The 52,016-nt window shown below is 36.3% G+C and carries 56 protein-coding genes and 1 riboswitch (1 of these 57 only partly in view); of the genes, 47 read left to right on the top strand and 9 right to left on the bottom strand.

The genetic code is table 11. The features are described from left to right. The 10 genes from FS935_RS18925 to upp form a co-directional block, all read left to right on the top strand. Positions 1-956, top strand: partial view of an alkaline phosphatase gene (locus FS935_RS18925; protein WP_146950214.1) — the 3' portion only. The gene continues 469 nt to the left of window position 1, outside the view; only the last 956 of its 1,425 coding nucleotides appear in the window; its start codon lies beyond the left edge, outside the window; its stop codon occupies positions 954-956. Positions 957-1,115: 159 nt separating this feature from the next. Next, a complete protein-coding gene (locus FS935_RS18930) occupies positions 1,116-2,129 on the top strand; it encodes a permease (RefSeq protein WP_240050964.1) in 1,014 nt (337 codons plus the stop codon). Between the two features lie 21 nt (positions 2,130-2,150). Next, a complete protein-coding gene (locus tag FS935_RS18935) occupies positions 2,151-3,026 on the top strand; it encodes a TIGR03943 family putative permease subunit (RefSeq protein WP_146950216.1) in 876 nt (291 codons plus the stop codon). A 323-nt stretch (positions 3,027-3,349) separates the two neighbouring features. Further along, on the top strand, positions 3,350-3,796 hold the full coding sequence (locus FS935_RS18940; RefSeq protein WP_146950217.1) for a low molecular weight protein arginine phosphatase: 447 nt from the start codon (positions 3,350-3,352) through the stop codon (positions 3,794-3,796). Between the two features lie 25 nt (positions 3,797-3,821). After that, positions 3,822-5,114 (top strand): methyl-accepting chemotaxis protein, encoded by a 1,293-nt coding sequence (locus FS935_RS18945; protein WP_146950218.1) that lies wholly within the window; start codon positions 3,822-3,824, stop codon positions 5,112-5,114. Between the two features lie 116 nt (positions 5,115-5,230). Then, positions 5,231-5,677, top strand: a complete 447-nt coding sequence (rpiB, locus tag FS935_RS18950) for a ribose 5-phosphate isomerase B (protein ID WP_146950219.1) — start codon at positions 5,231-5,233, stop codon at positions 5,675-5,677. A gap of 16 nt (positions 5,678-5,693) precedes the next feature. Beyond that, positions 5,694-6,266, top strand: a complete 573-nt coding sequence (locus FS935_RS18955) for a TIGR01440 family protein (protein ID WP_146950220.1) — start codon at positions 5,694-5,696, stop codon at positions 6,264-6,266. A 609-nt stretch (positions 6,267-6,875) separates the two neighbouring features. Further along, positions 6,876-8,117, top strand: coding sequence for a serine hydroxymethyltransferase (gene glyA / locus FS935_RS18960; RefSeq protein WP_146950221.1), 1,242 nt, complete (start codon positions 6,876-6,878; stop codon positions 8,115-8,117). Positions 8,118-8,230: 113 nt separating this feature from the next. Next, positions 8,231-8,530 (top strand): hypothetical protein, encoded by a 300-nt coding sequence (locus tag FS935_RS18965; protein WP_146950222.1) that lies wholly within the window; start codon positions 8,231-8,233, stop codon positions 8,528-8,530. 87 nt (positions 8,531-8,617) lie between these two features. Beyond that, positions 8,618-9,247 carry a uracil phosphoribosyltransferase gene (gene upp, locus FS935_RS18970; RefSeq protein WP_146950223.1) on the top strand — a complete coding sequence of 210 codons (630 nt, stop codon included), beginning with the start codon at positions 8,618-8,620 and terminating at the stop codon, positions 9,245-9,247. A gap of 103 nt (positions 9,248-9,350) precedes the next feature. Here the strand turns inward: upp and FS935_RS18975 are convergent, their stop codons facing one another. Next, entirely contained in the window at positions 9,351-9,617 is a 267-nt protein-coding gene (locus FS935_RS18975; RefSeq protein ID WP_146950224.1) for a hypothetical protein, read from the bottom strand. A 211-nt stretch (positions 9,618-9,828) separates the two neighbouring features. Between FS935_RS18975 and FS935_RS18980 the strand changes: the two genes are divergently transcribed. From FS935_RS18980 to FS935_RS19030, 11 genes are all read left to right on the top strand, one after another. Further along, a complete protein-coding gene (locus FS935_RS18980; protein WP_146950225.1) occupies positions 9,829-12,048 on the top strand; it encodes a S8 family serine peptidase in 2,220 nt (739 codons plus the stop codon). Positions 12,049-12,257: 209 nt separating this feature from the next. Continuing rightward, entirely contained in the window at positions 12,258-12,479 is a 222-nt protein-coding gene (locus FS935_RS18985; RefSeq protein ID WP_146950226.1) for an AtpZ/AtpI family protein, read from the top strand. A 7-nt stretch (positions 12,480-12,486) separates the two neighbouring features. Then, positions 12,487-12,855 (top strand): ATP synthase subunit I, encoded by a 369-nt coding sequence (locus FS935_RS18990; RefSeq protein WP_146950227.1) that lies wholly within the window; start codon positions 12,487-12,489, stop codon positions 12,853-12,855. Between the two features lie 20 nt (positions 12,856-12,875). Beyond that, positions 12,876-13,610: a F0F1 ATP synthase subunit A gene (gene atpB, locus FS935_RS18995; protein ID WP_146950228.1), complete on the top strand. Its 735-nt coding sequence runs from the start codon at positions 12,876-12,878 to the stop codon at positions 13,608-13,610. 44 nt (positions 13,611-13,654) lie between these two features. Further along, on the top strand, positions 13,655-13,867 hold the full coding sequence (gene atpE / locus FS935_RS19000) for a F0F1 ATP synthase subunit C (protein ID WP_146950229.1): 213 nt from the start codon (positions 13,655-13,657) through the stop codon (positions 13,865-13,867). A gap of 163 nt (positions 13,868-14,030) precedes the next feature. Further along, positions 14,031-14,549 carry a F0F1 ATP synthase subunit B gene (atpF, locus tag FS935_RS19005; protein ID WP_146950230.1) on the top strand — a complete coding sequence of 173 codons (519 nt, stop codon included), beginning with the start codon at positions 14,031-14,033 and terminating at the stop codon, positions 14,547-14,549. Next, complete coding sequence (locus FS935_RS19010; RefSeq protein ID WP_146950231.1) at positions 14,546-15,091, top strand: F0F1 ATP synthase subunit delta; 546 nt, start codon at positions 14,546-14,548, stop codon at positions 15,089-15,091. Before atpF ends, FS935_RS19010 begins: the two co-directional genes overlap by 4 nt. Positions 15,092-15,106: 15 nt before the next feature. Further along, complete coding sequence (gene atpA / locus FS935_RS19015; RefSeq protein WP_146950232.1) at positions 15,107-16,615, top strand: F0F1 ATP synthase subunit alpha; 1,509 nt, start codon at positions 15,107-15,109, stop codon at positions 16,613-16,615. Between the two features lie 92 nt (positions 16,616-16,707). Further along, positions 16,708-17,565: a F0F1 ATP synthase subunit gamma gene (locus FS935_RS19020; RefSeq protein WP_146950233.1), complete on the top strand. Its 858-nt coding sequence runs from the start codon at positions 16,708-16,710 to the stop codon at positions 17,563-17,565. A 216-nt stretch (positions 17,566-17,781) separates the two neighbouring features. Then, positions 17,782-19,200: a F0F1 ATP synthase subunit beta gene (atpD, locus tag FS935_RS19025; RefSeq protein ID WP_146950234.1), complete on the top strand. Its 1,419-nt coding sequence runs from the start codon at positions 17,782-17,784 to the stop codon at positions 19,198-19,200. Positions 19,201-19,224: 24 nt separating this feature from the next. Further along, on the top strand, positions 19,225-19,620 hold the full coding sequence (locus tag FS935_RS19030) for a F0F1 ATP synthase subunit epsilon (protein ID WP_146950235.1): 396 nt from the start codon (positions 19,225-19,227) through the stop codon (positions 19,618-19,620). 536 nt (positions 19,621-20,156) lie between these two features. On the opposite strand, the gene FS935_RS19035 is transcribed toward FS935_RS19030, so the two are convergent. After that, positions 20,157-20,657: a YwmA family protein gene (locus tag FS935_RS19035; RefSeq protein WP_146950236.1), complete on the bottom strand. Its 501-nt coding sequence runs from the start codon at positions 20,655-20,657 to the stop codon at positions 20,157-20,159. 423 nt (positions 20,658-21,080) lie between these two features. Here FS935_RS19035 and FS935_RS19040 point away from each other — a divergent pair, with 423 nt between their 5' ends. The 4 genes from FS935_RS19040 (at position 21,081) to spoIID (ending at position 24,914) form a co-directional block, all read left to right on the top strand. Further along, the gene (locus FS935_RS19040; protein WP_146950237.1) at positions 21,081-21,317 is read left to right on the top strand and encodes a DUF1146 family protein; all 237 of its coding nucleotides are present in this window, start codon (positions 21,081-21,083) and stop codon (positions 21,315-21,317) included. Between the two features lie 161 nt (positions 21,318-21,478). Next, the gene (locus FS935_RS19045; RefSeq protein ID WP_146950238.1) at positions 21,479-22,207 is read left to right on the top strand and encodes a YwmB family TATA-box binding protein; all 729 of its coding nucleotides are present in this window, start codon (positions 21,479-21,481) and stop codon (positions 22,205-22,207) included. 32 nt (positions 22,208-22,239) lie between these two features. Beyond that, positions 22,240-23,547 carry a UDP-N-acetylglucosamine 1-carboxyvinyltransferase gene (gene murA, locus FS935_RS19050; RefSeq protein WP_146950239.1) on the top strand — a complete coding sequence of 436 codons (1,308 nt, stop codon included), beginning with the start codon at positions 22,240-22,242 and terminating at the stop codon, positions 23,545-23,547. 353 nt (positions 23,548-23,900) lie between these two features. Next, positions 23,901-24,914 (top strand): stage II sporulation protein D, encoded by a 1,014-nt coding sequence (spoIID, locus tag FS935_RS19055; RefSeq protein ID WP_275669633.1) that lies wholly within the window; start codon positions 23,901-23,903, stop codon positions 24,912-24,914. 223 nt (positions 24,915-25,137) lie between these two features. On the opposite strand, the gene FS935_RS19060 is transcribed toward spoIID, so the two are convergent. Continuing rightward, complete coding sequence (locus FS935_RS19060) at positions 25,138-25,509, bottom strand: VanZ family protein (protein ID WP_146950241.1); 372 nt, start codon at positions 25,507-25,509, stop codon at positions 25,138-25,140. A gap of 154 nt (positions 25,510-25,663) precedes the next feature. On the opposite strand from FS935_RS19060, the gene spoIIQ reads away from it, so the two are divergent. Beyond that, entirely contained in the window at positions 25,664-26,554 is an 891-nt protein-coding gene (gene spoIIQ, locus FS935_RS19065; RefSeq protein ID WP_146950242.1) for a stage II sporulation protein SpoIIQ, read from the top strand. 37 nt (positions 26,555-26,591) lie between these two features. Here the strand turns inward: spoIIQ and FS935_RS19070 are convergent, their stop codons facing one another. After that, positions 26,592-27,017, bottom strand: a complete 426-nt coding sequence (locus FS935_RS19070) for a VanZ family protein (RefSeq protein ID WP_146950243.1) — start codon at positions 27,015-27,017, stop codon at positions 26,592-26,594. A gap of 465 nt (positions 27,018-27,482) precedes the next feature. Between FS935_RS19070 and FS935_RS19080 the strand changes: the two genes are divergently transcribed. The 4 genes from FS935_RS19080 (at position 27,483) to FS935_RS19095 (ending at position 31,781) form a co-directional block, all read left to right on the top strand. Beyond that, a complete protein-coding gene (locus tag FS935_RS19080) occupies positions 27,483-27,785 on the top strand; it encodes a DUF4212 domain-containing protein (RefSeq protein ID WP_146950245.1) in 303 nt (100 codons plus the stop codon). A gap of 95 nt (positions 27,786-27,880) precedes the next feature. Further along, a complete protein-coding gene (locus FS935_RS19085; protein ID WP_146950246.1) occupies positions 27,881-29,530 on the top strand; it encodes a sodium:solute symporter family protein in 1,650 nt (549 codons plus the stop codon). A gap of 818 nt (positions 29,531-30,348) precedes the next feature. Next, a complete protein-coding gene (gene spoIIID / locus FS935_RS19090; RefSeq protein WP_026563140.1) occupies positions 30,349-30,624 on the top strand; it encodes a sporulation transcriptional regulator SpoIIID in 276 nt (91 codons plus the stop codon). Between the two features lie 155 nt (positions 30,625-30,779). Then, complete coding sequence (locus FS935_RS19095; protein ID WP_146950247.1) at positions 30,780-31,781, top strand: rod shape-determining protein; 1,002 nt, start codon at positions 30,780-30,782, stop codon at positions 31,779-31,781. A 389-nt stretch (positions 31,782-32,170) separates the two neighbouring features. Here FS935_RS19095 and FS935_RS19100 read toward each other — a convergent pair whose 3' ends face one another. Next, a complete protein-coding gene (locus FS935_RS19100) occupies positions 32,171-33,073 on the bottom strand; it encodes an amidase (RefSeq protein ID WP_146950248.1) in 903 nt (300 codons plus the stop codon). Positions 33,074-33,111: 38 nt separating this feature from the next. Next, positions 33,112-33,200: riboswitch (cyclic di-GMP riboswitch) on the bottom strand. A gap of 264 nt (positions 33,201-33,464) precedes the next feature. On the opposite strand from FS935_RS19100, the gene FS935_RS19105 reads away from it, so the two are divergent. The 8 genes from FS935_RS19105 to cotJC all read left to right on the top strand — a co-directional run bounded on the left by FS935_RS19105 (position 33,465) and on the right by cotJC (position 38,622). After that, entirely contained in the window at positions 33,465-34,316 is an 852-nt protein-coding gene (locus FS935_RS19105) for a flagellar hook-basal body protein (protein ID WP_146950249.1), read from the top strand. A 13-nt stretch (positions 34,317-34,329) separates the two neighbouring features. Next, the gene (locus FS935_RS19110) at positions 34,330-35,166 is read left to right on the top strand and encodes a flagellar hook-basal body protein (RefSeq protein WP_146950250.1); all 837 of its coding nucleotides are present in this window, start codon (positions 34,330-34,332) and stop codon (positions 35,164-35,166) included. 12 nt (positions 35,167-35,178) lie between these two features. Further along, positions 35,179-35,460: a DNA-directed RNA polymerase subunit beta gene (locus FS935_RS19115; RefSeq protein ID WP_146950251.1), complete on the top strand. Its 282-nt coding sequence runs from the start codon at positions 35,179-35,181 to the stop codon at positions 35,458-35,460. A 109-nt stretch (positions 35,461-35,569) separates the two neighbouring features. Next, positions 35,570-36,010 (top strand): 3-hydroxyacyl-ACP dehydratase FabZ, encoded by a 441-nt coding sequence (gene fabZ, locus FS935_RS19120; RefSeq protein ID WP_146950252.1) that lies wholly within the window; start codon positions 35,570-35,572, stop codon positions 36,008-36,010. Positions 36,011-36,207: 197 nt separating this feature from the next. Continuing rightward, positions 36,208-36,528, top strand: coding sequence for a hypothetical protein (locus tag FS935_RS19125; protein ID WP_146950253.1), 321 nt, complete (start codon positions 36,208-36,210; stop codon positions 36,526-36,528). Between the two features lie 991 nt (positions 36,529-37,519). After that, positions 37,520-37,726, top strand: coding sequence for a spore coat associated protein CotJA (locus FS935_RS19130; protein ID WP_146950269.1), 207 nt, complete (start codon positions 37,520-37,522; stop codon positions 37,724-37,726). Between the two features lie 6 nt (positions 37,727-37,732). Next, a complete protein-coding gene (locus FS935_RS19135) occupies positions 37,733-37,999 on the top strand; it encodes a spore coat protein CotJB (RefSeq protein ID WP_439116678.1) in 267 nt (88 codons plus the stop codon). Between the two features lie 53 nt (positions 38,000-38,052). Next, on the top strand, positions 38,053-38,622 hold the full coding sequence (gene cotJC, locus FS935_RS19140) for a spore coat protein CotJC (protein WP_146950255.1): 570 nt from the start codon (positions 38,053-38,055) through the stop codon (positions 38,620-38,622). 82 nt (positions 38,623-38,704) lie between these two features. Here the strand turns inward: cotJC and FS935_RS19145 are convergent, their stop codons facing one another. Both FS935_RS19145 and FS935_RS19150 read right to left on the bottom strand, forming a co-directional pair. After that, the gene (locus FS935_RS19145) at positions 38,705-39,151 is read right to left on the bottom strand and encodes a YwpF family protein (RefSeq protein WP_146950256.1); all 447 of its coding nucleotides are present in this window, start codon (positions 39,149-39,151) and stop codon (positions 38,705-38,707) included. Positions 39,152-39,208: 57 nt separating this feature from the next. Further along, positions 39,209-39,619, bottom strand: coding sequence for a helix-turn-helix domain-containing protein (locus FS935_RS19150; RefSeq protein ID WP_146950257.1), 411 nt, complete (start codon positions 39,617-39,619; stop codon positions 39,209-39,211). Between the two features lie 283 nt (positions 39,620-39,902). Here FS935_RS19150 and FS935_RS19155 point away from each other — a divergent pair, with 283 nt between their 5' ends. The 3 genes from FS935_RS19155 (at position 39,903) to FS935_RS19165 (ending at position 41,356) form a co-directional block, all read left to right on the top strand. Continuing rightward, positions 39,903-40,313, top strand: coding sequence for a hypothetical protein (locus tag FS935_RS19155; RefSeq protein ID WP_146950258.1), 411 nt, complete (start codon positions 39,903-39,905; stop codon positions 40,311-40,313). Between the two features lie 173 nt (positions 40,314-40,486). Next, entirely contained in the window at positions 40,487-40,831 is a 345-nt protein-coding gene (locus FS935_RS19160; protein ID WP_146950259.1) for a single-stranded DNA-binding protein, read from the top strand. Between the two features lie 192 nt (positions 40,832-41,023). Continuing rightward, complete coding sequence (locus FS935_RS19165) at positions 41,024-41,356, top strand: hypothetical protein (RefSeq protein WP_158638658.1); 333 nt, start codon at positions 41,024-41,026, stop codon at positions 41,354-41,356. Between the two features lie 172 nt (positions 41,357-41,528). Here FS935_RS19165 and FS935_RS19170 read toward each other — a convergent pair whose 3' ends face one another. Then, on the bottom strand, positions 41,529-44,294 hold the full coding sequence (locus tag FS935_RS19170) for a DEAD/DEAH box helicase (RefSeq protein ID WP_146950261.1): 2,766 nt from the start codon (positions 44,292-44,294) through the stop codon (positions 41,529-41,531). Next, entirely contained in the window at positions 44,287-45,918 is a 1,632-nt protein-coding gene (locus FS935_RS19175) for an SWIM zinc finger family protein (RefSeq protein ID WP_158638659.1), read from the bottom strand. Before FS935_RS19175 ends, FS935_RS19170 begins: the two co-directional genes overlap by 8 nt. A gap of 309 nt (positions 45,919-46,227) precedes the next feature. On the opposite strand from FS935_RS19175, the gene FS935_RS23490 reads away from it, so the two are divergent. The 6 genes from FS935_RS23490 to FS935_RS19200 all read left to right on the top strand — a co-directional run. Beyond that, the gene (locus tag FS935_RS23490) at positions 46,228-46,371 is read left to right on the top strand and encodes a YwzD family small protein (protein WP_500684374.1); all 144 of its coding nucleotides are present in this window, start codon (positions 46,228-46,230) and stop codon (positions 46,369-46,371) included. Positions 46,372-46,946: 575 nt separating this feature from the next. Beyond that, positions 46,947-48,338 (top strand): hypothetical protein, encoded by a 1,392-nt coding sequence (locus FS935_RS19180; protein ID WP_146950263.1) that lies wholly within the window; start codon positions 46,947-46,949, stop codon positions 48,336-48,338. A 26-nt stretch (positions 48,339-48,364) separates the two neighbouring features. Further along, positions 48,365-49,240 (top strand): MORN repeat-containing protein, encoded by an 876-nt coding sequence (locus FS935_RS19185; protein WP_146950264.1) that lies wholly within the window; start codon positions 48,365-48,367, stop codon positions 49,238-49,240. A gap of 262 nt (positions 49,241-49,502) precedes the next feature. Continuing rightward, complete coding sequence (locus tag FS935_RS19190) at positions 49,503-50,039, top strand: transposase (RefSeq protein WP_146950265.1); 537 nt, start codon at positions 49,503-49,505, stop codon at positions 50,037-50,039. 128 nt (positions 50,040-50,167) lie between these two features. Further along, positions 50,168-50,539, top strand: a complete 372-nt coding sequence (locus FS935_RS19195) for a hypothetical protein (RefSeq protein ID WP_146950266.1) — start codon at positions 50,168-50,170, stop codon at positions 50,537-50,539. Between the two features lie 751 nt (positions 50,540-51,290). Beyond that, positions 51,291-52,016, top strand: a 726-nt coding sequence (locus FS935_RS19200) for an NAD-dependent epimerase/dehydratase family protein (RefSeq protein WP_146950267.1), incomplete at its 3' end; no start/stop codon positions are given.

A 52,016-nucleotide genomic window follows, 5' to 3' on the forward strand; every position in this document is an offset into this window, starting at 1 on the left:
CTTATGGTGCCCATGATGAAAGTCGTAGAAACATGGATGCAATAGCTGATGATTATTATTATGAGCTAATTAATGGTGAACATAAAGTCGATATCATGCTTGGTGGTGGTTCAAAGAACTTTGTACCAGCTGATGGTCGTAAAAAGGACACTACTAATCTAGCAGAAAAATTTGTTGAAGATGGTTATAGCTTTGTAACAAATAAAGAAGAATTAATGAACGATAAAAACGGTCAAGTATTAGGGTTATTTGCTAAAGGTGGACTTCCTAAAATGATCGACCGTGATGATAGCATTCCTTCACTTGAAGAAATGACAACAACAGCAATCGAGCGCCTTAATCAAGATGAAGATGGTTTCTTCTTAATGGTTGAAGGAAGTCAAATTGACTGGGCAGAGCATGATAATGATGTTGTAGGTACGATGAGTGAAATGGAAGACTTCGAGCGTGCATTTAAAGCAGCGATTGATTTTGCAAAAAATGATGGTGAAACACTAGTTGTGACAACTGCTGACCACGCAACAGGTGGTTTAACCTTGGGTGCAAATACGAAAGCAAAAACGAGTGGAGACTATAACTTCTTAGTTAACCCGATTAAAGCTTTCAATAAAACACCTGATTACATTGCGGCTGAACTTTATGCGTCAGGTGCAAGTGCTGAAGTAGAAAGTGTTATGAAAAAATACATCGATAATAGCTTCTATAGCCAAATTAAGCCTGAGGAAATTCAAGCTGTAAAAGATGCAGTAGTAGCAAAGAATGGAACAGCAATTGATAATGCAATCGAAGCAATTGTTAATGATCATTCTGTAACAGGCTGGACTACAGGAGGACACACAGGAGAAGAAGTACCTGTATATGCATTCGGTCCAGAAAAATCTCGTTTTAAAGGTTTGATTGATAATACAGATCAAGCAAAAATTATCTTCCAACTATTAGAGGAAAATAATAAGTAAGCGGCAATATTTGAGTAGAAAGCCTGAATTGGTAGGCTTTCTACTTTTCTACTAAAGTAAGATCCTCAGGGTAAGTAATCTTCATTACATATAAAGTAGTCACTTGTATGGGCTTTTTGAATTTGGATGATACAAGAACATAGAAGAAGGGGTTTTAATATGAGAACAACGATGTTAAAGCAATCGAAGGAATTAATAGGTTTAGCATTGGTAGCAGTATTTATCTATTTCTTTATATTTTGGGATTATAAAATCTTTCAAAATCAATTTTCTATCCCAAAAGACTGGTTGAACCTGAATACCATATTTTTGAGTATTGTCATTGAAGCCATTCCGTTTATTTTATTAGGGGTGTTTGTTTCATCTCTTATTCAAATATTTGTATCAGAAGAAACAGTAAAGAAGTATATTCCAAAGAATATGATTATAGCTGTGTTACCAGCCGCTTTGCTTGGTGCTATTTTTCCAGTTTGTGAGTGTGCAGTTGTACCGGTTGTAAGAAGATTAATTAAAAAGGGAATGCCTTTGCATGTTGCATTTGTCTTTTTAGCTTGTGCACCTATTTTAAATCCAGTCGTTGCTGCTTCTACCTATTTTGCATTTCAAACAAATCTTAGTATTTTAACTGGTCGTATGGTTTTAGCTTTTATATTATCGATTATTATCGGTCTAGTATTATATGTTTTCTTTAAAAATAGTGACCAATTGAAGCTAACATCTGAGGAATTAGTTGGAAAGCAAACTAGCACTTCTGAGGTTCTTAATGTAAACAAATTTAAAGCAACACTGTATCATGCAAGTGATGAATTTTTTGATATGGGTAAATTCCTCATTATTGGTGCTTTTATCGCAAGCTTATTCCAAACATTCTTAGATCGAGAAATTTTATTAAGTTTAGGTTCAAGTGAATTTTCTTCACCAATCGTTATGATGGTTTTTGCATTTGTGTTATCACTATGTTCAGAAGCAGATGCTTTTATAGCAGCTTCTTTTGGTAATACATTTGCACCTGGAGCTTTATTAGCCTTTCTTGTTTATGGGCCTATGTTGGATTTGAAAAATACAATCATGCTTTTCGCATTCTTCAAAACGAAATTTGTTTTCACATTTATTTTAGTTGTAACAGTAGTTGTTTATTTAGGAGTACTTGTATATCAAGCAGTTGTATTTTAAGACGGATGGAGGGGAATTAAAATGGAACAATCAACTGATCTAGGTTTTCAAAAATTCATAAGAGGCATTATATTAGTAGGCTTCACTATGCTGTTATTTAAATTGATCATTTCTGGTGATATTACAAACTTTATTGCACCAAAAATGCTTCCGTTTGCTTATTTTGCAACAGGAGTATTTCTTATTCTGGGAATTCTACAAATATGGAGAAGTGATTCGAAAGAAGAATTAGATATCTATTGTGATTGTGGTCTTGATCATAGTGGAAAAAGGTCACCGATCAAATCAGTTTTAATCTATTCCTTATTTCTATTTCCGGTTTTAACAGGGTTTATGTTTCCGGAAGTTGTCCTAGATAGTTCAGTTATCGCAAAAAGAGGAATTAACCTAGGTGCTTCAAATACTTCAGTAGAACAAAATGAGAAGACAAGTGAAGATACAGTGGTCGAAGCTTCGGCATCAGAAAGTAGTTCATCATCAACATCTTCTGAAGCGAAAAGTCTTGATGAATTATTTTTAGAGGGTTTATTAAATAGTGAAAAAATCGTTGTAAAAGATACAGAGTACCAGAAGATTACAAACTATATTGAGACGAACTTAGATAAGTTCGTCGGTAAAGAAATTGAGCTAACTGGATTTGTTTATCGTGAGCCAGACTTTACGCCGGATCAAATGGCAGTTTCCAGATTCACAGTTTCCTGCTGTGTAGCAGATCTTCAAGTTATTGGGACAATGGCAAAAGGCGAAATGGCAACACAGCTTAAAAATGACCAATGGGTAAAGGTAACAGGAACAATTAATAAAACAGAACGAAATGGCCTCGCTCTTCCATCAATTGATATTGGTCAATTAGAAGTAATAGAAGCTCCATCAGATCCATATATTTATATTTATTAATGCTATAATGATTGAGTGTAGAGTTTATCTCTGCACTCTTTTTATCTTTGCTGTTAATTAATCTAACTATCTGTTGTATTTAAAAAGTGCTGTTTAATACAAGCTGCTAAAAGTAAAACTTAGTGTAATGGAGCGAAATGAAACAATTTCATACTAACTCTTTCATAAAACTTGTTATATCAAATGTCAATAAAGTTTACGAAAACCCCCATGTATTACAATCCCAATAGGAGAAAATAGTCCCGATATACATATTTTTTTCAATAAATTCGACTATTTTCTTACGTTTTTTTCGATTATAATATAATAAAGGAGTGTTTTATATGACAAATGTACTATTCATCTGTACGGGAAATACTTGTAGAAGTCCGATGGCTGAAGCCCTTTTAAATCATGTGAAGGATTCAGATTCAATTTTTGTTAAATCGGCTGGTGTTTTTGCAATGGATGGCAGTGATGCATCTAGTCATACGATTGAAGCGTTACGTGAAAAAGGTATTACATGTCAGCACCAGTCTTCTAGTTTATCGAGTGATTTAGTAGAGTGGGCAACCATTATTTTAACAATGACAAATAATCATAAACAATCAGTTATTGATCAATATCCGCAAGCCGGAAGAAAGACCTTTACTCTTTCTGAATATGTTACAAGTCATGATGAAGAAAAGCGTGATATAACTGATCCCTTTGGTGGACCTTTATCATTATATCGACAAACACTGGAAGATTTAGAAGCACTTATTGTGAAGCTGAAAGATAAGCTTAAATAGAAGAAACAAACAGGGGGAGAAACACGTGAAGAAGGATGATAAGAGATATAAGTTTAGCTTGCGTCGTAAGCTCGTTATTTTTACAACCGTTTTAGCATTGATTACATATTCAACAAGTGCTTTCTTTATTTATGTTTTAGTGAATTTTGCTGATCATCTTGTTGCACCAGAAGTATTCACTTTGATTACATTATTAATGGGTGTTTTCTGGTCAGGTGTTTTAGCGTATTTTGGTGCTGGCTTCATTACGAGAGCGCTAAAAAGGCTTGAAACAGTTGTGTACAAAGCAGCAGAAGGTAATATTAAAGAAGATGTTCCATTAACCAAAAGTGATGATGAAATTAGAGGCTTAAGTATTGCATTTAATTCGATGCTTGCAAATATGAGAAGTATGGTAGAAAGCATTGAATCAAATTTTCATGCAACAAATCAACAGGTCACTCAAATTGCAACAGCTTCGAATAATGCATCAAAGCAAGCAGATGAAATCTCTTTAACTGTTCAGGAAATTTCACGTGGTGCTGATCAATCTGCTACATCTATCCAAGAAACAGCAGCTTCGGTTGAAGATATTATTGAATTTGCTTCACAAGTAGAAGAAAAAGCAACTTCATCTGAAAACATGTCAAAACAGATGGTGTCATCATTAGAAGAAAGTAAAAAGGTTTATGATTCACTTATAACAGGTATTCAAACACTAGCTGAGGAAAATCAGCATTCAATGACAGCAGTTCGTAGACTTGAAGAGCATGCAAATGAAGTATCAACAATTGTCTCACTTGTTGGAGATATTGCAAATCAAACGAATTTATTAGCATTAAATGCTTCAATCGAGGCAGCAAGAGCAGGAGAGCATGGAAAAGGCTTTGCGGTTGTTGCTGAGGAAGTACGAAAACTAGCTGACGAAAGTGCGAAAGCTGTACAAGGGATAACGGGTCTTATCGGAAATATTCAACAGGAAGTTCAAAATGTAGTAGGTCAAATAGGTGAGCAAGTAGAAACAGCGAAAAGTCAGGCTGAGAATGGACAAACCTCTGCTAAAATGCTTGAAGAAACTAGTACTTCGATTTTAGATGTTGCAACAGCAGTTAACCAAATTAGCGAGCTTGTTCATCAACAAATGGATTCACTGCATAAAACTGGTGCACAATCTCAAGAGGTGGCTGCAATTGCCGAGGAAACATCTGCAGGTGCTCATGAAGTGGCATCAGCTATTGAAGATCAAACAACAAATATCCAGCAAATTAGTCAGTTAGGAAAACAACTTGCTGAAAGTGCAGACGAATTACGAAAAACAATTGATCGTTTTCATAGATAAGAGATAAAATAGAATGGAAGAAAAAGCTAATAGCATGAGCATTAGCTTTTTTATACATCAATGAATTGTAGTATGATTAGTGATAGTAATGAGTTGAAAAAGTGGAGGGTGTATCAATGAAAGTTGCAATTGCTTCAGATCATGGTGGACTTAATATAAGAAAAGAAATCATTGCGTTACTTCAAGAGCTGAATATTGAATTTGTAGATATGGGCTGTGAATGTGAAACATCAGTAGATTACCCTGATTATGCTTTACCGGTAGCAGAGAGAGTGGCGAACGGAGAATTTGATCGCGGTATCTTAATTTGTGGCACAGGAATTGGTATGAGTATTGCCGCAAATAAAGTAAAAGGCATTCGCTGTGCACTTGCTCATGATACATTTAGTGCTCAAGCAACACGTGAACATAATGACACGAATATGCTAGCAATGGGTGAACGAGTAATCGGTCCTGGTTTAGCTAGAGATGTAGCAAAGATCTGGTTAACAACTGAATATCAAGGTGGTCGTCACGCAACACGAGTGGGTAAAATCACTCAATACGAACAGAATCACAATTAAAGGAAGTCGTTAATCTATGACAAATCTTGAAATGTGGAAACAGGATTTCACTTCTTTATTAGATGATTTTCAAAAGCAAGCAAAGCTAGAAAAAGAAGATATCCTCGTAATTGGCTGTAGTACAAGCGAGGTAATTGGTGAAAAAATCGGTACTGCTGGATCAGAAGAGATAGCAGCCATGATTTTCAATACGTTATCAGATTTTAGAGAAAAAACTGGAGTCAATATAGCATTTCAATGCTGTGAACATTTGAATCGTGCGCTAGTTTTAGAAAAAAGTGTAGCAAAAACAAATAAATTGCCTCAAGTCACAGTCATTCCTGTGCGACAAGCAGGTGGCGCCATGGCTACCTATGCCTTTAACTCTATGAACAATCCAGTAGTTGTCGAGCATATTGAAGCTGACGCTGGAATAGACATCGGTGATACTTTTATTGGCATGCATCTCAAGCATGTGGCTGTACCAATTCGTAGCAAAATAAAACAAATCGGTGCCGCACATGTTACAATGGCGAACACCCGCCCTAAATTAATAGGCGGAGCAAGAGCTTTATATGAACAAACAATTGAAAATAGCTCGTGTCATTAAAAAGAAGGAGTCAACCTTTGGTGTTGATTCCTTCTTTGTGTTTTTTCATAGAAATTGTGTAATTTCATCAGATATAGCTTGTGAATAATGTATATCTGATCTGATATCGACCTTAACTAGTATGAATCATACGGAATTTCACTACCGAGAACACCGTTGAATAGGATAATCATTCAACTTTTGCTATTAATCGTTCAACTTCACAGGATAATCGTTCAACTTTGACCAATAATCATTCAACTTTTCGAAATAAACGTTCATTCGACAAAATTCGCCCCTGATCCTCACCTCACAACCCACTTCAAAAACAAAACTTTCCAATTCATCAAAATATTCTACATTCGTAGTTGACATTACAATGAAAAGTAACGACAATAGGTTGTATATATAAACCAATTACAACAAAAAAGTGAATGTTAATCATAATGTAAGCCTTTAATATTCGTCTTTTAGGTAATACACTAGAAAAAAACTTAAAAAATTCTAAAAAAATATCAGAAAAACTTTTACATTAGGATCTATAAACGTGTACAATATAGATGGAATTAGTCGTAAAATAATATGTAGTAAACAATCACTATCGGTTAAGAATGAAGGGAGAATACACCAATGAAACATTTACCAGAGCAAGATGCTAAGATTTTTGAAGCAATTCAACTAGAGCGTACTCGACAAGAAACGAAAATTGAGTTAATAGCTTCTGAAAACTTTGTTAGTGAAGCAGTAATGGAAGCGCAAGGATCTGTTTTAACAAATAAATATGCTGAAGGCTATCCAGGTCGTCGCTATTATGGTGGTTGTGAGCATGTTGATGTGGTAGAAGACATCGCAAGAGATCGTGCGAAACAAATCTTTGGTGCGGAATATGTAAATGTTCAGCCTCATTCAGGTGCACAAGCTAATATGGGAGTATATTTCACTATTTTAGATCATGGTGATACAGTTCTAGGAATGAACCTGTCTCATGGTGGACATCTAACACATGGTAGTCCTGTAAACTTTAGTGGTGTTCAATATAATTTCGTTGAGTATGGTGTTGATGAAGTAACACATCGTATTAATTATGAAGATGTAGCAGAAAAAGCTAGACTTCATAAGCCGAAGTTGATCGTTGCTGGAGCTAGTGCATACCCAAGAGCAATTGACTTTAAAAAATTCCGTGAAATCGCTGATGAAGTTGGCGCATACTTCATGGTTGATATGGCACATATTGCTGGTCTTGTTGCTGCTGGACTTCATGAAAATCCAGTTCCATATGCAGACTTTGTTACAACAACAACACACAAAACATTACGTGGACCACGTGGTGGTATGATTCTTTGTAAAGAAGAATTCGGTAAAAAGATTGATAAATCTATTTTCCCTGGTATCCAAGGTGGACCTCTGATGCATGTTATTGCAGCAAAAGCAGTTTCTTTTGGTGAAACTCTTCAAGATAGCTTCAAAACATATGCACAAAACATCATTGACAATGCTAAAAGCTTGGCTGAAAAGCTTCAAGCAGAAGGTCTTACTTTAGTTTCTGGTGGTACAGACAACCATCTTTTATTAGTTGATGTTCGTTCACTAGGCATCACTGGTAAAGTGGCAGAGCATGTACTAGATGAGATTGGTGTAACGGTTAACAAAAACACAATTCCATTTGAAACAGAAAGCCCATTTGTGACAAGTGGTATTCGTATCGGTACAGCAGCTGTAACAAGTCGTGGTTTTGGTGCGAAAGAAATGGACGAAATCGGAAGCATCATTGCATTCGCTCTTAAAAACCATGAAGATGAAGCAAAACTTGCTGAAGCGAAGCAACGTGTTGAAGATTTAACAAGTAATTTCCCTTTATATCGTAACTTATAAGATCATATATAGTGGCGGCTTTCCATTTAGGAAGTCGCCATTATTTTAAATAAATACAAACCACCTAGATTATAACTCCCCTAAGACTTCTCCAAAAGAAATGAGGGTTTTACATGCTTATTTTTTTACTAGCTGGTGCAATCCTTTTATTAATGTTTTCTACAAAAAGAATTCGCTCTATTGAAAAAGTTAAACCAACAACAGGCCCAAAGGAGATGCTGCAAATTCTACGTTCGTTATTTTGGGGTTTGCTAGTGTTGATGCTATTTTTCCTCATCCCAATGATCATATGGAAGCTTTCAGGTGGTTCTAATAATTGGGATGGTGTATATATTATCTTTGCCTCAGCTATTGGTACAATCGTACTTTTCTTTAGTTATTATAGTAGACTAAAAGCTAAACACCTTCGCTAACTTTGTATATTTATCTTATTTGAGCTTGAAACTATAGTTGTTTTTCTGTAAAATCTATTGAAGTGTCTAAGAAAAGGAGATGATTTGATGGGCAAGGTATATGTGTTTGATCATCCATTAATTCAACATAAACTTACATATATTCGTGATATAAAAACAGGAACAAAAGAGTTCAGAGAGCTTGTTGATGAGGTAGCTAGCTTAATGGCTTTTGAAATTACAAGAGATCTTCCTTTACAAGAGGTTGATGTTGAAACTCCTGTTACAACGGCAAAATCAAAGGTGTTAGCAGGAAAGAAACTAGGGATTATCCCAATTCTTCGTGCTGGTTTAGGAATGGTTGATGGAATTTTAAAATTAATTCCAGCAGCAAAGGTTGGACATATTGGTCTTTATCGTGATCCAGAAACACTTCAGCCTGTTGAATATTATGCAAAACTTCCTTCAGATGTAGAAGAGCGTGATTTTATCGTAGTAGATCCGATGCTTGCAACTGGTGGCTCTGCTGTTGAAGCAATTAATAGCTTGAAAAAACGCGGTGCAAAAAACATCAAATTTATGTGTTTAATTGCAGCTCCAGAAGGTGTAGAAGTAGTAAAAGAAGCTCATCCTGATGTTGATATTTTCATTGCAGCTCTAGATGAAAAGCTTAATGACCATGGATATATCGTTCCTGGCTTAGGTGATGCTGGTGACAGATTATACGGAACAAAATAAATGATGATGGAAAACTCTTATATTAAGAGTTTTCTTTTTGTGTATTCCAGAGGGTTGATTCATTTTTAATATAGTATAGTTCCTTAACACCAACATTACCGAGTTATTCGTTTATAGCTTCAAGAATTGCCTCCTTTAATTTAGCGGTCTTCTTCTCACTTTTTAATGATTTCTCAACTTTCGCCCATCCAATGATGTATCGTACTTGTTCATCTTTCTTAAATAATTCTTCATTATTTAAATAGATCTGTTTAAACCATTCTGTTTTCTTTAGTAATTCAATATTCCGATTAATTTTTTCCTCGTTTGGATTTCCACGAATAAACAAAACCATCGACATACAAATATTTGTGAAAATTTCAAGAATCATCGATTCACCTCAATCGTTAGAAAATACTCTTGTTTTTATCATTCTATAAAAAGTGAAATATTCCTTTGCTTTACTTAAAGTACCAATTTTAGATTGCGACCATTTGGAAACAACTCTTGTTGACTAAATTTCTTAATACATAATGAAACAATTTTAAAGATTTACATTTTCTCCCCACACGTCGTGCAAACTAAACATGAGGTGGATAACAATGAATATCAGAAAAATCATTTTTTCTTTATGTATCACACTATGCTTTACAACAACTGCATATGGAGAAACCTACCCTAATAGACCAGCTCTTCCTAGTGAAAACGAAACTGATATTCAAAGAATACTACTACTTGTTAATGAAAATGAATTCGATTCTTTTAAAGAAGAAGTACAATCTCAATCCAACATTAAAATACTTCAAACATATAAGCATGCGTTTCATGGCTACTCTCTAGAGGGAGCTGTCGGAGAATTAAAGAAGCTGCAAAAACATCCTGCTGTTGTTCATCATAGTCAGGTTGTTTCATATAAACCACATTTAGATACTAGTGTACCTTTTATCGGTGGTGAAGATGTAAGAGGCTTGTTTGATCGAGCTAATCATCGGTTAACAGGAAAAGGTGTGAAAGTTGCTGTTATTGATACAGGTGTTGATTACCATCATCCAGATTTAGATCAGAATTATGCTGGTGGCTTTGACATTATCGACGGTGATCAAGATCCTATGGAAACAATGGCTAGTGATGGAGATGAAACATTTCATGGAACACATGTTGCTGGGATTATTGCGGCAAATGGGAAACTAAGAGGAGTAGCACCTGAAGCAGAGATAATTGCTTATCGAGCACTTGGTCCAGGTGGTATGGGGACGTCTGATCAAGTGATTGCAGCCATTGATAAAGCGATAGAAGACAAAGTAGATATCATTAATTTATCGCTTGGAAATAACGTAAATGGACCTGATTGGCCGACAAGCTTAGCGCTGGATAAAGCTGTTGATTCGGGAATAGTTGCTGTCACATCTAGTGGAAACTCTGGTCCTGATGTATGGTCAGTAGGATCACCAGGTACTTCAGGTAAAGCAATTTCGGTCGGAGCATCAACGCCACCTTTAAAAACTCCTTATTTAAAAGTAGCGGGCATAACTGAGTTAATTGCTATGAATTTATTACAAGGTGCAAAGCCCTGGAATTTAAAAAGCATTGATTCAATCGTTCTTGGAGGAATCGGTAAAAAAACAGATATAAATAAGGATGCCCGTGGCAAAATTGTATTGATTGAAAGAGGAAAAATTACTTTTACAGAAAAAGTCTTAAATGCAAAGCAGCAAGGAGCAAAGGCGATTATCATTTATAACAATGTAAAAGGAGCTTTTGCAGGATCATTGGAAATTCCTGTTGATATACCGGTGGTCTCAATTTCAAAGGAAGCAGGAGAAGCAATTAAAAAACAAATCAATAAAAAAGTGACATTGAGAACAGTGTATAAAAAAGAAGAAGATAAGCTGGCGGAATTTAGCTCAAGAGGGCCTGTTACAAATACATGGGCAATAAAGCCTGATGTTGTAGCACCAGGAGTAGCAATTCATAGTACAATACCTAATGGCTACTTAGCTTTACATGGAACAAGCATGGCTGCTCCACATGTTGCAGGAGCTTGTGCGTTAATTAAACAAGCACATCCAGATTGGAATCCAGAGCAAATAAAAGCATCTTTAATGAATACAGCAAAGCAATTAAAAAATGAGAAAAAAGAAGTGCTTAAACCAACTGAACAAGGTACTGGTCGAATTAATGTGAAAGATGCAATCAAGTCTGAATTACTTGCATATCCAGGATCTCTTACATTCGGGAAATTTGAAACATCTGACAAGCGAACGAAAAAAGAGCTACTATTAACATTGGATAATCAATCTCCTAAGCAACAAACTGTGGATTTTAATATACCGAAAAACGAGCCAGGAATTCATTGGAATTTGCCTACAAGTATTAAAATTGGACCAGAAGAAAAAAGGAAGATTTCGATCAGTGTTGATATAACGGCAAATCAGAAAAAGCCAGGTTTACATCAGGATTGGCTTGAGCTTAAATACGGAAAAGAGGAAATTCATCTACCTTATTTATATGTAATTGATGAACCGCACTATCCGAGAATAATGGGGTTTGAGTTCGGTCATGGTGATACACCTAATATGTATAAATATCAAACCTATTTACCGGGTGGTGCTGATGAAATAGGAATTGCCCTTTATGATCCAGATACAATGCTATTTGTTGGTTTTCTGGACTGGGATCGAAATATATCAAGAGGAATGCTTGAAAAAGATATATCGATTGATGACGCTAATTTAAAAGAGGGCATTTATAAAGCGATCGTTTTTGTAAAAAAAGATGGTCAGGAAGATGTTATTGAAACAGATATTTTACTTGGTGAATAATTAATGATAAAAAGTAAGTCAAGGGGAAAATGTGAACGATTTGTGATGTTTTTAACAAGATTGTGAACAATTAACTTTAAACAGATTGACATGAAGTATATGCTATTGTATGCTAAACGAGGATGTAATGATAAGGTTTTCAAGGACCATTTACAAACCGTATTTTAACCCCTGGTTCCTTTATAAATCACCAAGCGAGGATTTATAAAATGCGACAAAAACAACGCCATCCGCTTCAAGCGATGGGCCTCATGTCCGCGATCCTTTCCCAATTAGTAGGTTCAACTTTAGTTGGGGTTTTCGGAGGAAAATGGGTTGACGATTTACTGGGTACTGAACCACTTTTTTTAATCGTAGGCCTTCTGCTTGGACTAGCTATTGGAATATACGCCATGTATAGATTGGTCCACCACTATTTCTCGGGAGATTAAACCTTTCATGTTTGAAAATTTGCAACTAATGTTTTACAGATATCGTAAATACATATTATATCTGTTGGCCCTTTATGTATTAGCATGGGGATTTACTGACTACAAAACAGTTTTTCAGGGATTGCTGCTAGGAACATCAATGAGTCTATATAACTTATGGAACATGGTGAGAAAACAAAAGCAGTTTAATTCTGCACTAGAGGAAGGAAAGAAAGTGTCGCTGGGGACAGCTTCTAGAATGGCAACTGCCATTGTAGCGGTATTTTTTGCCCTGAGGTTTCCGGAGTATTTCCATTTGATTAGTGTTATTTTGGGATTAATGACAATGTATATCGTCATTATGATAGATTTTGCAATACAACATAATCGTACTTAGCTGGAAGTGAGGTGAATCTAATGGATCATGGAGCTCCTGTGAGAGAGTTTTTAGGTTTAACTTTTAATTTATCTAATGTATTAATGATCACGATTGCTAGTTTAATCGTTTTCTTAATAGCATTTCTGTCTACTCGGAATCTGAAAATGAAACCGACTGGTAGACAAAACTTTATTGAATGGATTGTCGATTTTGTAAGAAATATTATTGGCAGTACAATGGATATGCAAACAGGTGCCCGATTTGTAACGCTAGGAATGACCTTATTAATGTATGTTTTTATATCAAATATGTTAGGTTTACCTTTTGCTATCATCGTGGATCACGACCTTTGGTGGAAATCGCCAACAGCCGATCCCGCAATTACTTTAACACTAGCTGTTATGGTAGTATCTTTAACTCATTACTATGGGATTAAGATGAAGGGTGCTAGAGAATATGGAAAAGAATTTTTCCGCCCAATGTCTTTCATGTTTCCTCTTAAAATTATCGAGGAGTTCTCTAACACGCTAACACTCGGTCTTCGTCTTTATGGTAATATCTTTGCAGGGGAAATACTTTTAGGGTTACTTGCTACTCTTGCAGTAAGTGGGTATGAATCAAGCCTATTTAGCGGTATTTTCGGTACAATTGCTGCGGCAGTACCAATGCTAATCTGGCAAGCATTTAGTATATTTATAGGTGCAATACAAGCGTTTGTATTTACAATGTTAACAATGGTATATATGGCACACAAAGTGAGTCAAGACCATTAATAATAAATTAAAATTTGTAATCATTCTTAAGGAGGAATTATATAATGGGAGCTTTAGCTGCTGCAATTGCAATTGGACTAGCTGCATTAGGTGCAGGTTTAGGTAATGGTATGATCGTTTCAAAAACTGTTGAGGGGATTGCTCGTCAACCAGAAGCGAAAAACGCACTTCAAACAACAATGTTTATCGGGGTAGCGTTAGTAGAGGCGATTCCAATCATCGCTGCTGTAATCGCATTTATCGTAATGTTCCAATAATAATCTACTATATTTAATGGTTCATAGTGGCGAAGTCGTCTCAGGATGAGAATCTTCGCCATTGCTTTATGTATTGAAATCTTAAACTATTTCCATAACATAATTTTCAAACAATGATAGTCATAACCCATCATGGAACTCTTGAAGGGAGTGAAACCGAGCTATGTTAACTTTTGATCTTGCATTAGGTGCATCAACAGGCCTAAACACAGGAGATATCGTATTCCAGCTTGTTATGTTCTTAATTCTACTTGCACTATTAGGTAAATATGCATTTGGACCAGTTATGAACATGATGAAGCAACGTGAAGATTTTATTGCAAATGAAATTAATAGTTCTGAAGAAAGAAATAAAGAAGCACAAAAGCTAGTTGAAGAGCAACGTGAGTTACTTAAACAAGCACGTGTAGAAGCTCAAGGTTTAGTGGAAAATGCTAAAAAGCTTGGTGAGCAACAGAAGGAAGATATTATCCAGGCTGCTCGCTCAGAAGCAGGACGTCTTAAAGACGGAGCGCTTAAAGAAATTGAACAGCAAAAAGAACAAGCTGTTGCAGCATTACGCGAACAGGTTGCGTCTTTATCTGTCATGATTGCTTCTAAAGTAATCGAAAAAGAATTGAATGAGCAAGAGCAAGAAAAACTGATCAATGACTACATCAATGAGGTAGGCGAGGGTCGATGAGCAAAGGAATCGTTGCAAAACGTTACGCAGTAGCTCTTTTTCAACTTGCAAAAGAAAAAAACATTATCGATCAAATCGAAAATGAATTACTCGTTGTGAAAGAAGTATTTACAGCGAATCAGGACTTACTAGAAGTACTTAACCACCCAAAAGTTAAGAGTGAGACGAAGAAATCAATTGTAAAAGATTCATTTGCAAATGTATCAGAACAAGTTGTAAATACACTTTTACTACTAGTTGATCGAAATCGTGCTAATGTATTAGCAGAAGTGGTAAGTCATTTCGTACAACAAGCAAATGAATATCGTGGTACTGAGGATGCAACTGTATACTCTGTTCGCGCATTATCAGAAGCTGAATTATCAGCGATTTCTGCTTCATTTGCAAAGAAAATCGGAAAAAAATCACTCCGCTTACAAAACGTAGTCGATAAAACATTATTAGGTGGCGTAAAGCTACGTATTGGTAATCGAATTTACGATGGTAGTGTAAGTGGAAAGCTTGAACGTATAGAGCGACAATTAGTCGCAAATAGATTGTAGATAGGGGTGAAACTCATGAGCATCAAAGCTGAAGAAATTAGCGCGCTCATTAAGGCGCAAATTGAGAACTATCAGTCTGATATAAAAGTTAGCGATGTTGGTACTGTTATCCAAGTTGGGGATGGTATTGCTCGTGCTCATGGCCTCGACAATGTCATGGCTGGAGAGCTTGTAGAATTTTCAAACGGCGTTATGGGTATGGCTCAGAACCTTGAGGAAAATAACGTTGGTATTATCATTTTAGGACCTTACACAGATATTCATGAAGGTGACGAGGTACGTCGTACTGGACGCATCATGGAGGTTCCTGTAGGTGAAGCATTAATCGGACGTGTTGTTAACTCATTAGGACAACCAGTTGATGGTTTAGGTCCAATTGAAACAACAAAAACAAGACCAATTGAAAGTCCAGCACCAGGTGTTATGGACCGTAAATCTGTTCATGAACCACTTCAAACTGGTATTAAAGCGATTGACGCACTAGTACCAATCGGTCGTGGACAACGTGAGTTAATCATTGGTGACCGTCAAACTGGTAAAACAGCAGTAGCAATTGATACAATCTTGAATCAAAAAGATCAAGATATGGTGTGTATCTACGTTGCAATCGGTCAAAAAGAATCAACTGTTCGTGGTGTTGTTGAAACATTACGTAAACATGGTGCATTAGATTACACAATCGTTGTAACTGCTTCTGCATCACAACCAGCTCCAATGTTATTCTTAGCTCCTTATGCTGGAGTAACAATGGGTGAAGAATTTATGTATAACGGCAAGCATGTTCTTGTTGTATACGATGATTTAACAAAACAAGCTTCGGCATACCGTGAGCTTTCATTATTACTTCGTCGTCCTCCAGGTCGTGAAGCATATCCTGGTGACGTTTTCTACTTGCATTCTCGTTTACTTGAGCGTGCAGCTAAATTAAGTGATGCAAAGGGTGCAGGTTCTTTAACTGCATTACCATTCATCGAAACACAAGCTGGTGACGTATCAGCTTATATTCCAACAAACGTTATTTCAATCACTGACGGACAAATTTTCCTTCAGTCTGACTTGTTCTTCTCTGGTGTACGTCCAGCGATTAACGCAGGTTTATCAGTATCTCGTGTTGGAGGATCAGCACAAATCAAAGCAATGAAAAAGGTTGCTGGTACGCTACGTCTTGACTTAGCATCATACCGTGAGCTTGAATCATTTGCTCAATTTGGTTCTGACCTTGATAAAGCAACACAAGCTAAATTAAACCGTGGTGCTCGTACAGTTGAAGTTCTTAAACAGGGCTTAAACAAACCATTAAAAGTTGAAAAGCAAGTTGCGATTTTATATGCATTAACTCGCGGATTCCTTGATGATATCCCTGTTTCTGATATCACTCGTTTTGAAGATGAGTTCCATGCACATTTAGAGCAAAACAATAAAGCTCTTCTTGAAGAAATCCGCACAACTGGCGGTCTTCCGAAAGATGAGGATATGAATGCAGCAATTCAAGGCTTCAAGAAGACTTTTGCTGTAAGTGAATAAAACAAACATGTGTGTGTGAAGGCTATAGTAGCGTTCACACACCATTCTTTTCATACATTTCGATGATTTTCTAATAAAGGTGGTGAGAACCTTTGGCATCATTACGCGATATAAAATCAAGAATTACTTCTACAAAAAAGACAAGTCAAATTACAAAAGCAATGCAAATGGTTTCTGCTGCGAAATTAAATCGCGCAGAAAACAATGCAAAAGCTTTTGGTCCTTATATGAACAAAATTCAAGAGGTTGTAGCTAGCATTGCTAATGGAAGTTCTGAAATTAGTCATCCAATGCTTGAAAGCAGACCTGTTAAACGTACTGGTTATTTAGTCATCACATCTGATCGTGGCTTAGCTGGAGCTTTTAACAGTAGTGTATTGCGTGCAGTTTACCAAACAATTCAGAAGAAGCATAAATCTAATGATGAGTTTGCCGTTATTGCTATCGGTAAAATGGGACGCGATTTCTTTCAAAAGCGTGGTATGAACGTTATTTCAGAGATTACAGGAATCGGTGATGATACATCTTTTGCAAACATTAAAGATATTGCAAGCAATGCAGTAAATATGTATGCAGATGGATCGTATGATGAACTATACATGTACTACAATCACTTCGTTAGTGCGATTCAACAAGACGTAACTGAGAAAAAGCTTCTTCCACTAACAGATATTTCTTCTAATTCAAATTTAACATCGTATGAATTTGAACCTAACCAAGGAGAAATTCTAGAAGTGCTATTACCTCAGTATGCTGAGAGTCTCATTTATGGAGCATTACTAGATAGTAAAGCTTCTGAGCACGCAGCACGTATGACGGCAATGAAGAATGCTACCGATAATGCTAAAGACCTTATTAACGGCCTTACATTAACATATAACAGAGCTCGTCAAGCTGCGATCACTCAAGAAATTACAGAGATCGTTGGCGGAGCAGCTGCTTTAGAATAAAACCTAGCAAGCTAATTATAAAACATAAAGTAATTAGTTTCAGTGTCTAGCTCCAGGCGCCATCGGCTCGAGGGAAAAAATAAAACCCTTTTTTCCTAGGTCATAAGTCAAATAGAAATTGAAGGCAAAGAACGCCTTCTATTCCTATTCGCCTTATGCTTGTCGCCGATAAGCGGGCGCCCCTGAGCTTTTCTTATATAGATAGGAGGGAAAACGATGAATAAAGGACGCATTACTCAAATTATGGGTCCGGTTGTTGACGTAAAGTTTCCAAGTGGTCAACTTCCTGACATTTATAATGCCCTTACAATTAAAACAGAAGCGAACGATCAGTCGGTCGCTATCGAATTAACTTTAGAAGTTGCCCTGCATTTAGGTGATGATACTGTACGTACTGTTGCGATGTCTTCTACTGATGGACTTGTTCGTGGAGTAGAAGTTGTTGACACAGGTGCAGCGATTTCAGTACCAGTTGGTGACGTAACTTTAGGTCGTGTATTTAACGTATTAGGTAATAACATTGACTTAGATGAGCCAATTCCTGCTGACTCTCGTCGTGATCCAATTCATAGACAAGCACCTAAATTTGATCAGCTTTCAACAGAAGTTGAAATTTTAGAAACTGGTATTAAAGTAGTAGACTTACTTGCACCTTACATCAAAGGTGGAAAAATCGGTCTATTTGGTGGTGCCGGTGTAGGTAAAACGGTATTAATTCAAGAGCTTATCAACAACATCGCACAAGAGCACGGTGGTATTTCCGTTTTCGCTGGTGTTGGAGAGCGTACTCGTGAAGGAAATGACCTTTACCATGAAATGACAGATTCTGGTGTTATTAAGAAAACGGCGATGGTATTCGGACAAATGAATGAGCCACCTGGAGCACGTATGCGTGTTGCATTAACTGGTCTTACAATGGCTGAATACTTCCGTGATGATCAAGGACAAGACGTTCTTTTCTTCATGGATAATATCTTCCGTTTCACACAAGCAGGTTCAGAGGTTTCTGCCTTACTTGGTCGTATGCCATCTGCTGTTGGTTACCAACCAACACTTGCTACAGAAATGGGTCAATTACAAGAGCGTATCACGTCAACTAATGTTGGATCTGTTACATCTATCCAAGCAATTTACGTTCCTGCCGATGACTATACGGATCCGGCTCCAGCAACGACATTTGCTCACTTAGATGCAACAACTAACTTAGAGCGTAAATTATCTGAAATGGGTATTTACCCTGCAGTGGATCCTCTTGCTTCAACTTCACGTGCTTTGTCACCTGAAATTGTTGGAGATGAACACTACAGTGTTGCTCGTAATGTTCAACAAACATTACAACGTTACAGAGAGCTACAAGATATCATTGCGATCTTAGGTATGGATGAGCTTTCTGACGAAGATAAGCAAACTGTTGCTCGTGCTCGTCGCATTCAGTTCTTCTTATCTCAAAACTTCCACGTAGCAGAGCAATTTACTGGTCAAAAAGGTTCTTATGTTCCTGTTAAAGAAACAGTTCGTGGATTTAAAGAGATTCTAGAAGGTAAGTATGATCACCTTCCTGAGGATGCGTTCCGTTTAGTTGGACGTATTGAAGAAGTAATCGAAAGTGCAAAACAAATGGGTGTAGAAGCCTAATTAGGGACCTAGGAGGGTATGAGTATGAAGACAGTATTAGTCAATGTCGTTACTCCCGATGGCCCAGTTTACGATGCAGACGTAGAAATGGTGAGTGTTAAAGCTCAAAGTGGTGAGCTTGGTATTTTACCAGGTCATATTCCTATGGTTGCCCCATTGCAAATTGGAGCAGTTCGCCTAAAGCAAGGGAGCAGCACTGAATTCGTTGCTGTTACTGGCGGCTTTATCGAAGTACGACCTGACAAGGTTACGATCTTAGCACAAGCAGCTGAAAAAGCAGAGACTATCGATATAGCTCGTGCAGAATCAGCTAGAAAACGTGCCGAAGAGCGTCTAAATCATAAATCAGACGATATCGACTTTAAGCGAGCTGAACTAGCACTACAACGTGCAATCAACCGCTTAAACGTAACGAAATAAATAAATAAAAAAGATGGTGCATGACTTAATAGTCTGCACCATCTTTTCTTTTTACAAGGGCTTTCTTTTTATAAGAAGAAATGTATTTTATATGGGTGATGAGCCAAAATACATAATAGGCATGAGGATATATCGTTAGACTGTTGTTTATTCCTTAAGAAACCCCAGTGAGTAAAAATAAGCAAAAACTATTTATAATTTCTACTGACAACTTTGGCTGGGGTGTTATTTAAAACCCTGGAATAGAGGAATCTTCTACCTTATCTAGACGATCTCTTGATATGGTTTGTTCTGAAGGATTGGACGAAGAAGAATTCACTTCACCCAGAATAGTTTTAAAAGATTGGACTTTTTAAAAACTTGATAGTGTAATGGAGCGCAAGAAACTTGACTCCTGCGGGTGCAGAGGAAAGGTCGAGATCCCGCAGGCAAAGCCGAGGAAGCTCGACTTCCTCCCCGGGGAATCTTGTTTCTGGAGCGAAATGGAACGAACTAGGATCCAACCAAGAAACCAAGTAAACGAAAATGTTTACCACTTACTTACAAAACCTTGCCATTCTTTCATAACGCTTAGAAAGTATCATTTCACTCTCATCCTTATAACTCACATAATGATCCAAAAACATATTCTGAAAATATTGCTCATAACGTCCATAACGAATACCCATCACAAATTTATTATCAATAAAAGGATACTCTTGCACTAACCACTCTGAACAATCAGCATTTTCCCGAACAAGAACTTCACACAAATATATGCTCATACATGTCTCAAATTCTGCTATCGTTATCTGTAAATCGAAGTATTTATTATTCTTAAATAAATCGAAATACAACCTTTCAATTTCCGTTAAGCTCCTAGGAGAATAATCAATTATTATATTAAATTCGTTACAAATCTCTTCAAGTAAAAAAAGATGATCTTTACGAAACTCGTAGTAATGTGTTTGTGCCGCATATATATTATCAAAATCAGGCAATTGTTCACCATATTCTTGTGTTATATCTCTATAGTGATCTAACTGTGGTTCAAACATTTTATCTCCCTCAAATCCCTTTGGTATTCGGAAAAGAAAACTATCTGAAGAAAGTATATCATAGAAATTCCTTCAAAAAACTTGTAACAATACTTTCATAATTGAGGGGTAATTTGGATGTGTATGTATAGTAAAATAATGGAATATGACTGATTTTTTCAGGTATGTAAAGAATTATTCAATATTCGTAAATTTTTATTAAATTTAAAAATCAATCATGTTACAGAACATTCACTATATAATAAAAAAGGGTATATACCAGGATGAGGTACAAGTGAAAATTATTATGGTGAACTAGGTAAAAATGAGCTTGTAATTTTAAAGATTTGTTGTATGATTTAAGTTGCTTTGTGTCTTTTGTTTTAGATTAGATGAAGCTGAAAAAGAGGCAGAAGCTACGCAGTTTCAAGAGTTTTTGGAGGGATGAATGTGCCCGACTTTGGACAAATTGCTTTACTAAGTATGATTGTGAATATCGTTTTTTTTATGATCACTTGGTGGGCATTACAAGCAATAAACATTGAAAAATGGCTAAAATCTGGCAAAGTCATGCAAGCAAGAGTACTTTTAATTTTACTAACAATTGCAATCGGATCTTTGGTAAGTAATTTCTTTTTAGACTATTTATTATGGTCTCAACAACTTCCATCACTCTTTTAAACATGTTTATTGATGGTTAGAACTGGGAAGAAAAGCTATATATAACAAAAGCACTACATATATTGCGATTTCTATGACCTTGTCTAATTTTGACGACTTTTTCCACGTATGTGTCCTTGCTTTCCGGTAACAATGTTACTAAGGAGAGGAAGTGACTCGGTGTGAAAAAAAGAGAAATGATGATTGTAGCAATTTTACTGATTATTGGATGGAATATGTTGGCCAGTCATATAGATGCAAAAGAAAATCGTTCAAAGCTTGATTTTATGGCGAATGCAATGGAAAGCCATGATATTTCAATTAACGATTGGTCTTTATACTCAAAAAAGACTGTTGATAAAAAATCAATTGAAGAAGTGAAACATTTTACAAAGCAATATCGTCAATACACATGGACATATGAAACTGAGGATGACGTTTATAAAGCAATTGGCGTTTATCACAACAATGATAAAGATCTTACTGAAAAACTCCAGTTTATTACTACCCTCACAAATGACCATACACAATCGTATATCCTTTATGAGGTAAAGGGTGTAAGTGCGCAAAATGATTGGAACAACTTGACTGATACCTTCAATAAGCAAGCATTCGACATTTTTCGTGAGGAAACTACAACTTTTGCTTGTTTAACAGGATCTATTGATGATATGATGAAAGGTGTTTTGAATCAAAAATCGAACGAATTATTAAAATATTTTCATGCAGAAACAATTGAAGAATTACAAGAAGATCAATTTGTATCAGTATCAGCTAAAACCCCATTATGGGAAGATTTTATTCCAACAACAGATGATAACATGAATATGCAAATTTCATTGAGATCTGACGGATTGGGCGCTAAAACAACGGTCGTAATAGGAACACCAATCATTACGTCTGAATATTAATATAGAGAAATTGGGACGCGGAGGGGAATACTTTGGAAAAAATCATCGTCCGCGGCGGTCGTAAGTTAAACGGCACTGTTAAAGTAGAAGGAGCAAAAAATGCCGTTTTACCAGTAATCGCTGCATCTTTGTTAGCAAGTGAAGATAAAAGTATTATAAGTAATGTACCTACGCTCTCCGATGTGTATACAATTAATGAAGTTCTTCGCCACTTAGGCGCAGATGTCCATTTTGAAAATAATCAAGTGATTGTAGATGCATCAAAAGAGCTATCAACAGAAGCACCGTTTGAGTATGTAAGAAAGATGCGTGCATCTGTACTCGTTATGGGAGCACTTCTAGCCCGTAAAGGTTCTGCACGTGTTGCATTACCAGGTGGTTGTGCAATTGGATCTCGACCAATTGACCAACATTTAAAAGGCTTTGAAGCTATGGGCGCTTCAATTAAAGTTGGAAACGGCTTTATTGAAGCAGAAGTAAACGGAAGACTGAAAGGTGCTAAAGTTTATCTTGATTTCCCAAGTGTTGGGGCAACAGAAAATATCATTATGGCTGCTTCTCTTGCAGAAGGTACAACAGTTCTTGAGAACGTAGCAAAAGAACCAGAAATTGTTGACCTGGCTAATTATATCAATGCTATGGGTGGTAAAATCCGTGGCGCTGGTACAGGAACAATTCGTATTGAAGGTGTTGAGGAACTAAAAGGTGCTCAGCATTCGATTATTCCTGACCGAATTGAAGCAGGCACATTCATGGTTGCTGCAGCTATTACAAAAGGTAATGTACTTGTTCAAGATGCAGTACCAGAGCATTTAACATCTCTTATTGCGAAAATGGAAGAGATGGGAGTAGAAATAATTGAAGAAAAAAATGGTCTACGTGTTATCGGACCAGAAACTCTAAAATCAATTGATATCAAAACAATGCCACACCCTGGATTTCCTACAGATATGCAATCTCAAATGATGGCATTGCTATTATGTGCTAAAGGAACGAGTATGATTACTGAAACAGTTTTCGAAAATCGTTTTATGCATGTGGAAGAATTCCGTCGTATGAATGGAGATATCAAAATTGAGGGGCGTTCGGTTATTATTAACGGACCAGTGGGATTACAAGGTGCAGAAGTAGCAGCAACAGATTTACGTGCAGGTGCAGCATTAATTCTTGCAGGATTAACGGCAGATGGTCACACACGTGTTACTGAACTAAAGCATTTAGATAGAGGATATGTAGGTTTCCACGAAAAATTAGCAGCAATCGGCGCTGATATTGAACGCGTAAAAGAAGAAATTACAACAAAAACTAATTCTGATCAGCAAGCTGCCGTTTCAGATTAATATGCCTTCATAAAAGAAGCAGGAGTCAATCATTGGCGCCCTGCTTCTTTTATTTGTTTTTTTTTACAAAAACCAAATAAAATATGTACAGAAAATAATTCTAATCAGGACTTTACTAGAATACCTATATTAGCTGGAGTTTATACATGGAAGTTGAAAATAGTTCATAAAAATTTCAGATTGAGTAGGTCTAAGTTCTTTCTCCATAGAGTTGAAATCCCTTGCCTAAACCTCCCATAAAATAAAGCAATTCCCATGTTATTTCTGTCATAAAAGCTTGTCCATAACCATAAGATGGAATATAGATATACTATTTAATCTAAAACCTAACGGAGGCCTTAGACATGAAACCAATTAAACCAGCCCTTTTTATCTTTGGAGGATTATTTATCATTATCCTTCTTATTCCTACCTTACTCGTTACGCCATTTATGGATCAATCCAAAGGAAAATTAGGTGAAGAGCTAACTGTCGCAAAAAGCAATGTTCCTGTGTTAGCAGAATCACCTGTGGATGTTCCTGTTTATAGAAGTCAAGCACAGCAAATCGAAAACATTCCATTAGAGGAGTATGTTATTGGTGTTGTTGCATCTGAAATGCCAGCAGAGTTTGAAACAGAAGCATTAAAAGCACAAGCATTGGCTGCTCGAACATATATTACAAAGCAGCTTATGAATGAAAAAACTTATGGTGCTCCAGCTGGATCTGTTGTGACAGATACAACAATGCATCAGGTTTATAAAAATCAAGAAGAATTGAAAAAGCAATGGGGAAATGATTATATAGCGAAGTTAAATAAAATTACAGAAGCTGTTGCAGCAACACAGGGTAAAATACTTACATATGATCAAAAGCCAATTGATGCCTCATTTTTTTCAACAAGTAATGGATACACAGAAAACTCTGAAGCATATTGGAAGGAAGCCATTCCTTATTTAAAAAGTGTTAATAGCACATGGGACGAAAAATCACCTAAATTTTATGATCAAAAAATCATCACAATTAAAGAATTTGAACAAACACTTGGCGTTAAAATTGATACAAGTAAAGAAACAGTTGGTACAATTAAGGAATTAACACCTGGAAAACGTGTAGCAAAGGTAGAAATTAGCGGAAAAGAATTTACGGGAAGACAAATCCGAGAAAAATTAGAACTAAAATCCTCAGATTTTACATGGAAAATCAAAGGTAACTCTATTGTTATTGAAACAGAGGGATTTGGACACGGAGTTGGCATGAGTCAATATGGAGCAAATTTTATGGCTGAAGCCGGCAAAACCTACGATGAAATCTTGTCACATTATTATCAAGGCACAGAAATCGGCACAGCTGAACCGTTTTTATCGAAGTATACAGCTAAACAATAGCTAGCGGAATGAAACCGATTAGGCATATTTGCTATTTTAATGAATTTATTTGGTGAATGGTCCATTTTATTTGCTATAATGACGAGTTTATTTGCTGGAATCTTCATTTTATTTGCTAAAACACATGAGATATTAGTTTTTCGACAAATCCCGACTAACTATTCCATATAAAAAGCTATGAACATAGGTGAAAACCACTTCTCCTATGTTCATAGCTTCTATTTTATTTCTTTTTAAAATAAATCCTTTTTGCAATCAAATACGACACTACAACACCAATTGTATCTTTGACAAAATCAATCACCGTAGCTGATCGAGCTGGTACAAAGGATTGATGAATTTCGTCAGTTAGTCCATATAAGATAGCAATAACGGCAGCAACAATACTCATTCTTTCATTCCACTTATCATATTGAATAAAAGCAAAAGCCAATAACCAATATAAAATCGCAAATTCAATAAGATGTAGTGACTCCTTTATAAGCGAATCAAACGAAAATGGTGTATTCACAATAGCATCTGCTGGGAAACTGGATAGTGTCCAAATTAGCCCCATATATAGAAAGGGGAAAATGGTGAAGAGAATTTTTTTCATAGTAAACTCCTTGTTAATCCTCGTGATTTAAGATTTTTTTCATATCGTACATATTATTATAAACATAGTGCATACTAAATTTTAAAAAATATTTTTAAAGATGTGTATATAATTCCGGAAATCTGTTCAGACTGATTTCTGAGGTGATGATAGAATGAGAGAGGAAGAAAAGAAACGTACTTCTCAAAACACAAAATTAAATCAATTTTTTAGAAAACGTTGGGTATTTCCGGCAATTTACCTAATGAGTGCAGCAGTAATCTTAACGGCGGTATTATGGTATCAAGGAATTAGCAACGATGTAGCTGAAGATCTTAGACAACAAAATGATCAAGGTGAAGATGTTGCATTAGAACAACCAGAAGCAGTAGAAGTTAATGCTTTAAAAGAAAACTTCGCAATGCCTGCAATTGATCCAGAGCAAGTACAAGTTGTGAAAAAGTTTTATGATGCAAATGCTTCTACTGAAGAACAAGAAGCTGCCCTTGTATTTTACAACAATACGTATAGAATGAACAAAGGTATTGATATTGCAAGAGAAGATCAAAAAGAATTCGATGTTGTAGCATCTTTAAGTGGTACAGTATCAAAAGCTGAAAAAGATCCGATCTTAGGTTATGTTGTTGAAATTGAGCATGAAAATGATGTTGTAACAGTATACCAATCATTAGCTGAAGCGAGTGTACAAGCTGGTGATAAAGTAGAGCAAAATGAACTAATCGGGAAAGCTGGAAAAAATCTTTATAATGAAGAAGATGGCATCCACTTACACTTTGAAGTTCGTCAAAGCGGTAAAGCTGTTAATCCTCTAACATATATGGAAAAGCCGGTAACATCCATTGAAGAGGCTACAAGTGAACAAGCTAAAGAAGAGGAAGCACCAGCAGAAGAAGCTCCAGCAGAAGATTCAGAAACTCCTAAAGAAGGCGTAGAAAAATCTGATGAGAAGTCTCCAGAAACAGACAAAGACGCCCAAAAGGGAGAAACTGAAGGAAGCGAAGATTCTACTCAGCCTGAGGCTTCAACTAATACAACAAATTCGTAATTCGTAATGATATCTTTTATATGAGGTTGAACTCAATTTACTCGAGATCAACCTCAATTTTTTTTGTTGTAAAAGGTAAAGCACAAACAAAGCCAATAGCCCCACCCAAGGTATTCAACAATAAATCATCCACATCAAAAGCTCCTACACGAAACCCGATCTGTAAACACTCAATACATAATGATAATAGAAATGTGAAAATCAAAGTCTTTCCAAAGGTTAGCCTAGGTATAAGGAGGACAATCAGAAACCCAAATGGTAGAAAAGCAATAATATTCCCAACAAATTGATCAGTTAGCGAAAATCCAGAGAAAACTGAAAAATACCCATCTATTGTTTTAAAAGGAATAAGGTTAAAAGCTAAAATTCCTTCAACAGATCTCCGATAGTGTGAGAAAAACAATAAATAAAAGAGGAAACAAAGATAAAACGTAAAGCATAGATATAGTACTAACTTTTTCATTTAAGAACCCTCCCCTTAGTTAAAGTAACAGAAATACCCACATAATAGAAAGTTATTTATTTCCCTAATCAGTTATCGATTTCTGTCGAGCGAAATGTCTATGAAAATATTCCTGAATTTTCTAAAAAGTATTGACCGAACGGTATGTTCAATTCATAATAAAAAAGTAATTACATCAAATGTGTCAAAAAGGTGAACAAATACGCGTAGTAATGGTAACGCTTACAACAAAAAGGAGGGATATTCAATTGTTCATCTTACTAATACTTTGCATAACAGGTTTTAGCCTGTTTATGAGCTTTCGCAAAAAAAAGCCTCAATTCTTACTAATACCAGTTTTATCACTACTACTCTACTTCATAGTGCAAATTGCTCTCGTACCAGCTTCATTTATTGACACATTAAAATTTATTTTTAGTTTATCGTAAAAAATTGTATGCTTTATAACCTTATGGAGGTGGCTTTATGAAAAAGATTGAGAAAAAGGTTGCGGATGCATATTTTAAGGAACGAACACGCAATATTATTATTTATTTACTAATCGGTTTTGTTGCGTCATTTGGAGTGGTGTTGTTTGCCGAGCCTTTAAGTGGAATCACTGTCAATGGCTTTCCATTCCATTATTTCATGGGAGCTCAAGGTGCAATTGTTATCTTTATTCTTTTATTGTTTGTTAATGCAAAGGTTAGTGACAGTATCGATAAAAAATATGGTATTGATGAAATTAAAAATGTTCAGTTAAGTGAAGGTAAATCAGTTGATCATTAATTTATAGGATTAAAATGAATCATCTGTGAGTCAACATCAGCTACCCTAGGGGAGATAGTGGGAAGAGAAATGCTCGAGACAAAAGGGGGATCTTCATGGACGCACAATTTTTAGTATCATTAACGATTATTTTAGTCACATTTGCTCTATATATTGGGATCGCAATTTATAATACAGCAAAACAAACATCAGACTTTTATGTAGCAGGACGCGGTATTCCACCGATCTTTAACGGAATGGCTATCGGAGCTGACTGGATGAGTGCTGCTTCCTTCATTGGTTTAGCAGGAACAATCATGCTATTAGGATATGACGGACTTGCCTATATAATGGGCTGGACTGGAGGATATCTTCTATTAACCTTCCTATTAGCACCACAGCTTCGTAAATATGGACGTTATACGGTGCCAGAATTTATCGGTGATCGCTATAATAGCCATACAGCTCGTGTCATTGCGGCAATTTGTACAATTATTATTAGTTTTACCTATTCAATTGGTCAGCTTTCAGGCTCTGGAGTTGTTATTGGGCGACTTTTTGAAATAGATGCTAAGATTGGTACATTAATAGGTGTTGTACTTATTGCATTTTATTCAGCATTCGGTGGAATGAAAGGGATTACATGGACACAGGTTGCTCAGTATATCATCTTAATTATTGCGTATATCATTCCGGTTATCTTTATGTCTCTTCAAATCACAGGTAATCCAGCACCATGGTTATCCTACGGAAAAATCGTAGAAGAAATGGGTGCACTTGATCGAGAACTAGGAATCTCTGAATATTTTGCTCCGTTTACCAATGGAACAAAATGGCAGTTCCTGGCGCTTATGTTTACCTTAATTGCTGGTACAGCAGGCTTACCACATGTTATTGTTCGTTTTTACACAGTTTCAACAATGAAAGCAGCAAGATGGTCTGGAGCATGGGCATTACTTTTTATCGGACTTTTATATTTATCAGCACCAGCTTATGCTGCGTTTTCACGTTTTATTTTAATGACACAAGTAGCGGGACAAAAGCTATCAGAGCTACCAGCATGGACAGCATCCTGGGTTAATACTGGTAAACTACAAATAGCTGATGCAAATGGTGATGGAATTCTCCAATGGAGCGAGCTTATTATTTCAAATGACATTGTTGTTATGGCAACACCTGAAATTGCCAACTTAGGTTTATTTGTTATTGGTCTAGTAGCAGCAGGTGCGATGGCTGCAGCACTTTCAACTGCAGGTGGCTTAATGATTGCCATTTCATCTTCATTTGCACATGATATTTACTACCGAGTTCTAAAACCAAATGCTTCAGAAAAAAATCGTTTATCTGTTGCTCGTTGGTCGATCGTTGTTGCTACTGTTTTAGCAGGTTTAGTAGCATTAAACCCACCAGGAGCAATCACTCAAATTGTTGCATGGGCATTCGCTCTTGCTTCAGGAACATTCTTCCCAGCATTATTAATCGGAGTATGGTGGAAGCGATCTAATACCTATGGAGTTATCTCCGGAATGTTAGCAGGACTTGGTGTAACACTAGCCTACATCTTCTTAGCTAAATATGGTGGTATTACTATTCTAGGTATAATTGATACAGGAGCAGGAGTATTCGGGGCTACAGCAGCTATTTTAACGAATGTCATTGTTTCTCTGTCAACTAAGCCACCTTCAATTAAAGCTCAAGAGGAAGTATTGAATCTTCGTTATCCTGAGCAAATGACGTATAAAGATGGCGAGGTTTGGATGGATTAAGTTGAATAGTAAATTTAGGACAATTGTGCTTGGTGGCATGATTGTTCTTTTTTGTTGTTAAGCTCTTTAAGTTACATAAAGGCATTGGTAGAAGGGTTAGCGTGTTAGTTGATTTCCGCTCCAGGTTGCTCGCTTTCCGCGGGGTGGGCGGTGAGCCTCCTCAGCGCAAGCGCCTGCGGGGTCTCACCTGTCCCACTGCTCCCGCAGGAGTCTCGCACCTTGCGCTCCAATCAACGATAATTAGATTGTGGTAAAAATTAGTAAAAATAAAACAAGGTAATAAGTATCGAATAGAACCATCAATTTGAAACAGATCTTAGAGAAATGCCCTACCCTACAAAACCTCCTACCACTCTGCCCAAGAAAATAGATTTATTTAGTTATGTTTTCTTACATATTGGAATACCTTTTAATTAGCAATAAATGAAGTTTATAATTTTAACATTTTCTGCATTAGTTTCACTCTTAACTCGACAAATTTCTTGGGAAATAATCTTCTTTCCATATTACCTAAGTGTAAAAATAATTATTTTTTCACAGCAAAACTCAAGGCTTTCCCATTGATAAATGAGGATTTTTTAAAAAAATTTAAATAATGCCTTGTCCCACTTGAGTTTTCTTGCATATATCCTTACCCAAGCTAATAAAATGTTACAAACCTATCAAAGAGAGTGTTTGAGGTGAGGGATCGTGAGTGTAAAATTTAATCGCTGTAATAGAGGCAACATACGATCATCTAAGAGAAATTCAGCCAAAGATACTTGGTATGCGAGTCTCATTTCACACTTCTCACATCCATATTAGGGAGGTCGAGTGGTGTGCACGATTACATCAAAGAACGCACAATCAAGATTGGGAAGTATATCGTGGAGACAAAGAAAACAGTTCGCGTGATTGCGAAGGAATTTGGAGTTTCCAAAAGTACCGTCCATAAAGATTTAACGGAAAGGCTACCTGAAATTAATCCTGATCTTGCCAATGAGGTAAAGGAAATACTTGATTATCATAAATCAATAAGGCATCTTCGTGGTGGTGAAGCAACAAAGCTTAAGTACAAGAAGGACGAGATTTTAGAAGAAGAGCCAGTGAAATAAGCGTCTATCTATAGATTTTTTGTAAATCGATATTTCCCTACATAAACCCGCGAAATTATTTTACAAAATCATACTATTTTTGCGAATTTATGATAAAATATTTAATTAGGTTAAACTATTACGGGAATGAGATATGCAAGGAGGATATAGATAGAATGTTTGCGAGGGATATTGGTATAGATCTAGGTACTGCTAACGTACTGATTCATGTTAAAGGTAAAGGAATTGTATTAAATGAACCATCCGTTGTTGCGTTAGACAAGAATTCCGGAAGAGTTCTTGCTGTAGGTGAAGAAGCAAGACGTATGGTAGGACGTACTCCTGGGAATATTGTTGCAATTCGCCCGTTGAAAGATGGCGTAATTGCTGATTTCGAAGTAACAGAAGCGATGTTAAAGCACTTTATAAATAAGCTAAATGTAAAAGGCCTGTTTTCTAAGCCACGTATGCTTATTTGCTGTCCAACTAATATTACATCTGTTGAACAAAAAGCGATTAAAGAAGCTGCTGAAAAGAGCGGTGGAAAAAACGTTTATCTTGAGGAAGAACCAAAGGTAGCAGCAATTGGTGCCGGAATGGACATCTTCCAACCTTATGGAAATATGGTAGTTGATATTGGCGGTGGAACTACAGATGTCGCAGTGTTATCAATGGGCGATATCGTCACCGCCTCTTCAATTAAAATGGCAGGGGACAAGTTTGACCTGGAAATTTTAAATTATATTAAAAGAGAGTACAAGCTTCTTATCGGTGAGCGTACAGCAGAAGACATTAAGATTAATGTTGCAACTGTATTCCCAGGCGCACGTAATGAAGAAATTAACATTCGTGGACGCGACATGGTAACAGGTTTACCTCGCACAATCACTGTTAACTCAAAAGAAGTGGAATCAGCACTTCGTGAACCAGTTGCTGCGATCGTACAAGCTGCTAGAAGTGTACTAGAACGTACTCCTCCAGAGCTATCTGCTGATATTATAGATCGTGGTGTTATTTTAACAGGTGGTGGTGCCTTGTTGAATGGACTTGATCAATTATTAGCTGAAGAGCTTAAGGTACCAGTACTAGTTGCAGAAGCACCAATGGATTGTGTGGCAATTGGAACAGGAATCATGCTGGATAACATGGATAAATTACCACGTAAGAAATTTGGTTGATTGATTTCTTTACGGATAATTCCTCGAAAATTTAATATATATATGAATTAGAGCTAGGGGAACTTAGCTCTTTTTTGTTTTCCTAAACTTTATGGCTTGAAAATTATATAGTGTATAGTTGATTGGAACTCCAGATTGCTCGCTTTCCATGGGGTCTCACCTGTCCGCTTCTCCCACAGGAGTCTCGCATCTTTCGTTCCAATCAACCTGAATTAGTTTAATTCAAGCAGTAAATACATTAGCTCATCTTAATGGAGTCAAAAAGAACCTATTAAGCAGCCTGAATCTATACTTCATATAGGCTTTGGAGATATTTCATAACAGAAACAATTATGATCCAAGAAAAAAACGGTCCTCTATATAATAGAGTAACCGCTTAGGTATATTTATTACTTCAATGTCATCCAACTACCAACATGATGAACAGAGAATCCATTAAAGCTTGAGTAGTTTCCGTAAGAATTCAGTACAAGCTCTAATTGTGTATTCATTTCATCTTGTCCTTCTTCATAGAAAGTTAAAAATCCATCATTGCCTAAATTCATTGTTTCAACAGCAATGTTCACTTTTTTGTTTAGTGTGTTTGCTAGATTCATTTCATATTTGACTAACTCAATAATACCGTTAGGACCTACAGCTTTATCACGATAAGCCATAATAGATACTTCATCTGTTAAATTAATCGCCCATTTTGCAAGATTCCCTTTACCATGCTTGTTTTTATAGTTCATTTCATCGAACCAAAATGGAATATCAACAGCAAACGATATGTCTAGAGATGCTGCTGTTTTTGAAGCTGCTATTAATGCATTTTGATATTTATTAACTGCTGCTTTGTAGTTTGAAGTCCATAGTGGTGAAAGGTATGGTTCAATATCAAGATGAATGCCTTCAAATTTTTCATTAACATCTGCACCTTGTTGATATGTGGTAACCCAGTTTAAAAAGCTTGTAAAACCTTTTGACGTTGGTCCCCAATTTGGATCACCATCTAAAGCATAAACCTTGATATTCATACTTGCTGCTTCACTAATAAACTCTTTATAATATGTTGCATTTATATTTCGATTAATTTGTAAATAAACATGCTTTACTTGTTTTTCTTCAAGAAACGTAAGTGTTGCTTCACGTTCATGTACGATTTTAACGGTATCCCATAGCCATGTAGAATACTCTGGTAATGTAGAGCTTTCTATTGCATGTACTTTGTTGTTCATTCCAATAACTCCTAATTGACTACCTAAAACAAATAAAGCGATAATGCCACAAATAAAACCTTTTAAGATCTTCATCAATTTTTCTCCCTTCAGCCCGAGGCTCAGAAAGGGAGCCTGGCAGCTTGGCAACCGTACAATGAAATCATTGGTTAGGCCCATAGCTTTGCGTCCTTATCTTTCGACAAGTTTGCCTTTTTCAGTTTATTTTTCTTAAGTATATAGACTTACTATAGAGAATTATATAGGTTATTAGTCCTATAATAGCACTTAAATGGGTGTCTTTTTTTAAGATCTTATCTATGAAAAAAGCCTAAAAAACAATACAAAAGTTGCTCATTTTAAAATTACAATCATTTCCTAAAAAAATGTAATGAGAAAACGGTCCATCTCCTTTATAATGAAGGATAGGGAATTCTGTCGAAAGGAATTCATTGTACGGACTACTAAAAATAAGGTGGGTGCAATAATGTTAAGAGGTTTATATACAGCAACAGCAGGAATGTTAACGCAACAAAGACGTACTGAAATGCTCTCAAACAACATGGCAAATTCTCAAACTCCAGGCTATAAAGCAGATCAAGGCTCTGTGCGTGCGTTTCCAGAGATGCTGCTACAAAGGCTGGATAATAAATCAGTACCTACTGTAAACGGCACAAACTTTGGAGGAATGACACCGATTGGTTCAATTAATACAGGTGTTTATTTACAAGAGCTAAGTAATCAATACATCCAAGGTGGGTTAAAGGAAACGGGTTTAAAATCAGACGTCGCACTAGTTGAAGAAAATGTTCCATTTAACCCTGAAACAAACATTAAAGGAGCATTACTTTTCGCAGTTGAAACAGCTACTGGTGATGAAAGATATACACGAAATGGGAATTTTTCACTAGATAATAATGGAATACTTCTGTCAAACGGAAATATAGTTTTATCAGCAGATGGACAGCCAATTTCTATTCAAACTAGCAATTATGAAATTAACTCAAATGGTGAGGTTTTTAATCTTGACCTTCCAGCAGACGAGCAATTTCTTGGACAAATAGATGTAAGGTATGAAGCGGATGTACGTAATTTAGTTAAAGAAGGTAATGGTTTATATCGTACAGCTGATGAAGGTGTTTTACCAACAGCAATTGGTAATGGAAATATTCAATATAACTTAAGACAAAACTACGTTGAAAATTCAACAGTTGATGTTGGGCGGACTTATACAGATATGATGACGGCTTACCGATCTTTTGAAGCTAACCAAAAAGTATTACAAGCTTATGATAGAAGTATGGACAAGGCCGCAAATGAAATTGGCCGCTTAAGATAATAGGAGGTACAAAATGTTACGTTCAATGATTACAGCGACTAATTCGATGGCACAATTTCAGAAGCAACTTGATAAAATTGGCCATAACTTAGCAAATGTAGATACTCAAGGATTCAAACGAACAGAAACAACTTTTTCTGAGCTGGTGCGTCAGCAGTTTAATACAGATACAAAAGAGCCGGTTAATGAACTTGAAGACAAGCTTATTTTGAATCCTGAGCTAGGGATTATGCAAGGATCGGGCGCAAAATTAAATAGCAATGTTGTTTTCACTCAAGGTAGTGTCAAGCAAACTGGCCGTACACTTGATATTGCTTTAACTGTTCCCAATCAATTTTTACAGATAGATGTAAATGGAGAAATCAATTATACAAGAGATGGTGCTTTATATTTATCTCCAACAAATGACGGTACAAACCGCTTTATGCTGGCAACAGCTAGTGGAAATCGTGTGTTAGACGAAAATCAAGATCCGATTTATCTTAATGATAATTTTAAAGAAATTGTCATCTCAAAAGATGGCACGTTATCGACAGTACCAAATAACGAAACAGAGCTTCCACAAATTTTTGAGCTTGGTATTGTTGGGCTTGATCGTCCACAAATGCTGATTGAAAAAGGAAATAATCTTTATGGCTTAAAAGACCTAGGTAATGTTCCAATCAATGATGTGTTAACTTTTCTTGACGGAGCAGATCGTGCAGTCCAGCAGGGTGCACTTGAAATGTCCAATGTTGATTTAACAAAGGAAATGACCGATTTAATGATCTCACAGCGTTCGTATCAGATGAATGCTAAAACAGTCACACTTGGTGATCAAATGCTGGGATTAATTAATGGTGTTAGATAGGAGTTATGAAGATTGGTTGCAAAAGAAACGACTAAAACATACACTCGAGAAGAATTAAAAAAAGTAAAAAAGACACAAAAGGAAAAAGAGAGCACTAAGGAAAAGAGTTCTCCTAAAATCCGTGTTCGACTTCTGCCAATTTGGTTAAGAGTGCTCCTTATTGTTGTCTTAATGGGTATAAGCGTAATTGCTGGACTTGTTGTCGGCTATGGAGTGATTGGCAACGGAAATCCAGAAGATGCCTTAGATAAATCAACATGGCAGCATATCATTGATTTGGTTGAAAAAAAATAAATACACAGTTATACTTTTTCATAAAGGAAGGTAAGGTAAAATACCTTCCTTTTGTTGTATAAGAAAAAGACCTTAGAGAGTCTAAATAAACCTTAAGGAGTTTATACATATGCTTGATATCCAACAAATTAAAGAAATTATCCCTCATCGTTATCCTTTTCTTTTAGTTGATCGTGTTCTTGAAATTGAAGAAGGTAAAAAAGCAGTAGGCATTAAAAATGTTTCCGCAAATGAAGAGTTTTTCAATGGTCACTTCCCTGATTATCCAGTCATGCCAGGCGTTTTAATTGTTGAAGCCCTTGCACAGGTAGGCGCAGTAGCGATTTTGAAAAAAGAAGAAAATCGTGGGCGCTTAGCATTTTTTGCAGGAATTGATAATTGTCGCTTTAAAAGACAAGTAAAACCTGGTGATCAGCTTCGTTTGGAAGTAGAAATTACACGATTAAGAGGTTCACTTGGAAAAGGAAAAGCCATTGCAACTGTTGACGGTGAAGTAGCGTGTGAAACAGAAATTATGTTTGCGCTAGGTGAGAAAAAAGCTGAAGAATAAACAGAAGAGACAAATTGACCAGCACTAGTAGGTCGTTTGTCTCTTTTTTATATATAAAGGTTTTGTGAATTGAAAACATGTCTATATAAATTGTATCGGCCGTAAGAAATAAATGTGTATGAAATAAATTTGTTTGGGAAACATAAGCAAAGACCATAACAATACTATCAAGGTCAAAATTGAAAGGAGCAATAATTATGAGCAAAAAGTGGTTTTTAACTTTATCAGGTTCTCTACTTGCAGCTATGATCGTAACTGGTTGTGCTGCGGATGATCAAGACCCAGCACCACCAGAAGATACGATGGAGGAAACTCCAGGTGAAGAATTAGAGCAAGAAATGGAAGAAGGCATGAATGAAGGTGAAGACATGCTAGAAGAAGGCGGAGAAAACGTTGAAGAAGGCATGGATGAAACAGGTGACATGCTAGAAGAAGGTGCTGAAAATGTTGAAGAAGGCACTGGCACTGATTTAACAGAAGAAAATGGCGACGTTGATGATGAGGAAAATAACCAATAAGTTTGGGGAGAAAGGCTAACATTTTGTTGGCCTTTTTTGGTATGGGTGTGGTTTTGGGGGACTGTCCCTCAGCGTGCTAAAGGACCATTGAATAGAGAAGTGCTAATTTGTCGAATTTTGAAGAATCGAAGATAAATTCGCATAATCGACGATAAATCTTAAAAATCGTTGATAAATAGTCGGAATCGCCGATAAATCTCAATAATCGACGATAAATTAAAAGTTGGAGGGAAATTCACTAGATTGCGTACAAATTTAAATAAAAATTAGCTATTTTAGTAGTCTCTTAGTGTGTGAATCAAAATTTTTACCTCCATTTCAGTACATTTCCCGTAAAACAAATTAGATTTGGATAATTTTTTAGAAAGAGGAACAAGTTGAGGTCTGACCCCAAGTAGTACGAGCCCAAATCAACTCCTCACTAGAAGAAAGTGCTGAAAATGTGGAAGAAGGCACTGGCACAGACTCAACAGAAGAAAATGGCGACGTTGATGATGAGGAAAATAACCAGTAAGTTTTTTAGGAGAAAGGCTAACATTGTGTTGGTCTTTTTTGGGTTGTGGGGACTGTCCCTCAGCGTGCTAAAGGACCATTGAATAGAGAAGTGCTAATTTGTCGAATTTTGAAGAATCGACGATAAATTAAAAGTTGGAGGGAAATTCACTAGCATTGCGCACAAATTTAAATAAAAGTTAGCTATTTTAGAAGTCTCTTAGTGTGAGAATCAAAATTTCTACCTTCATTTCAATACATTTTCCATAGAAATAACGTAGATTGTAATATTTTACAAGAGAGAAGAACAATTTGGGGTCTGACCCCAAGTCAATTCCCCACTCCCTCATGCATTTTCCAAAAAAAACATACATATTAGAGTTTCTACCCCGAATAGGATGTAAGAGAGTACTTAAAATGCTAGTGCTCATGATCTCAAAAAATCGAGGTGTTAATGGTGAAAAATGTGAATGCTCCGTATGAGCAGCAGCTTACGTATATGAAGACTTATCAACCGTTTCATAGTCGATTTGATCCGTGTCCACCCATTGGTGTGAAGTTTTATTCAACTCCACCTCATTTGTATATGGGGTTTCAACCACCTAACCTACAGCAATATTCTCCGAAGGTTGCGTTAAAAAAGGGAACACTTTGGCCGGCGTTATATGATCCATACAAAAATCCTTATGAAGCAAAAAGGGGGTAGGTAATCTTGAGTGGTAAGCAACTGCCAAATGAGTATTACCAGCTGTTGGGGGAAATTCAGGCAATTGATTTTGTGTTAGTCGAATTAACACTTTACTTAGATACACACCCGAACGATATGCTAGCGCTGCAGCAATTTAATCAAGCTGCTGCACAAAGCAAACAGCTAAAACAGGTTTTTGAATCGAAATTTGGTATGCTGCAGCAATATGGGGGAAGTTTTGCGGATGCGAATTGGTCTTGGGGAACTGCACCTTGGCCTTGGCAAGTATAGAAAAGGGTCGGGAACTATTCCGACCAACTACATATGAGGGGAGATCGATATAAGTGTGGGTATATGAAAAAAAGCTTCAATATCCTGTAAAGGTAAGCACATGTAATCCAACGTTGGCGAAATATTTAATTGAACAATATGGTGGAGCGGATGGTGAGCTTGCGGCTGCTCTACGATACCTCAATCAACGATACACCATCCCAGATAAAGTGGTTGGGTTATTAAATGATATTGGTACAGAGGAATTTGCTCATTTAGAAATGATCGCAACGATGATTTATAAGCTCACAAAAGATGCAACACCAGAACAGCTTAAAGCTGCAGGTCTTGCACCACATTATGTTAATCATGATTCAGCATTGTTTTATCACAATGCAGCGGGTGCACCTTTTACGGCAACATATATTCAAGCGAAAGGTGATCCTATTGCGGATTTATATGAAGATATTGCCGCAGAAGAAAAAGCCAGAGCCACTTATCAATGGATTATCAATATGTCAGATGATCCTGACTTGAATGATAGTTTAGCTTTTTTAAGAGAACGTGAGATTGTCCATTCACAGCGTTTTAGAGAAGCGGTTGAAATTCTGAAGGATGAGCGTGATCGTCAGAAGATTTTTTAACTATTGTGGTCCGGAAAGCATTCCGGGCTTTTCTTTTTTATACAAAAAAAACTACACTCTATACAAGTGCAGTCCCTAATTTCTATAATTTCGTCGTTTCTTTACGTTGATTAATGTTAAGCTTGAATTCCTTCATCAGTGCCTCACCTGTTAAACCCTGATCCATCAATGATTGCAGCAATTCTTCTGGATCGTGAATTGGTTTTGATGTTAATAGGCGACCATCTAGTAAGACGGATATATGATCGTCAAGTGGGACGATTGTTTTAACCCGTGCAAGAATTTGAGCGGGTGTATTTGTTTTTTTAGAAATTGTGACATACACTTTTTCCTTTGTTTCAGCTTCTAGAAGCTTTTGAAAATACGAGTCAAATTTCTTTGGAACGAGTGCTTCAATTAACCAAGAATTTTCTCCATCTTCTCTATTCAAAACAAGACCATCCTCTAAAGGTATTTCTTTTGGACTAACTTCATCCTTGCTAACACCTTCTTGTCCCATCATTAAATTAACAAGCTTAAATGTTTTCATAGCATCACCCTCATTCGCTCATTTTCTTTAGTATAACATATGAAAATGAACAACAAATTACTCTGAAATTTTTATCGATTTTTCAATAATTGTCGTTAGCATATCTTCAATAATTTTGCGATCCTTCGTTTTAACTAGTAATAACTGATTCAAAATCGCAACCATTTTAGGCTGTTTTTTTAAATAATCGATAATATGAGACAATTGTTGCTCTGTATGATAGTTTCCATATACCTCATATAGCAACTCATTTGGTGGTTGATCTCGACCAATTAAATGATCTATGCTCACATGTAAGGCATTACTTAACGAAAGCAAGTAGGTTAAGTCAGGCACTTGTTCACCTGTTTCAAGACGGGTGATAACTGGTCGTGACACATTGATTATTTCAGCAAGTTGCTGCTGTGACCAGCCATTTTTTTCTCGATAGTATTTAAGGTTCATTTGAAATTTTTCTACCTCTCTCATCGAATCAACAAATCCCCTCTTCGTGCTTCTTTTATCGTAATGTAGTGTTATATTTGCTAATGTGCAAATTCAGATCATTCTAACAATTGTTCGAATATTGTACCGTAATAGATAATTCGACCTATATCGAGAAAAAGTGAAATAATTGACGTATGAGTGAGATAAACGACTAATTTACCATTATATTGTCAAATTTAGCCGAATTTTAGATTAACTAAATTTTTAGCTAAAATATGTTATGGAATATAATTACAGTATAAAATTGGAAAAGAGGTCATATGAAATGATTCCTTTTAAACTCAAATCAATTAAATCTGATCAGCATACTTTATCAAAAAGAAGAAACAAAAAAGAAGTGATTTTACGATTAGCAGAGAGAACATTAGCAGATACATTATACTACAATTATAGAATTCTCTTGAATGCTACAGTTGAAATTCAATATGAAACTTTTGATAAAAACAATATCTTGCGTATAACCTTTCAATTAAAACAAAAAAACCTATCCATTACATATTTCGAATGGGATCATCTACAACATCACTTCAAACAAGTACCTCTTGATGATGAAACCTTTTCATCTTACCCGATTCAAAGCATTCTACATAATCTAAACTTCACTGGAGAAAAGCACTTTTCATATGTAATAAACTCACAGCAGCACCTTCCAGATTTCTCAGAAAAGAAACGCTGAAAATAACAGAATTCTGTCGCAAAATAGAATTTGCTAGTAGTAAAAAACGAAATCTTAAGGTAATAATATCATTTCAAAGCAAAATCAGCCCGGATAATTATTTTTTACTCATTTTTCCAATTTCGCAACATCTATTACAATACGAATGTACACGAAAAGAAAGGAGGAATGCAGTGATCAATCAAATTATTTTGGTAGGAAGGCTTACAAAAGACCCTGAAATTCGCTATACAGCAGATGGTGCACCTGTTGCCAATATTACACTTGCTGTCAGTCGTAATTTTAAAAATTCAGCAGGAGAAATTGAAACTGATTTTGTGAACTGTACAGTTTGGAGACGAACAGCAGAAAACACAGCAAATTATTGCCGAAAAGGATCAGTTGTTGGTGTTTCTGGAAGGCTCCAAACAAGAAGCTATGATAATGCGGAAGGAACCAGAGTGTACGTAACAGAAGTAGTGGCTGACTCTGTTCGCTTCATGAGCAGCAAGCCTCGAGAATTAGTTGAACAAGAATAATTTGTAGTATCCTCACAAGTGTCTGTAGCATAAAGAATCAATAGTTTCCCCTAAACTCCTCTTTGCATGTGGCTGGTTATTTATTAAAATAATCAGCCGATTTTTTATTGCAGGATTAAACAATTTTTACAAAAAACTTACAATTTTAACCTAGAAAAAATGATATGATAACACTAATAGGAGGTGAAACAATTGGAAGAGTTATTAAACAAATTTATGAAATCAATTGATAGTAAATTTATGACTATTGAAGAAAAGATTGAATCTCTATCCAATGATATTTCAGAATTGAAGAAAAATATTTCGAATCTTGAAAACAACCAACAACATCTTGCTACAACAAATGAAAACCAATCCTCTGAATTCCGCAACCATTTCATCAAATTAGAAAATACACTAGAACAACAAAGAGAGTCCTTTCATAAAAATATAAACAAGTTAAGTATAGACATAGACTACCTAAGCAGCAAAACAGGTATCCACGACACAAAGCTAAATAATATCGAAAAAAGACTAGAAGTATAAGCCGCACATTCCACAATAAAAAAACGACAGTCAAATGACTGCCGCGCTGCTTTTACTTCTGAACCTTTTTTTCAATTAATTTAACAAGCTTCTCCCATTGTGGTGCTTTTTTTTCTTCCGGTTTCTTCGCTTTTTGCTTTGCCACTATGAAATAACCCCTCTGTTGATATTTTTAACTCATCGATAATGAAAAGAGTTCTTCAAGCTCATCTGATGAAAGCTCTGTGATCCAGTTTTCACTTTGGATGATTTCATCGTTAAGTGATTGCTTTTTTTCGAGCATTTCGTCAATTTTTTCTTCGATTGTTCCTGTTGTGATTAGTTTGTGAACATGAACAAATCGTTCTTGACCGATTCGGTAGGCCCGGTCTGTTGCTTGATTTTCAACGGCAGGATTCCACCAGCGATCATAGTGAATCACATGATTGGCAGCTGTTAAGTTAAGGCCAGTTCCTCCAGCTTTTAGTGAAAGAATTAAGATTGGATATTCTTTGTTTTGGAAAGATTCGACCATACGATCTCGTTCGTTTTTCATCAAACTTCCGTTTAAGAATAATACCTTATCTCCTAGCTCTTTTTCTAGCAAGTTTTTCATCATATCACCCATACCAATGTATTGAGTGAAAATCAGACAGCTTTCCTGCTGCTCGCGGATCGATGTTGTGAGTTCGATCAGCTTTTCGATTTTATGTGAGCGAGTTAATAGCTGTTTTGGCTGCACTTCTTTTAAATAAAGGGCAGGATGATTACAAATTTGCTTGAGCTTTCCTAGCATTTTTAAAATCAGCGCTTTACGCTGCATTCCTGCTAATGAATTAACTTGATCAAATGTATCTTTAACAAGCTGCTCGTAAAGTGAAGCTTGTTCTATTGATAATGGAACATACTCTTTTTGCTCCTGTTTTTCAGGTAGATTTAAGGCAACCTGTTCATCACGCTTTGTTCTTCGAAGTAAAAATGGCTTAATATAACGCTGAAGCTGTTCAATTTGCTCAAGATCTCGATCCTTTTCAATTGGAAGCACATAGCGCTTATGAAAGCTATGTAAGCTGCCTAAATATCCGTGATTTAAAAAGTCATAAATCGACCATAGCTCTGTTAAGCGGTTTTCCATCGGTGTTCCTGTTAATGCTATATGATGCTGACCACGAAGCTTTCGGATTGCGCGAGACTGCTTTGTGTGGGCATTTTTTATATTTTGTGCTTCATCAAGACAAACCGTACTCCAGGTAATGTTCGACATTTCATCAAAATCAGCATGTGATAAACCATATGACGTTAACACAACATCATAATCTGCGATCGAGGAATCAAACTTTTCAGCCTTCGCTCGATTTGCTCCATAATGAAGCTTTACGCTTAAATGTGGCGCAAACTTTTCAAATTCCTTCTGCCAGTTTCCAAGCACAGATGTTGGAGCAATAATTAGTGATGGTGTTTTAGGCTTTTCTTTTTCCTTCACATAAGAAAAATAAGCGATCATCTGTATCGTTTTCCCTAATCCCATATCATCTGCTAAACAAGCACCAAACGATACACTTCGTAAAAATAACAGCCAATCAACACCATTTTGCTGATAAGGACGTAGTGTTCCAAGAAAATCCTTTGGAATTTCATGTGATGGCAGCTCACTTGTATCAGATAGCTTACGGAGCATGCCTTTCATTTGTTGATTTAGCTCAATTTGAATATTAGCAAATGCTCGTGCATCTAGAACTTCGTTTTGATCTTCATCAATGTCTTTTGCGTTAAGCTCTTGATGTAATATATCTGATAAATGCAAGCCTTCGCGATCGGCTTTTTTCAAAATCGCTTGAACCTGCTTAATGAAAGCTGGATCTAACTTAATCCACTGACCTCTAAAATTCACAAGGCGACGCTGCTGTGAAACAAGCTGAGTAAATTCTTCTTCACTCATTTCCACACCATTTGTCGCAAATCGCCAGTTAAAATCAATAAGAGAGTTCATCCCAACAAAAGACTGTCCTCGTGGTGAAGACGACACCTTTGCTTTTAGCATAAGCTGTGATTCTTTCACAACCTGCCACCAAGAAGGAAGCAGAATTTCAATGCCCATATTAATTAGGGTTTCACTAGCTTCTGTTAAAAATAACCACGCTTGATCTTCCGTAATATAGGTTGTGCCAGTTTGAAAGCTTAGCCATGGTACAACATTTGCAAACCGGTCTTGTTCACGTTCAATTTTATCAGTGAAGGGACGCCATTTCTTCGGAAGATTCTCTGTACCTTGAAAGTGGAAAATTTCATCTTCGTTTTCCTTACTTCGAAGTAGGATCTCAAGCTGCCAATCCTCACCATCTAATTCTGGTTCATTTAAACGTAATCCAACGGTAAATGGCGTATCATCTTTATGCCAGCCGATTTTCTCAAGAAAGTCTGTTTCATCAATAAAATGACCACGATAACTTGTTAACACAGGATACGCGTTTACGATATCAAGCCAAGCATCATGAAGGATTGTATCATTTTCAATCAGATCATTCATACTAGCTGAAAACCATTCTAGCGCAAAACCACTTAATTCACCTTTAGCATCTTTAAAGCGGGTAACACCTTGCTTCCAGCCTTCGAAATTAGGCAAATAGTCACCATTGCTAATCGTTTCATAGATGATGTGAGCATCATTAGCTAATTTTTCTGTATCCTCAGAAAAAGAGATAGTCGCAAGTGAATTGTAGGTTTCTTTTCCAAGCAGCTCAACCATCATCCAGGGTGTTAGCTGAACAGCGGGGATGCCGATATAACTAATATCCTCTAGCTTTGTTCCGAAAAAAGATGATTCATGCCATGTGAAAAGGTAGCGTTTAAATTCATCAATTCCAAGCGGTGTATCATCATGTGTTGATGTACAGTAGACATAAAAATGATTGTTCTCGATTTTTTCAGCATGAACAATGATGTTGACTGTATTAATCATGAATCAGCTTCCCTTTCTTTAACTCTTCTTTAAAAGCACGTAATCGCTTATGCTCTATTGCCAGCTGGTTAATATAATTTTCCCATACTTCCTCACGCTTGAGCTTTTTGTATTGTGCTTTAATTCGTTTTAAATACCGAACAGCCATTTTATAATTTTCTCGCGTTTTCAGCGCAATTTGATCTTGAACAGATTTTACATAAAGCGGAACAAGAATACCTGGCTCACTTTTCTCAATTTCTTTTAAAAGGTAGGAATCCATTTCATCAATTGTAAAGCCAAGTAATGTTTGCAGTTCAACCCAGGTTTTATACTGCTGCTTATCTAGTAATAAATCATGATATTCTGCATATGTTAAAGGCAGCATTTTACGACAGGCCTTTTCATATAGCTGATCTTCTTTTGTAGCCGATGCATATTGTTGAATTAGCTTCATCATATAACGCACCGTATAACGTTTTTCCTCAAAAGGAATCGAGCTATTTATGTATTCTGTTGCATTATTTAGCATATAAGAAACCCAACCTGAAAGTCGTTTCCAGTTTTTCTTTTTCATAATATCTTCAACCCATTTAAAGGTTAAAGGCAGGGCAGTAGCGGACACGCTTTCAAGAGAATGGAAAATATCTTCATCACGTGATTGAAGGAAATCCATATGCATTAACGCAATCTCAATTTCAACAGCATAAGATTCATTGGTCTTTTCCATTTGCTCTAATTCTTCCTCAAGCCACTCACGCTCAATGGAGATAAACTTATCGCGACGTAAAAGCTCGATCCATAATAATTGATATAAACTCGTTCGTTCATATTGATAATGCTTACTCGTGAATAGCAGCTCTCTAAAGCGTTCCACACTATCAACTAAAAGCGGATCAAGTGCAAACGGCAAAGCGTAGCGCTTCATTTCTGCAATGGCATTTTGAACATTATCAATCAGCTGATCAAGATATGGGAAGATAATATGCTGTAACATATAGTCAGTTGGCTTCGTCTCATTAATAAGCTGTAGAATTTTTAAAAATACCGTAACAGAAGCCTGCACAATAAAAAATTGCTTCATCTCAGGAGACTTTGGCGCCTTTTTTTTCAAATTAGAATAATAATGAAGAAATAAGCTTTGAAACAGCTGATTTTGTGATGGTACATTTTCAAGCCATTCATCATACTCACGATTGAAAAAAGCAATCCAGCTTGCAAGAGAGGAGTCTTCATAATCTTTGTCAGGCTTCAAAAATGTGCTAGCTTTCCGAACGTTTCTAAGCACATCATCTATTGACTTTTCTTCCTTCCAAAGGTCAACAAATGTACCGACTCTGTCTACACTTGCATATACATAAAGGAAAGTAGCGATGCGATGTCGACATATCCCTTCATAAGGACATGTGCACGTGCTCATCACAATATCATCTAAATCAAGCTCAACCTGGACACTTGTAACATCCTGTACCTTTGCTGAAACAGTATGAGTCGTCGTGTTCACATTATAAATACTGCCTTGACGAAATAAAATAAGCCCCTTTTTTATTAAATTTCGATCCTCTTCATTATGAGGAGACAGCAGCTGTTTCAATTGTTCACCGGCACCAAGCACAAGTTCCTTACTAATTTCTCGACCAAGCATATGTAATGGACCCCTTTCATACATGCCAAACGTCTTGAAAAGTGTAAATAGCTCCAAGACAAAATATATGTAAAAAATATAATATAATTTAAAAATCCTAATTTCTTCATTATAACTCAAAAAGCCTTCATCAAAAAGGTTTCGTACAAGATTGAATCGGGGACATAAAAAGAAAGCTACTTTCGAACATTGTATTGTTGGAAAATGTACACAAGTACCAATTATTAACATCTTGCAAGCTTGTCAGAATACAAGTATAATAGTCCCATATTGTCTGAAAATGTAAACCGGAAAGGATATTTGTGGAATATGAAAGAAAATCAGCTGAAACAAGAAGAGCTGCTACAAATTCTCTTAAGCGCGTATGATAAAGGCGAAAGAACGAATGACGTTACTACGATAGAATTTGTTGAAGACCTTGTTACACAATTGAAGAAAATATATGCATCTTAAAAACTGAGCGCCTTTGGCGCTCAGTTTTTTTGATTGTTTTGGGGTCAGTCCCTCGGCGCTTTAACGGGAGAAAGAAACAATGATTTGATCATTGCTTTGATAAATTTTAGGGCTATTTTAGCAGTTTTTTAGCAGAGTTTAATCTCTTTGAATAAACAACAGCTATTAAACTTCTAATTCTTAATAAAAGGACTCCATTCATCAGCTTACTTGATCAAAAATTTAGGTCACATTAAAATTTATCGTCGATTTCGACGATTTATCAACTATTTTCAGGATTTATCAACGATTATTTGATTTTATCAGCGATTTTCAGAAATTATCATCGATTCTTCAAAATTCGACAAAATAAAGATCCAGAGGTCTTTAATGCTTTATCAAGCTGAGGGACAGTCCCCTCTTTTAGAGAAATAAACCCAACCACTCGAAATATGTCTAGTATTGTCGAAAACATGTTTTTATTTTCAAAGTTAACATACAATTGCATTAATAGGTCTTTATGACTAATATCATTCAATATAATTACTAAAGTATTAATCTCAACTAATCACAACAATAGAAAAGGGAGAATTCAGATGCCGTATGTATTTTTTTTACTAACATTTCTTGCACTAATAGCATTGTTAATAGGGTTGATTAAACCAAGTATTGTGATTCGCTGGGGTGATCGAGAGAAGAAATCGAGGAAAAAGGTACTGACTTGGTATGGTTTGTCCTCACTGATTTTATTTATTGGATTTATTATCACAATTCCAGAGCTCACTCCTGAACAAAAAGCACAAAGAGCAGAGGAATTAATGGCTTCGGCTCAAGCTGAATTGGAGAACAAGAATTTCGATGAAGCTAAAGATTACCTAGAGGATGCATTAAGCTATGTTCCAGAATTAGAGGGTGCTTCTAGCTTGATGGCTGAAATTGAGAAGTTACAAGCAGATGAAAAAGAAAAACTGAAGGCAGAAAAAAAGGCAAAGAAGCAAGAGGAAATTCAACAACTATTAAAGACTGCAAATCAGCTTATAGAGGAAAAGAAGTACGATGACGCAAAAGAAAAATTGGAAGAAGCATTAGCACTTGATTCTAACTTAAAAGAAGCAACTGCCTTATTATCACAAGTTGAGGAAAACAAAGTATTAGAGAAAGAACAAGCATCTGCTGAAAAAGAGGCCAAATCCAAGGAAGAGGCTAAAAAGCTAACCGCAAAAGCGGAAAAGCTGATTTCAGAACATAAATATGATGAAGCTAAGAAACAACTTGAAAAAGCACAGAAAGTTTATGCAAAAGATGAGGATAGCCAAAAGCTTTTAAGTAGTATCGATGAATTGAAGTCAGATTATGAAAAAGAAATAAAGGAACAAGCTCAAGCAAGTAAAAAGAAGAAAAATAAAGACAAGGCACTTGCTTTAGTGAAGAAAGCTGAAGAATATATTGATGAACATAATTATGCTAAGGCCCTTGCAAAGGTAGAAGAAGCATTAGATTTGTCACCAGGACTAGAAGAAGCAAAGTACTGGGCGCAGCAAATTGAAGTCATGGAAGTAGCATGGGAAAATGAACAGCGTAATCAGGAAAAAGCGCAGCAAGCGTCCAAAAATACCGACTATATACAAGTGGATGACCCAGTGTATACAGAATTAGGACTAACATTTACAAATCTTAAAGCGAAAAAAGAATCGTTTCTAGGCTATGAAACAACAGTGATTACCTTTCAAGTAACAAATCAAGGAGAGGACCCTTTTGAAATTACTAACGGTGCTTTTATGCTTAAAAAGAATAATGGAAATTCAATTTGGCCTGTAGATGGAACAATTAGTACAGATGGTGGAGATTTTATTTCGGTTGGGATCATGCCAGGAGATACAGTTCAGGTAGAAGAAGTGTATGAACTTCCTGATGAAACTCTAGCGGGCTATGATTTACTGCTGCCACTAACAAATGGGGAATCGATTTATCTTTATTATTTCTATTAAAATACTAAACCATCAAGGAGGACATCATGCTATCATTTTTGCTGCTACTAGCATTACTAGCTTTTATCTTATTAATCATAGGTGTTATTAAACCAAAGTGGATCGTACTTTGGAAGAAAAAGGACGAAAGAACTAGAAAAACGGTATTGATTTATTTTGGAAACATATTATTATGGTCTTTAGTTTTTGCGTTAGGCTTTATGATTAGTTGGATTTTCTTCTTCATGATTTTGGTTATTATTCTCGGAATCTATATAATTATTTCTTTTTTTATAGGAATGGCTGTGCCTACGAAGGTTTTTTTGATAGGAGATAGAACTAGAAAAAGAATTTTAATACAATATTCTGTACTTTTTGTACTATTCCTTTCACTTCTTATTGTTGTGGCGATAAATCTACCAGATGAGATTGATGAGCGAATTCCTAGTGCAACATATGAGGGTGAGTATTCAAATGGGTTCATGCATGGGCAGGGTAGATCATTTAACAATTCTTCCTATTATGAAGGTGATTGGATCAATGGTGAAAGAAATGGCCAAGGAGTGGAGCTTCAGGATATGGGTCTGATTTCTATTAAATATGATGGAGAATGGAAGGATGATCTAGAAAATGGTCAGGGAATTATGACCATTAAATTCTTGTGGGTTGAGATGAAATACGAAGGAGAATTGAAAGACGGTAATAGAGAGGGATACGGAAAGTTTATTGACCGGGCTGGAAACATATATGAAGGTGAATGGCTAAATGATGCCCCTAACGGTAAAGGTAAATCGACATTAACAAACGGTGACACATACGAAGGTGAATTCAAAGATTGGCAACGACAAGGATACGGTAAAGCTGTTTTAAATGACGGAGAAGTGTTGGAAGGAAATTGGGTTGAGGATGAGTTGGTAGAGTAAATAAAGGGAAAAAAAGGTGCCTGACCCTCAGCGCTTTAAAGCGCTGAGGGTCAGGCACCTTTTCTTCTTTATATGCAGATAATGCTTTATCAACGAATCTGCTAATGTAAATTTGATTCTTCAAAAGTAGAATTATAAGGACTTTAACTCTCTACCAATCTGAGGGACAGTCCCCAAAATAACACCCTCAAAAAAGCAGGAATCCCTCAAGCTATGTCGAAACATAATAACTGACAAAAATATAATCGAAAGGTGTGTCATAATGTCCAGACAACACAGGCCATGGTATAAAGGTGCAATTTATCATACATTTTCAAGAGGAAATCGAAGAGGTGATCTATTCTTAGATGATGCCGACCGGCAAAAGTACTTTAGTCTCCTACTAGAAACCCGCAAGCTGTATCCCTATACCCTCCACTCTTATTGCCTCATGACAAACCACACTCACTTACTCATCGAAACAGATCAACATCACATCGGATTAATCATGAAAAACATCAATTTCCGTTACGCCATTTACTTTAACAAAAAGTACAACTTAGAAGGACATGTGTTCCAAGGTAGATACGGATCAGCACTTATAGAAAGTGCAGCAAAATTCTTAAACACCACTCGTTATATTCACTTGAATCCAGTAGAAGCCAACATCACTAAAAACCCCGAGGATTATAAGTGGAGTAGTTACAACTCCTACATCACAAACACACCAAACGAACTTATCTCAAAGAACAAAACACTCTCACTTTTTATGAAACCAAAAATTGAAAATCTTAAGAAGTTTACTATTGAAAAGGAGTAATTGCTTGTCTGTCCCTCACCCTATTAACGCAATGAGGGACAGGCAAATCTCAGTTTTTCCATTCCCACCAATTTTCATTGGGCATTACCATGAAAAACCTGTAAAATATGTTGAAGGAGGTGAAAGCAGTGGAGGAAAAAATAAACCGTATTGAAGAAATGCTAGCAACTCTGATCCAAAAGGTAGGGAAAATCCATGAAGATCAAGTAGCTATGAGAGAAGAACAGACGTTGATGAAGCTAGAACAAACATCAATGAAACACGATATCTCATCAATGAAAAAAGAACAGACATTAATGAAACAAGAACAAACATTAATGAAACAAGAACAAACAAGTCTCCGAGAAGAAATGGCGCTCATGCGTGCTGAAAATGAAAAGAGTCACCAAGAAATTATCGGCAAATTGGACTCACTTGCCGCTGATCATGAACATACATGGGAAAAAACTGTTCGCAATGAACGAGAAATTGCGAAAGTGAAACATCAATTTGATTTGTAAAGGACCTTCACAAATTTCCTTCTAGATATTTCCTTCTCAGAACCTATAAACTACAGATATGACATTAACCACAATCTACGTTATATACTAAAAAATTCACCATAAGAAGTGCATTCTAATTAACTCGAAGGATGTACTTTTTTGTGCTCTAATGGGAGAATAAAGAGAAAAAAACAATTGATCTATACAGGTAATAGTGTCTAATTAAAGCAATGAAAGCTAAGAGATCCTTAAAACAGCAAACCCATCCCTAAACTTTCCGAATTTTGATCATAGGTGCGAATTATTTCAAGCTTAATTTTACTGCTTTACCAAACTGAGGGACAGTCCCCCTCCTTCGTCCCCCTCCTTCCTCCTTTTGACCTACACCCCAACTTGATTCTCAAAACATCGAAGTTATTCTACAATTCTTTTATAAAGCTAAACTCTACTTATAATATAAAACAATGGATGCTTCACTCAACTGGGGGACAGACCCCACCAAGACCCCACCAAGACCCCACCAAGCCAACATCAAGTACGCTTTACTCTAATGGGGGACAGACCCCCCACCCCATATCTAAATTATCCAAGAATAACACATAGAAAAATAGTCATTCACATGGGAGTATTTGTGATTGTAAGTAGGTGGCTTATCCATTAGTATTAGGTGGTAATAATGGCTCATTTTGAAATAATTTGTCATATATTAGCATCGTTTGTTTGATCTTCAACGGAGGTTTCTTAAAAATAGATTATTGGGGTATAAAATATGAACATTTTGATCACAGGTGGTTATGGATTTATTGGCTCCTTTGTGGCAGAGAGGTTTTATAAAGAAAATCACTCGATTTTTATTATTGATAATTTAACAACTGGAAGAAAAGAGAATGTTAACTTTCGGCATAAGTCACTGATCATGGACATCGAGGATGAACAGTGTGAAAAGTTTTTTAAGGCCCACAGTATAGATGTTGTGATTCATTGTGCGGCACAAACGCATGTGAAGCGATCAATCGATGAACCTGTCACTGATTCATCCACAAATATTCTCGGACTAATTAATATGTTGAATTTGTCAAAAATACATGGTGTAAAGAAGTTTGTTTTTTGTTCAACTGCAGCAGTTTATGGAGATAATCAGAATTTACCATTACAAGAAGAAGAGAAAGGAAACCCAATCTCTCCTTATGGCTTAAACAAATTAACAGGCGAGCAGTATTGTCAAAAATGGGATGAGCTGTATGGTGTTTCTTCATTAATTTATCGTTTTTCTAATGTGTATGGACCTAGGCAGCATTTGAGCGAGGAAAGTAGTGTTATCGCTTTATTTACCAATTTATTACTTCGAAAAGAACCCATCACCATTCATGGTGATGGGGAACAAACACGAGATTTTATTTATGTAAGCGATGTGGCCGAAGCGATTTTTCGTGGAGTTCGTAGTGAATTGAGTGGCATCTATAATTTGTCAACTGGTACGGAAGTGAGTATTAAT

It is taken from the genome of Metabacillus litoralis, from assembly GCF_007994985.1.
GTDB lineage: Bacteria > Bacillota > Bacilli > Bacillales > Bacillaceae > Metabacillus > Metabacillus litoralis.

Coding starts and splice junctions, on each gene's coding strand:
- FS935_RS18930 (WP_240050964.1), top strand. CDS start 1,116: ATGAGAACAACGATGTTAAAGCAATCGAAGGAATTAATAGGTTTAGCA.
- FS935_RS18935 (WP_146950216.1), top strand. CDS start 2,151: ATGGAACAATCAACTGATCTAGGTTTTCAAAAATTCATAAGAGGCATT.
- FS935_RS18940 (WP_146950217.1), top strand. CDS start 3,350: ATGACAAATGTACTATTCATCTGTACGGGAAATACTTGTAGAAGTCCG.
- rpiB (WP_146950219.1), top strand. CDS start 5,231: ATGAAAGTTGCAATTGCTTCAGATCATGGTGGACTTAATATAAGAAAA.
- FS935_RS18955 (WP_146950220.1), top strand. CDS start 5,694: ATGACAAATCTTGAAATGTGGAAACAGGATTTCACTTCTTTATTAGAT.
- glyA (WP_146950221.1), top strand. CDS start 6,876: ATGAAACATTTACCAGAGCAAGATGCTAAGATTTTTGAAGCAATTCAA.
- FS935_RS18965 (WP_146950222.1), top strand. CDS start 8,231: ATGCTTATTTTTTTACTAGCTGGTGCAATCCTTTTATTAATGTTTTCT.
- upp (WP_146950223.1), top strand. CDS start 8,618: ATGGGCAAGGTATATGTGTTTGATCATCCATTAATTCAACATAAACTT.
- FS935_RS18975 (WP_146950224.1), bottom strand. CDS start 9,617: ATGATTCTTGAAATTTTCACAAATATTTGTATGTCGATGGTTTTGTTT.
- FS935_RS18980 (WP_146950225.1), top strand. CDS start 9,829: ATGAATATCAGAAAAATCATTTTTTCTTTATGTATCACACTATGCTTT.
- FS935_RS18985 (WP_146950226.1), top strand. CDS start 12,258: ATGCGACAAAAACAACGCCATCCGCTTCAAGCGATGGGCCTCATGTCC.
- FS935_RS18990 (WP_146950227.1), top strand. CDS start 12,487: ATGTTTGAAAATTTGCAACTAATGTTTTACAGATATCGTAAATACATA.
- atpB (WP_146950228.1), top strand. CDS start 12,876: ATGGATCATGGAGCTCCTGTGAGAGAGTTTTTAGGTTTAACTTTTAAT.
- atpE (WP_146950229.1), top strand. CDS start 13,655: ATGGGAGCTTTAGCTGCTGCAATTGCAATTGGACTAGCTGCATTAGGT.
- atpF (WP_146950230.1), top strand. CDS start 14,031: ATGTTAACTTTTGATCTTGCATTAGGTGCATCAACAGGCCTAAACACA.
- FS935_RS19010 (WP_146950231.1), top strand. CDS start 14,546: ATGAGCAAAGGAATCGTTGCAAAACGTTACGCAGTAGCTCTTTTTCAA.
- atpA (WP_146950232.1), top strand. CDS start 15,107: ATGAGCATCAAAGCTGAAGAAATTAGCGCGCTCATTAAGGCGCAAATT.
- atpD (WP_146950234.1), top strand. CDS start 17,782: ATGAATAAAGGACGCATTACTCAAATTATGGGTCCGGTTGTTGACGTA.
- FS935_RS19030 (WP_146950235.1), top strand. CDS start 19,225: ATGAAGACAGTATTAGTCAATGTCGTTACTCCCGATGGCCCAGTTTAC.
- FS935_RS19035 (WP_146950236.1), bottom strand. CDS start 20,657: ATGTTTGAACCACAGTTAGATCACTATAGAGATATAACACAAGAATAT.
- FS935_RS19040 (WP_146950237.1), top strand. CDS start 21,081: ATGAATGTGCCCGACTTTGGACAAATTGCTTTACTAAGTATGATTGTG.
- FS935_RS19060 (WP_146950241.1), bottom strand. CDS start 25,509: ATGAAAAAAATTCTCTTCACCATTTTCCCCTTTCTATATATGGGGCTA.
- spoIIQ (WP_146950242.1), top strand. CDS start 25,664: ATGAGAGAGGAAGAAAAGAAACGTACTTCTCAAAACACAAAATTAAAT.
- FS935_RS19070 (WP_146950243.1), bottom strand. CDS start 27,017: ATGAAAAAGTTAGTACTATATCTATGCTTTACGTTTTATCTTTGTTTC.
- FS935_RS19080 (WP_146950245.1), top strand. CDS start 27,483: ATGAAAAAGATTGAGAAAAAGGTTGCGGATGCATATTTTAAGGAACGA.
- FS935_RS19085 (WP_146950246.1), top strand. CDS start 27,881: ATGGACGCACAATTTTTAGTATCATTAACGATTATTTTAGTCACATTT.
- FS935_RS19095 (WP_146950247.1), top strand. CDS start 30,780: ATGTTTGCGAGGGATATTGGTATAGATCTAGGTACTGCTAACGTACTG.
- FS935_RS19100 (WP_146950248.1), bottom strand. CDS start 33,073: ATGAAGATCTTAAAAGGTTTTATTTGTGGCATTATCGCTTTATTTGTT.
- FS935_RS19105 (WP_146950249.1), top strand. CDS start 33,465: ATGTTAAGAGGTTTATATACAGCAACAGCAGGAATGTTAACGCAACAA.
- FS935_RS19110 (WP_146950250.1), top strand. CDS start 34,330: ATGTTACGTTCAATGATTACAGCGACTAATTCGATGGCACAATTTCAG.
- fabZ (WP_146950252.1), top strand. CDS start 35,570: ATGCTTGATATCCAACAAATTAAAGAAATTATCCCTCATCGTTATCCT.
- FS935_RS19125 (WP_146950253.1), top strand. CDS start 36,208: ATGAGCAAAAAGTGGTTTTTAACTTTATCAGGTTCTCTACTTGCAGCT.
- FS935_RS19130 (WP_146950269.1), top strand. CDS start 37,520: ATGAAGACTTATCAACCGTTTCATAGTCGATTTGATCCGTGTCCACCC.
- FS935_RS19145 (WP_146950256.1), bottom strand. CDS start 39,151: ATGAAAACATTTAAGCTTGTTAATTTAATGATGGGACAAGAAGGTGTT.
- FS935_RS19150 (WP_146950257.1), bottom strand. CDS start 39,619: ATGAGAGAGGTAGAAAAATTTCAAATGAACCTTAAATACTATCGAGAA.
- FS935_RS19155 (WP_146950258.1), top strand. CDS start 39,903: ATGATTCCTTTTAAACTCAAATCAATTAAATCTGATCAGCATACTTTA.
- FS935_RS19170 (WP_146950261.1), bottom strand. CDS start 44,294: ATGATTAATACAGTCAACATCATTGTTCATGCTGAAAAAATCGAGAAC.
- FS935_RS19175 (WP_158638659.1), bottom strand. CDS start 45,918: ATGCTTGGTCGAGAAATTAGTAAGGAACTTGTGCTTGGTGCCGGTGAA.
- FS935_RS23490 (WP_500684374.1), top strand. CDS start 46,228: ATGAAAGAAAATCAGCTGAAACAAGAAGAGCTGCTACAAATTCTCTTA.
- FS935_RS19180 (WP_146950263.1), top strand. CDS start 46,947: ATGCCGTATGTATTTTTTTTACTAACATTTCTTGCACTAATAGCATTG.
- FS935_RS19185 (WP_146950264.1), top strand. CDS start 48,365: ATGCTATCATTTTTGCTGCTACTAGCATTACTAGCTTTTATCTTATTA.
- FS935_RS19190 (WP_146950265.1), top strand. CDS start 49,503: ATGTCCAGACAACACAGGCCATGGTATAAAGGTGCAATTTATCATACA.